This is a genomic window from Bartonella vinsonii subsp. berkhoffii ATCC 51672 (assembly GCF_902825225.1).
Lineage (GTDB): Bacteria > Pseudomonadota > Alphaproteobacteria > Rhizobiales > Rhizobiaceae > Bartonella > Bartonella berkhoffii.
The window spans coordinates 1-57,671 of sequence record NZ_CADEAK010000004.1; the positions used below are offsets into that span (position 1 = coordinate 1).

General features: G+C 36.9%; 52 protein-coding genes, 1 other RNA gene and 5 pseudogenes. 30 read left to right on the forward strand and 28 right to left on the reverse strand.

The features are described from left to right. Positions 1–157: pseudogene (locus tag J7R10_RS09850) on the forward strand (late control protein); the annotation flags it as partial. Positions 158–225: 68 nt separating this feature from the next. Here J7R10_RS09850 and J7R10_RS02825 read toward each other — a convergent pair. From J7R10_RS02825 to J7R10_RS02840, 4 genes are read right to left on the reverse strand one after another with little or no spacing between them, the layout of a single operon-like run. After that, on the reverse strand, positions 226–537 hold the full coding sequence (locus J7R10_RS02825) for a helix-turn-helix domain-containing transcriptional regulator (protein WP_010705376.1): 312 nt from the start codon (positions 535–537) through the stop codon (positions 226–228). Positions 538–549: 12 nt separating this feature from the next. Next, positions 550–873: a type II toxin-antitoxin system RelE/ParE family toxin gene (locus J7R10_RS02830; protein WP_010705377.1), complete on the reverse strand. Its 324-nt coding sequence runs from the start codon at positions 871–873 to the stop codon at positions 550–552. Positions 874–918: 45 nt separating this feature from the next. Further along, complete coding sequence (locus tag J7R10_RS02835) at positions 919–1,239, reverse strand: addiction module antidote protein (RefSeq protein ID WP_010705378.1); 321 nt, start codon at positions 1,237–1,239, stop codon at positions 919–921. Then, positions 1,226–1,528 (reverse strand): type II toxin-antitoxin system RelE/ParE family toxin, encoded by a 303-nt coding sequence (locus tag J7R10_RS02840; RefSeq protein ID WP_026501394.1) that lies wholly within the window; start codon positions 1,526–1,528, stop codon positions 1,226–1,228. The genes J7R10_RS02835 and J7R10_RS02840 overlap by 14 nt, the downstream gene beginning before the upstream one ends. Before the next feature lie 160 nt (positions 1,529–1,688). On the opposite strand from J7R10_RS02840, the gene J7R10_RS02845 reads away from it, so the two are divergent. From J7R10_RS02845 to J7R10_RS02855, 4 genes and pseudogenes are all read left to right on the forward strand, one after another. Beyond that, positions 1,689–2,351: a lysozyme gene (locus J7R10_RS02845; RefSeq protein ID WP_010705380.1), complete on the forward strand. Its 663-nt coding sequence runs from the start codon at positions 1,689–1,691 to the stop codon at positions 2,349–2,351. After that, positions 2,348–2,574: pseudogene (locus J7R10_RS02850) on the forward strand (hypothetical protein). Before J7R10_RS02845 ends, J7R10_RS02850 begins: the two are co-directional and overlap by 4 nt. Next, on the forward strand, positions 2,507–2,725 hold the full coding sequence (locus tag J7R10_RS09855; protein ID WP_081601361.1) for a hypothetical protein: 219 nt from the start codon (positions 2,507–2,509) through the stop codon (positions 2,723–2,725). The pseudogene J7R10_RS02850 and the gene J7R10_RS09855 overlap by 68 nt, the downstream one beginning before the upstream one ends. Next, positions 2,706–2,924, forward strand: a complete 219-nt coding sequence (locus tag J7R10_RS02855; RefSeq protein WP_010705382.1) for a hypothetical protein — start codon at positions 2,706–2,708, stop codon at positions 2,922–2,924. The genes J7R10_RS09855 and J7R10_RS02855 overlap by 20 nt, the downstream gene beginning before the upstream one ends. A gap of 53 nt (positions 2,925–2,977) precedes the next feature. Here J7R10_RS02855 and J7R10_RS02860 read toward each other — a convergent pair whose 3' ends face one another. The 3 genes from J7R10_RS02860 to J7R10_RS02870 are packed head-to-tail and all read right to left on the reverse strand — an operon-like array spanning position 2,978 to position 4,210. Further along, positions 2,978–3,256 (reverse strand): hypothetical protein, encoded by a 279-nt coding sequence (locus tag J7R10_RS02860; RefSeq protein WP_010705383.1) that lies wholly within the window; start codon positions 3,254–3,256, stop codon positions 2,978–2,980. After that, positions 3,253–4,014, reverse strand: a complete 762-nt coding sequence (locus J7R10_RS02865) for a phage antirepressor KilAC domain-containing protein (protein ID WP_010705384.1) — start codon at positions 4,012–4,014, stop codon at positions 3,253–3,255. Before J7R10_RS02865 ends, J7R10_RS02860 begins: the two co-directional genes overlap by 4 nt. Next, positions 4,007–4,210: an Arc family DNA-binding protein gene (locus J7R10_RS02870; RefSeq protein ID WP_004859798.1), complete on the reverse strand. Its 204-nt coding sequence runs from the start codon at positions 4,208–4,210 to the stop codon at positions 4,007–4,009. The genes J7R10_RS02865 and J7R10_RS02870 overlap by 8 nt, the downstream gene beginning before the upstream one ends. 75 nt (positions 4,211–4,285) lie before the next feature. Here J7R10_RS02870 and J7R10_RS02875 point away from each other — a divergent pair, with 75 nt between their 5' ends. Next, positions 4,286–4,510 carry an Arc family DNA-binding protein gene (locus J7R10_RS02875; protein ID WP_004859800.1) on the forward strand — a complete coding sequence of 75 codons (225 nt, stop codon included), beginning with the start codon at positions 4,286–4,288 and terminating at the stop codon, positions 4,508–4,510. Positions 4,511–4,525: 15 nt separating this feature from the next. Here J7R10_RS02875 and J7R10_RS02880 read toward each other — a convergent pair. From J7R10_RS02880 to J7R10_RS09860, 4 genes and pseudogenes are all read right to left on the reverse strand, one after another. Beyond that, a pseudogene (locus J7R10_RS02880) lies at positions 4,526–4,993 on the reverse strand (antA/AntB antirepressor family protein); the annotation flags it as partial. A 323-nt stretch (positions 4,994–5,316) separates the two neighbouring features. Beyond that, a complete protein-coding gene (locus tag J7R10_RS02885; protein ID WP_010705386.1) occupies positions 5,317–6,423 on the reverse strand; it encodes a tyrosine-type recombinase/integrase in 1,107 nt (368 codons plus the stop codon). A 174-nt stretch (positions 6,424–6,597) separates the two neighbouring features. Next, positions 6,598–6,853, reverse strand: a pseudogene (locus tag J7R10_RS02890) (late control protein); the annotation flags it as partial. 651 nt (positions 6,854–7,504) lie between these two features. After that, complete coding sequence (locus J7R10_RS09860; protein WP_010705387.1) at positions 7,505–7,906, reverse strand: MFS transporter; 402 nt, start codon at positions 7,904–7,906, stop codon at positions 7,505–7,507. Positions 7,907–8,475: 569 nt separating this feature from the next. Here J7R10_RS09860 and J7R10_RS02900 point away from each other — a divergent pair. From J7R10_RS02900 to parE, 4 genes are all read left to right on the forward strand, one after another. Next, positions 8,476–9,120, forward strand: a complete 645-nt coding sequence (locus J7R10_RS02900) for a LemA family protein (protein ID WP_010705388.1) — start codon at positions 8,476–8,478, stop codon at positions 9,118–9,120. Beyond that, on the forward strand, positions 9,120–9,971 hold the full coding sequence (locus tag J7R10_RS02905) for a TPM domain-containing protein (RefSeq protein ID WP_010705389.1): 852 nt from the start codon (positions 9,120–9,122) through the stop codon (positions 9,969–9,971). Before J7R10_RS02900 ends, J7R10_RS02905 begins: the two co-directional genes overlap by 1 nt. A gap of 149 nt (positions 9,972–10,120) precedes the next feature. Then, a complete protein-coding gene (gene lipB, locus J7R10_RS02910) occupies positions 10,121–10,858 on the forward strand; it encodes a lipoyl(octanoyl) transferase LipB (protein ID WP_010705390.1) in 738 nt (245 codons plus the stop codon). 80 nt (positions 10,859–10,938) lie between these two features. Then, on the forward strand, positions 10,939–13,005 hold the full coding sequence (gene parE / locus J7R10_RS02915; protein ID WP_010705391.1) for a DNA topoisomerase IV subunit B: 2,067 nt from the start codon (positions 10,939–10,941) through the stop codon (positions 13,003–13,005). 20 nt (positions 13,006–13,025) lie between these two features. Here the strand turns inward: parE and recJ are convergent, their stop codons facing one another. Continuing rightward, positions 13,026–14,810 carry a single-stranded-DNA-specific exonuclease RecJ gene (gene recJ / locus J7R10_RS02920; protein ID WP_010705392.1) on the reverse strand — a complete coding sequence of 595 codons (1,785 nt, stop codon included), beginning with the start codon at positions 14,808–14,810 and terminating at the stop codon, positions 13,026–13,028. A gap of 294 nt (positions 14,811–15,104) precedes the next feature. On the opposite strand from recJ, the gene rplM reads away from it, so the two are divergent. Both rplM and rpsI read left to right on the forward strand, forming a co-directional pair. Beyond that, positions 15,105–15,569 (forward strand): 50S ribosomal protein L13, encoded by a 465-nt coding sequence (gene rplM, locus J7R10_RS02925; RefSeq protein ID WP_004861744.1) that lies wholly within the window; start codon positions 15,105–15,107, stop codon positions 15,567–15,569. Between the two features lie 2 nt (positions 15,570–15,571). Then, entirely contained in the window at positions 15,572–16,057 is a 486-nt protein-coding gene (rpsI, locus tag J7R10_RS02930; protein ID WP_010705393.1) for a 30S ribosomal protein S9, read from the forward strand. 315 nt (positions 16,058–16,372) lie between these two features. Here the strand turns inward: rpsI and J7R10_RS02935 are convergent, their stop codons facing one another. The 4 genes from J7R10_RS02935 to J7R10_RS02950 all read right to left on the reverse strand — a co-directional run bounded on the left by J7R10_RS02935 (position 16,373) and on the right by J7R10_RS02950 (position 23,456). Beyond that, positions 16,373–16,738, reverse strand: coding sequence for a response regulator (locus J7R10_RS02935; protein ID WP_010705394.1), 366 nt, complete (start codon positions 16,736–16,738; stop codon positions 16,373–16,375). A 1,842-nt stretch (positions 16,739–18,580) separates the two neighbouring features. Then, complete coding sequence (locus J7R10_RS02940; RefSeq protein ID WP_155806762.1) at positions 18,581–18,739, reverse strand: hypothetical protein; 159 nt, start codon at positions 18,737–18,739, stop codon at positions 18,581–18,583. 798 nt (positions 18,740–19,537) lie between these two features. Continuing rightward, positions 19,538–22,246: an autotransporter outer membrane beta-barrel domain-containing protein gene (locus J7R10_RS02945; protein ID WP_010705395.1), complete on the reverse strand. Its 2,709-nt coding sequence runs from the start codon at positions 22,244–22,246 to the stop codon at positions 19,538–19,540. Positions 22,247–23,021: 775 nt separating this feature from the next. Continuing rightward, positions 23,022–23,456, reverse strand: a complete 435-nt coding sequence (locus J7R10_RS02950; RefSeq protein WP_010705396.1) for a hypothetical protein — start codon at positions 23,454–23,456, stop codon at positions 23,022–23,024. A gap of 1,141 nt (positions 23,457–24,597) precedes the next feature. On the opposite strand from J7R10_RS02950, the pseudogene J7R10_RS10270 reads away from it, so the two are divergent. The 4 genes and pseudogenes from J7R10_RS10270 (at position 24,598) to J7R10_RS02965 (ending at position 28,059) form a co-directional block, all read left to right on the forward strand. Further along, positions 24,598–25,207 (forward strand): annotated as a pseudogene (locus J7R10_RS10270) (fumarylacetoacetate hydrolase family protein). 62 nt (positions 25,208–25,269) lie between these two features. After that, positions 25,270–25,464, forward strand: coding sequence for a hypothetical protein (locus J7R10_RS10220; protein ID WP_275039540.1), 195 nt, complete (start codon positions 25,270–25,272; stop codon positions 25,462–25,464). A 110-nt stretch (positions 25,465–25,574) separates the two neighbouring features. Next, a complete protein-coding gene (locus J7R10_RS10225) occupies positions 25,575–25,853 on the forward strand; it encodes a hypothetical protein (protein WP_275039541.1) in 279 nt (92 codons plus the stop codon). An 805-nt stretch (positions 25,854–26,658) separates the two neighbouring features. Next, positions 26,659–28,059 (forward strand): amino acid permease, encoded by a 1,401-nt coding sequence (locus J7R10_RS02965; protein ID WP_208436378.1) that lies wholly within the window; start codon positions 26,659–26,661, stop codon positions 28,057–28,059. Between the two features lie 100 nt (positions 28,060–28,159). On the opposite strand, the gene ilvC is transcribed toward J7R10_RS02965, so the two are convergent. The 3 genes from ilvC to J7R10_RS02980 form a co-directional block, all read right to left on the reverse strand. Then, a complete protein-coding gene (ilvC, locus tag J7R10_RS02970; protein WP_010705398.1) occupies positions 28,160–29,179 on the reverse strand; it encodes a ketol-acid reductoisomerase in 1,020 nt (339 codons plus the stop codon). An 875-nt stretch (positions 29,180–30,054) separates the two neighbouring features. Continuing rightward, positions 30,055–30,789 (reverse strand): pyridoxine 5'-phosphate synthase, encoded by a 735-nt coding sequence (locus tag J7R10_RS02975; RefSeq protein WP_010705399.1) that lies wholly within the window; start codon positions 30,787–30,789, stop codon positions 30,055–30,057. Between the two features lie 81 nt (positions 30,790–30,870). After that, positions 30,871–31,992 (reverse strand): ATP-dependent DNA helicase, encoded by a 1,122-nt coding sequence (locus J7R10_RS02980; RefSeq protein WP_010705400.1) that lies wholly within the window; start codon positions 31,990–31,992, stop codon positions 30,871–30,873. 1,712 nt (positions 31,993–33,704) lie between these two features. Between J7R10_RS02980 and J7R10_RS09865 the strand changes: the two genes are divergently transcribed. From J7R10_RS09865 to J7R10_RS09875, 4 genes are all read left to right on the forward strand, one after another. Further along, on the forward strand, positions 33,705–33,854 hold the full coding sequence (locus tag J7R10_RS09865) for an NAD(P)-dependent oxidoreductase (protein ID WP_244427551.1): 150 nt from the start codon (positions 33,705–33,707) through the stop codon (positions 33,852–33,854). A gap of 342 nt (positions 33,855–34,196) precedes the next feature. Continuing rightward, positions 34,197–35,405 (forward strand): MFS transporter, encoded by a 1,209-nt coding sequence (locus J7R10_RS02990; protein WP_010705401.1) that lies wholly within the window; start codon positions 34,197–34,199, stop codon positions 35,403–35,405. Between the two features lie 326 nt (positions 35,406–35,731). Further along, positions 35,732–36,040: a hypothetical protein gene (locus J7R10_RS09870; protein ID WP_245257362.1), complete on the forward strand. Its 309-nt coding sequence runs from the start codon at positions 35,732–35,734 to the stop codon at positions 36,038–36,040. Positions 36,041–36,086: 46 nt separating this feature from the next. Next, a complete protein-coding gene (locus J7R10_RS09875) occupies positions 36,087–36,380 on the forward strand; it encodes a TauD/TfdA family dioxygenase (protein WP_026501294.1) in 294 nt (97 codons plus the stop codon). Positions 36,381–36,915: 535 nt separating this feature from the next. Here the strand turns inward: J7R10_RS09875 and J7R10_RS03000 are convergent. From J7R10_RS03000 to J7R10_RS03030, 7 genes are all read right to left on the reverse strand, one after another. After that, positions 36,916–38,709, reverse strand: coding sequence for an acetolactate synthase 3 large subunit (locus tag J7R10_RS03000; protein ID WP_010705402.1), 1,794 nt, complete (start codon positions 38,707–38,709; stop codon positions 36,916–36,918). Between the two features lie 270 nt (positions 38,710–38,979). Further along, positions 38,980–39,852 (reverse strand): tRNA (adenosine(37)-N6)-dimethylallyltransferase MiaA, encoded by an 873-nt coding sequence (gene miaA / locus J7R10_RS03005; RefSeq protein WP_010705403.1) that lies wholly within the window; start codon positions 39,850–39,852, stop codon positions 38,980–38,982. Positions 39,853–40,485: 633 nt separating this feature from the next. Then, positions 40,486–42,003, reverse strand: a complete 1,518-nt coding sequence (locus J7R10_RS03010; RefSeq protein WP_010705404.1) for a Do family serine endopeptidase — start codon at positions 42,001–42,003, stop codon at positions 40,486–40,488. Between the two features lie 167 nt (positions 42,004–42,170). After that, the gene (hflC, locus tag J7R10_RS03015; RefSeq protein WP_010705405.1) at positions 42,171–43,106 is read right to left on the reverse strand and encodes a protease modulator HflC; all 936 of its coding nucleotides are present in this window, start codon (positions 43,104–43,106) and stop codon (positions 42,171–42,173) included. Positions 43,107–43,108: 2 nt separating this feature from the next. Beyond that, positions 43,109–44,254 (reverse strand): FtsH protease activity modulator HflK, encoded by a 1,146-nt coding sequence (gene hflK, locus J7R10_RS03020; RefSeq protein ID WP_010705406.1) that lies wholly within the window; start codon positions 44,252–44,254, stop codon positions 43,109–43,111. A gap of 96 nt (positions 44,255–44,350) precedes the next feature. Next, positions 44,351–44,860: a dihydrofolate reductase gene (locus J7R10_RS03025; protein ID WP_010705407.1), complete on the reverse strand. Its 510-nt coding sequence runs from the start codon at positions 44,858–44,860 to the stop codon at positions 44,351–44,353. Next, positions 44,857–45,651 carry a thymidylate synthase gene (locus J7R10_RS03030; protein ID WP_010705408.1) on the reverse strand — a complete coding sequence of 265 codons (795 nt, stop codon included), beginning with the start codon at positions 45,649–45,651 and terminating at the stop codon, positions 44,857–44,859. Before J7R10_RS03030 ends, J7R10_RS03025 begins: the two co-directional genes overlap by 4 nt. Positions 45,652–45,867: 216 nt before the next feature. Between J7R10_RS03030 and J7R10_RS03035 the strand changes: the two genes are divergently transcribed. Together J7R10_RS03035 and J7R10_RS03040 are read left to right on the forward strand one after the other, a co-directional pair. Continuing rightward, positions 45,868–47,175, forward strand: coding sequence for an MFS family transporter (locus tag J7R10_RS03035; RefSeq protein ID WP_010705409.1), 1,308 nt, complete (start codon positions 45,868–45,870; stop codon positions 47,173–47,175). A gap of 498 nt (positions 47,176–47,673) precedes the next feature. Beyond that, a complete protein-coding gene (locus J7R10_RS03040; RefSeq protein WP_010705410.1) occupies positions 47,674–48,981 on the forward strand; it encodes an MFS family transporter in 1,308 nt (435 codons plus the stop codon). A gap of 74 nt (positions 48,982–49,055) precedes the next feature. Here the strand turns inward: J7R10_RS03040 and J7R10_RS03045 are convergent, their stop codons facing one another. Beyond that, positions 49,056–49,361, reverse strand: a complete 306-nt coding sequence (locus J7R10_RS03045) for a DUF2853 family protein (RefSeq protein ID WP_010705411.1) — start codon at positions 49,359–49,361, stop codon at positions 49,056–49,058. 96 nt (positions 49,362–49,457) lie between these two features. Here J7R10_RS03045 and ssrA point away from each other — a divergent pair. The 5 genes from ssrA (at position 49,458) to J7R10_RS03070 (ending at position 53,436) form a co-directional block, all read left to right on the forward strand. Beyond that, positions 49,458–49,812: a transfer-messenger RNA gene (gene ssrA, locus J7R10_RS03050) on the forward strand. Between the two features lie 172 nt (positions 49,813–49,984). Then, a complete protein-coding gene (locus J7R10_RS03055; protein ID WP_010705412.1) occupies positions 49,985–50,530 on the forward strand; it encodes an SspB family protein in 546 nt (181 codons plus the stop codon). 12 nt (positions 50,531–50,542) lie between these two features. Next, on the forward strand, positions 50,543–50,731 hold the full coding sequence (locus tag J7R10_RS03060) for a DUF4169 family protein (protein ID WP_010705413.1): 189 nt from the start codon (positions 50,543–50,545) through the stop codon (positions 50,729–50,731). Positions 50,732–50,736: 5 nt separating this feature from the next. After that, positions 50,737–50,988: a ribbon-helix-helix domain-containing protein gene (locus J7R10_RS03065; protein ID WP_010705414.1), complete on the forward strand. Its 252-nt coding sequence runs from the start codon at positions 50,737–50,739 to the stop codon at positions 50,986–50,988. Positions 50,989–51,099: 111 nt separating this feature from the next. Beyond that, positions 51,100–53,436 (forward strand): ATP-dependent helicase, encoded by a 2,337-nt coding sequence (locus tag J7R10_RS03070; protein ID WP_010705415.1) that lies wholly within the window; start codon positions 51,100–51,102, stop codon positions 53,434–53,436. Positions 53,437–53,475: 39 nt separating this feature from the next. Here the strand turns inward: J7R10_RS03070 and J7R10_RS03075 are convergent, their stop codons facing one another. Next, positions 53,476–54,093, reverse strand: a complete 618-nt coding sequence (locus J7R10_RS03075) for an LbetaH domain-containing protein (protein WP_010705416.1) — start codon at positions 54,091–54,093, stop codon at positions 53,476–53,478. Positions 54,094–54,232: 139 nt separating this feature from the next. On the opposite strand from J7R10_RS03075, the gene J7R10_RS03080 reads away from it, so the two are divergent. The 3 genes from J7R10_RS03080 to J7R10_RS03090 are packed head-to-tail and all read left to right on the forward strand — an operon-like array spanning position 54,233 to position 57,556. After that, positions 54,233–54,814, forward strand: a complete 582-nt coding sequence (locus tag J7R10_RS03080; protein WP_010705417.1) for an SCO family protein — start codon at positions 54,233–54,235, stop codon at positions 54,812–54,814. Between the two features lie 28 nt (positions 54,815–54,842). Beyond that, positions 54,843–55,712: a 50S ribosomal protein L11 methyltransferase gene (locus J7R10_RS03085; protein ID WP_010705418.1), complete on the forward strand. Its 870-nt coding sequence runs from the start codon at positions 54,843–54,845 to the stop codon at positions 55,710–55,712. 17 nt (positions 55,713–55,729) lie between these two features. After that, entirely contained in the window at positions 55,730–57,556 is a 1,827-nt protein-coding gene (locus J7R10_RS03090) for an aminopeptidase P family protein (RefSeq protein WP_010705419.1), read from the forward strand. The last annotated feature ends 115 nt before the right edge of the window (positions 57,557–57,671 follow it).

A 57,671-nucleotide genomic window follows, 5' to 3' on the forward strand; every position in this document is an offset into this window, starting at 1 on the left:
AATAGAGTGTGAACTTTTTGACAAAGCACAAGAAGATGCGGCTGGAAACGTTGCAAACACAACACCAGACAAGGATGATACCCTTGATCCAAACGCTCCACAAAATGCATGCGATGAAGGTGAAGGCATCATCCATATGGATGAGGAGGATACATAATAAACTACCATGTTTTGCTGTAAAACACTATTGTTTAAGAAGACGATGAATACACCCAATACTAAAGATTAAACATGTGGAACTGGTTGTTCAAGAGGCTGTACAGCTAAGCGAAATCCCATGGTACGCAGCAAAGCATTCAAGCTGCGAAACTCTGGATTGCCTTTTTCTGAAAGTGTACGGTAAAGTTGTGTGGGATTCAGGTTGGCTGCTTTAGCTACAGCCTGAACACCACCATAAGCTTTGGCCATTTGGCGAAGTGTTACAAGCAATTCACCCTGATCACCATCTGCTAGAATTGCATCAAGGGTAGCTGCTGCTATTTTAGGGTCATCATAGAATATTTCCGCCATTGCATCATCATGGTTACGGTCTTTCATTTTTGCACTCCTTTAATCTTCACGGTTTTGCCAATCACGCCAGCAAGCACATGCACGAACGATATCAGTCTCTTGTGTTTTTTTGCTACCCCCGCATAATAGCAACAATACGGTCTTTCCAGATTGTGCATAATAAACTCGGTAGCCAGGACCAATATTAATACGCAGTTCATGAACACCATCACGAAGCGGCTTGAAATCGCCAAAGTTTCCTTGCTCTAAGCGATTAAGGCGGCGAATAATAGCAGTTTTAGCCTGCACATCACGCAGCTTTCGCAGCCAATCAGCTATCAAGTCTTTGCCATCAGAGGTAAGGTAGTGACGTATTTCAAACATGATGCATATTCGTTTATAAACGAATATTTGTCAAGAGGGAGAAGGTCAAGATGCTTCTTCTAAAGCCGCTTGTTCCTTACAATTATTTTGGATAGGCGCTAAACTAATCTGCAAATTTAAAGCACTCAAAACACTGAGAAAAGTAGAAAGCCGTGGGTCGCCTTTATCACTTAAAGAACGATAGAGAGACTCTCTTGATAGCCCTGTATTTTGGGCGATTTTACTCATTCCTTGGTTTTTCGCTATTATACCAAGAGCATGGGCAAGATACTTACTATCTTTGCTTTCAAGAGCATCTTCTAAAAGAATCCTTTGTGTCTCAGGTGTCTTGAAATATTCACTTGTGTCAAATTTAGTAATTTCCATGTTTCATTTCCTTTACTAATTGAAGAGCTTTTTCGATATGCCTCTGTTGTGTAGATTTATCACCCGCATTTAATAACAAAATGATTTGTTTACCTTGTTTTACAAAATAGATTCTATAGCCAGGACCATGATGTATTTTTAACTCTCCAATTCCACGGAAAAATTTTACATTTCCAAGAAATCCCGTTTCTATTCTTGCAATCCGTGTAACAACATGTGCTTGCGCAATTTCATCTTTTAAAGAATCTAGCCATTTCATAAAGTATTTTGTTTTGTGTACTGTAAACATTTGTAACTTATAAGATACAGAATAGACAATGTCAAATACATTCTTTTGTTCCAGTGAAAAAGCTACAGAGGTTTTAACAAACCATCCTTTCGAATGAGAAAGATGTCAATTTTTTAATCCAGCTCTGCTTTGTGCGGAGCTTTTTTTATGGGAGAAATTTATGAGAAAAATATCATCAGAAGGATTAGCACTTATTAAACAATGGGAAGGTTTGCGTTTAAATGCCTATAAAGATGCCATTGGGGTGTGGACAATTGGTTATGGACATACAAACACCGCCGGAAAACCTTTTATTTACGAAGGCATGACAATCAGTGAAACACAAGCAGAAGAACTTCTTTGCCAAGATTTAAGACAATTTGAGATTGCTGTTGAACGCGCTGTTAGCGTTTCCTTAACGGATGAACAATTCGCAGCATTAGTGTCCTTTTGTTATAATGTAGGAACAAGAGCCTTTTGCAATTCGACACTGTTAAAAAAGCTCAATCAAGGTGAATATGAAGCAGTGCCAGCCGAACTACAGAAATGGACAAAAGCGGGTGGAAAACGTTTACGAGGTCTTGTACATCGACGTGCAGCAGAAGCAGGGCTATGGGCAAAAGGGGCTTATGTTTCCTCCAATTATCAAACAGTAGAAACACAAGAGCCAACAGGGCTTTTCAAAGCAGAAGCCCTTGCACCGATTATTGGTTCTTTCTCAGGTCTTGGAGGTTTTTTAGCAGGCAATGGTCCCATCCAATGGGCTCTCGCAGCCATTATGGTTTTAGCAGCCTGTACGGGACTTTTCTTTGTCGCCAAACGTTTTCAGGAACACCGCCTATGATTTTATGGATGAAAAGAAATCTGATGCTAACTGGTGCGGCTTTAGCCGCTTTTTTTATGATTTTAGCAAGAGCTTTTACCCTTGGAAAAAGGTTGAACAGCAAAAGCAAATAGAAAATGCGCTAAAGACAGCAAAAACACGGCTCGAGGTGGAAAATGAAATTAATCAGAAAAGTGATGCTGATGTACGCGCTGCTCTCTCTGACTGGTTGCGCGACAAATAAAGTCGCTTCTTCTTGTGTTGGTTGGTTACCAATTTACTTAAGCCAGCAAGATTTAAACGCCATCAGTTCAAACTTAGCAAGAGAGATCTTAAAGCATAATAAGCAGGGCGAACGCATGTGTGGATGGAAACATGGCCAGAAGAAAAACTGAAAAACATATCGAGCTTACAGAAGCAGAAAAGGAAATGCTTCAGGAAATGATACTCACCTATCAAAGTGTGAAAATGATGTCTCGCTTGATGAAGTGGATAGCGTTTTTTCTCTTTTTGCTTATCCTTGATTTTGCTCGTCTTATGGATGCGATAGACAACGTCTTTGCACATTTAAAACAGTGGCTAAGCAAAAACTGAAAACTTTATCCCCTCCCCATTTTTGAGACGGGGAGAAGAGTTTTGTTTTTTACTTAAGCAACCTTTTTAATGGGATTCTCCAAATTTGGTTCATAAGTTCGCAATAAAGAATCCATTCTATGCGGTAGCTCTGAAGCTCCAAAATCTGTCAGAATTGCTAAAATCTTTGTAATATTCGGCACGTCATCTTGAAGCTTTAAAACTAGAGCATCTACGACAGATTCCATAACCTCAACCATTGCATTACAATCTTCATCTCCAATGCCTCGATGGTTAGAAAGCTTAAACAATGCCATCCACAAATCGCATAAGAAGTCTACACTGCACTTCATTGCACACCTCCATGGATCTGTTCTCTCAAACAAGCCAATCCTCTGGATGTGATTTTTGTTGAAGGCAGCACCTTTTCTGTACCATCAGGTCTTTGAATGGTAATAGCAGGACAGTCCATAAATCCTTTCTTGATCTTATCTTGATAGGGTAACAATGGAGTCCCCGGAGCCCGTCGATACACCCAATCATGTTTACGCAAATAATCAGTTAAATCCTTTGGTCGTACCTCTAACATTTTTGCTGCTTCAATCAACCCAAACAGCCCATCAGAGCGTTTTAAGCCTTCAAGTGCTTTTGCCTTTGGTTCTAATTTAGCAATGATATTGTCTTTCCGCTCGTTTTCATCTTTTAAATGCGTTAAGACACCAAGCATTACTGCTGGACTGGAGTAGTCGATCGATTGAACATAGGATTGCTTTATCTCGCCCCTACGCCATGCAACAAATAACTTAATAAGCATATAACGGACTTGAGAAGATTTTTCTGTATTCGATAATGTCGCAATCAATAACGCCTGCTCTTCGTTAAGCCAATATTCTGTTACGTTATTGCCCTTTATTACGTGCGCCACAGTGGCGCACCTCCCAAACCGTTCTATTTCTTGCATATTTCTTGTAATTAATTTTCTAACGTCACGTGTACGAACAAACCCTAATTTTTCTGCTAAGTCCACATCGCGAACACGAGGCTCGTTTTCGACTTCTCGTAATTTGATTAATTTGTCTTTATTGATAGGTAAGTATGTGCTATTATTCATTGTAATTGACCTCTTTCAGGTTAGTTAGATGTAAAGCGTTAGAGAGAGTTTTTGCGGACTTATGCTCTAGCGCTTTTTCTTTTTTGAGAATGTTAATTATTTCAGATGAAAGAGAGCGATCATTCTCAGTCGCCCGATTAAACAACCACTCCTTTAATGTATGTGGCATATTTATTTTATATTGGATCGTTTTCATTTTACCTCCATATGCACATATTTAGTACCATAAAGGTACCTTGTGTCAAGTGTATTTTAGGTATATTTTAGGTGCATGACAAAAAAAGATCGTGTGCAATTTAAATTTCTCATTCCAATTGAACTGAAAAATCAATTGGAAGAGCTTGCTGAAGCAAATCATCGTAGCCTTACGGGTGAAATTCTTGCTCGTTTAGAAGATTCTGTCCGCACTACCGTTACATTAAATCACCTACTGGCAATGAATTCAGAAGATCTCAAAAAGCTCCTTGAACAACCACTCGTGAATAAAAAACAATAAGATGCCACACATAGCCCCCTCAGAGCGTGTTAAACCTTCCAAAGCTTTTGCTTTTGGTGCTAATTCTGCAATGGTGTTATCCTTTTGCTCTATTTGATTTTGTAGATGATTTAAAACACCAAGTAGTGCTTCGGGTTTAGAGTAATCAACTTGTGGTGTTGTTACTTGCTTCAAAAGTTGTTCACATTTGATAAAGTATTGACGTGCTTCATGCCCTTTATCATTACGCTCAATCATAGAAAGATGTTTAGCCATGTCTAATGTAATGTGGTATTCTATGCTTGGGCGCCCACCTTTTTCTAAATTTTTAGAAAAACCTATAAAGTCTTGATTTTCTCGAAAGTTACATTCTTTAATGCGATATTTAATCCAATCTGCAAACTTTGATGTAATTCCTAAAAACGCATGCAAATCACGAGCATTGACGGTTTGAACAGTTTCCTGATCAATAATCCGTTCTCTAATTTCTATAAGAGTGTTCATGTGAACTCCTTATCGTTAGATGTTTTTCATTGACACTCTAAAGAGAGTGCCGGGCGCTGAAAAACACGGCGATAAGTCCGTCGTTACACTTTTCCCGCAAAGGTATTGTATAGTGTAACCACACCCGACAAAATCACTATATGCTACAAAGCACGTGATGAGTCAAAGTTTTTAAATTTCGGCGGGAAGAGATTATTTCGGTAATCTATCCGCTTATCGTTCGGTGTTTTTCAGGCACCTGATTCGACAATAGACACATTGATGCCATAGTGTCAAGCCTCTCCTGATATAAAGCTAGCCCATTGCTCCAAAAGAACACGGCGCTATTCCAAAAAATCCGTCCGCATGTAAGCCTTTGTCACTGAATTCCCAACTGAATGCGCAAGAACAGATTCCGCAATTTCAAATGGTGTTGACGTTGTTTCTGCTATCCAATCCCGTAAGCTTGAACGAAAACCATGTGGACGATAGGCTAAGCCGCAAAGTGTCATATATTTTGCCATGGTCGCATCAGAAATTGGCTTGCCGGTAAGACCAGAAAAGAGAAAACCTTTTTTCTCAAAAGGGAGAGATCTTTCAATCACTTTCAAAGCTTCATGACTTAATGGCACGCGAAAATCTGAAACTTTTCCCACAATACCTTTCATATTTTCTTTTGGTATTGTCCATATATTTTTGTCAATTTGTTCAAGACGCAAATAGCGCAATGGATATGATCGTGCTCCAGTCAAAATCAGTAACTTCAGTGCTAAATTTGAAAGGATATCATCCTTTAAGTTTTGATAAAAAGCCGGCACTTCTTGCCATGGCATAGCAGAAATATTTGTTGCTGTCGCACGTGGTTTTCCTAAAAGTGCGCGTGCCTTCATACAAGCTTGTAGATCAACATCCAAACCAAGAGCCGCAGCATATTTCAAACAAATATTGATACGATTAAGTGCTTTTCGCGCTGTATCTGCTTTTTCATGCCAAAGAGGTGCGAGAACATTACGAATGATATTGGCTGTTAATTTTTCTATAGATAATTTGCCTATGTGTGGAATGACGTGCAACTCGAGTGGAGAAAACCAGCGGCCGTTTTTGCCTTCATTTTTCAACTCTGCTTTTTTGCTTTCAAAAGCTGCTTGCGCAATTTCTTGAAAAATATTGCTTTGCTGTTTCAAAATAGTCTGTTCTCTAAAGACAATAGGATCATTGCCTTCTTTAAGAATATCACTATAATACCTAGCAAGCTCGCGTGCTTCTTTTAAAGAAAGTTTCGTAACAGGACCAAGTCCCATTTCACGACGCTTATTGTGGTGCGTATAGCGAAAAAACCAAGAGCGCGTATTGTCTTTTCGGACATTTAACCATAGCCCTGCCCCGTCACAATATTTACCCTGAGGAGAAGTCTTTACGAATGATGCTGATAACCGATGAATCGCTCTCACTTAATACCCCCTCTCGTCCACCTTTTTGGGTCCACCTTTTAGACCACCTTTAATTTTTGATTTGAGATTTTTTCTTTAATACTTAATTTTTTTATTGGATCATAAAAAACTACAGACATCAATACGCTCTTGCACACATTTATATAATTTGATTCTTGCTAATAAAGCCTGCTCTGCCGGCATGCGGTCTGCAAGGCGGGTTAAAAAATCAACAGCCGATTGATCTGTACGAATCATATAAGGTAAAGTTTTGTGCGTGAATTCTGGACTGACCTTTGCTTGATAACCATGGCGTTTAGCGAGGGTTTCAACAATCTCACCAACGGTTTTATGATCAAAATGTTCACTGCTTTTTGAGTTCTTTACGCATCGAGGCGCTTTTGCCACAAAGGTGCACAATCTTTCCCTCACTGTCTCCCGAACTGACAACAAAACATCCCCCTCTGAAACCACATGAAATATTCGTTATAATGATAAATGAATATTCTCACTGAGATTTTTTGAGAGTTCCTTCTAAAAAACACACTGCAAACAAATAAACAGATAAATAAATACCCAAAATATAAAACTAATGACAAAAAGCCAAATATATTTACCATATACGCACTAATGTAAAAAAATGCCAAGAGACTAAGCCTTCCAACAGTTGATAAGAAAGATTCATATGTGGCCCTGAGATTATCGCTAATGCTATCGTGCAGGACAACTTCTATACGAAGGGATGTGTACTTAATTAAATAAAAAATCATACAGACTAAAAGAACAGCAATAAAACAAAATTCATCCTCTCACTCAGTTTTGTAAAGAGAAAACTCGCCAATAGCTGAGAGAACAATATAAGAGAAAAATAAAAACATAGAGAGATATAAGCAACTTTAACAAAAAAGATAGCATCTCTCTTGCGTCAGAAATTAAAGAATGGGCTTTTCTTAACTTTTGCTCTCCTTTGAGATCATCTAAAAAAAATAACCCAAATATTGTTGTTATCATCATTAAAAATGCAGAGATATACCATATATACTGACGAAAGTAATCGGCAAAATATGCACCTATCAAACTAAATATAAACATGCCAATGTAATTATATTGAGAGCTTGAACCAAGTACTTTTTTTAGTAGAGGTAAGTTTTGTTTTCGCATATTGAACCAGTAAAGCATTATAGGCACCAGCAATCAATGTAAGTGATAATGCATTAAAAAACTCTGCCAATAGAAAACCACTAAAGCTTGTAGAAACTCCCATGAGAAATAGCCATGTGGCTGCAAAAACCGCCGATAAAATGATAGATAATTTATAACTTTTTCTATCTACAAAATATCCAAGAGAAATATCTGTCATCATCATAATAAAAGCTTGAAATGACTTAATGATACCTATATCGATAAGAGTTACCCATTTTCCAAACATATAAAATACAATAAAGGCGCCTATTAAAATCCTTATACCGTTAAATAGAAATCCAAACGCTAATATATTCGTCATTTATTCCCCAATAACGCCGATAAAGTAATCAATACATTACTTTAATATAAAAATTTATCTTTTATTACAAATATGGCAACAGCCGCTATACTGATCTCCAATCCTATCAATTTGATATCCGGAAAAATGCCGGAAAAATGAATGAATAATGTCCTTGCCCATAATTTGACATTCATCACAATCCGTTAATTATTATGAATACCACATAAAAAGCATGGAAAATCCAATTCTAAGCCTTCATCAGCTTGTCCGTATAAATCTAGATAAACAGTATGCAATTCATCGCCAACGATTTCTTACAAAAAAGATTTTCAGAAGCTTCTCGCTGCATTCTCCTTATCACCTCGCACCATTGTCATGCGAACATTGCATCAAAGAAAGGATGTGGAGATCAAATAATATACTTGATTGAGAGATACCAAAATCTACAACGCATAGCTTAAAAGTATAAGAAAACATCACTTGTAAATGCTCAATTTCTGAAGAATGTCTTTTTATGAAATGAAAAATACTTTTCTCAAAAAAGATATATCCTATATACACATAAAATAAACTGTGGAGATATTTTTATGTTAAATTTACAAACTGCTTCAATGATACCGAATTATTCTATGGTTAAAATGTTAAGACGATTTTCAATCGCTCTTTTTTTAGTATTTTTAATACCATTTTTAAGTGGCTGTGGATTTAATACGATACCAACAAATGAAGAAAAAGCACATGCGGCATGGAGTGAAGTTCTGAACCAGTACCAGCGTCGTGCAGATCTTATTCCTAATCTTGTAGAAACTGTCAAAGCTTATGCAGCTCATGAACAAGCTGTTTTTACAAATGTTATTGAAGCTCGTGCCAAAGCAACGCAAGTAAATATTAATGCCGATATGTTAAATAACCCAGAACTCATGAAGCAATATCTCGACAATCAAGCAAATTTATCAAGCGCACTGTCACGTCTTATGGCTGTTGTCGAAAACTATCCTGATCTTAAAGCAAATCAGAACTTTCTTGCTCTGCAATCGCAATTAGAAGGAACTGAAAATCGGATTTCTGTTGCACGCCGTGATTATATCGAAACCGTACGTGCCTACAATACTGCTCTCAAAACAATGCCAACACTAATTTGGGCAAAACTATGGTTTCGTGATGCTAAGCCCATGCCAACATTTACGATTGACACCAATAGCCAACAAGCACCAAAGGTCCATTTTAATTAATGAAATCGTTTCGACATTCTATGCAACGCAGTGTTTTTCTAAGCTTACAGGCTTTTTTGAGCGCTCTATGTTTGCTTGTTGCATTGGGATGTGTCACTTACGCGCAAACCAAGTTTCCTCCTTTAACTGGCTATGTTAACGACGTGGCCCATTTGCTTGATAATACAACAAAGCAAAATCTCACAGAGAAACTAACCGAACTCGAAGAGAAAACTGGAGATCAAATTGTTATTGTCACTCTCCCTACCCTTTCAGGGCATGATATAGAGACATATAGCAATTCTCTTTTCCGCACATGGAGATTAGGTCAACAACAGCTCAATAACGGTGTATTGCTTGTCATTGCACCGAACGAGCGCGAAGTGCGTATTGAAGTAGGATATGGTTTGGAAGGAGAGCTAACAGATGCGATTTCTTCAGTTATCATTAATACTTTTATTCTTCCCAATTTTCGTAAAGGAAATTATCAAAAAGGTGTAATTGAAGCAGTTCACGCAATTATCAACGTTATTACAGAAAGCAATTCTGAATTTTCTTTTAGAATCAGAGAAAAGGCTAAAATTGTTGAAGCACAACGTAAACAAGCTGAAAAAGAACAAATGATCATCAACACAATTATAGTTTTAGTCTTTTTGATAATATTTGGTCTGCCCATTCTTGCAATGATTTTTGGAAAAAAAGTAGGCCCACAGAAATATCTCTGGATGGGTATCATCTTCACACCTTGGTTTCTTAACTTAAGAGCGGGTGGCAGATATCATAGTGGAAGATTTGGTGATCCTTCAGGTGGAGGAGGTTTCAGAGGCGGAGGTGGCTCATCAGGCGGTGGTGGTGCAACAGGAAGATGGTAAAATGTGTATAGATTTGTGGACATAATAATTTTTTTTAAAATAAAATCTATTATTCTATTATCTTAATTTTAATAAATAACTTCACATCTTTCTCTGTAATTCTTTTTCTGATCACCATACGAACTCCAATACCAGCGTAGATATTGCTCATGGCATATGAATTGAAACATACTAACCGTAATCACTTACCACACCATTTTAAAACAATCGCCGGAAATCCACCAGTGGAATGGAAAATAAGTCATAAATTGGTCGAATATCCTGAAGCACTGCGCTATATGCAAGAGCGTGTAGAAAACATTCTTGCAAAAAACGCGCATGAACAAGTCTGGCTTCTTGAACATCCTTCCCTTTATACAGCTGGTACAAGTGCAAATAAAAAAGATCTTTTAGCACCTCACTCATTTCCTGTTTATGAGGCAGGACGTGGCGGGGAATTTACATACCACGGTCCAGGACAACGTATTGCCTATATTATGCTTGATCTGAAACGCCGCAAACAAGATATCCGTGCTTTTATTAGTGCATTAGAAGAATGGATCATACAAACCCTTGCAAAATTTAATATTAAAGGTGAACGTCGTGAAGAGCGCGTTGGCGTCTGGGTTCAACGGTCCAATTGCCCATCAACACAAAACAACCTCTCTTCAGAAGATAAAATTGCAGCAATTGGCATTCGAGTACGCAAATGGGTAAGCTTTCATGGAGTTGCCATCAATGTAAATCCTAATTTAGCGCATTATTCAGGGATTGTTCCATGTGGAATCACAAAGCACGGTGTCACCAGTTTTCTTGATCTAGGTTTCCCTGTCACAATGCATGATCTTGATATTGCTCTGAAACAAACATTTGAACAAATTTTTGGTCCAACAATTGATGTTTCCTAAGTGCATTGATTTTTAAATAAAAAACAGGCATAAAATTTATCTAATAAAGATTTATTTGATGAGGTGGATAATCAAACGGCATGAGCGATAACAGTAAGGATCTTTTCAGTATTTTAAATAATGCCGAATCTCGGGTAAATACAAAAGAAAAAAATCTGCCATTCCCTGTGAACTCAGAAGCAATGAATTCGAAAAAAAACACGAAAGAAACGCAAGAAGATAACTATAATGCTCTCTCTATTCGCGTTCTTGAAGGCTTAGAGCCTGTACGTTTACGCCCTGGAATGTATATTGGTGGAACTGATAGCAAAGCGCTGCATCATTTATTTGCCGAAATCATTGACAATGCTATGGATGAAGCCGTTGCTGGTTATGCAGACTTCATTGATATATCGTTAGATAAAAATGGTTATTTAACGGTTACAGATAATGGGCGCGGTATTCCTGTCGAAAATCATCCTCAAATGCCGAACAAATCTACTCTTGAAGTCATCATGACACAACTCCATTCAGGTGGAAAATTCGATGGAAAAGCCTATCAAACTGCTGGTGGGCTACATGGAGTAGGAATTTCTGTCGTCAATGCTCTTTCTGATGATATGGAAGTCGAAGTAGCACGAGATCGAAAACTTTATCGACAACGTTTCTCACGTGGTATTCCTCAGTCTGAATTGGAAAATTTGGGTGATGTTTATAATCGTCGTGGCACACGCGTTCGTTTCCACCCTGATAGTAAAATTTTTGGTGAAAAAGCAGCTTTTGATCCAGAAAAAATTTATAAGATGGCACGCTCCAAGGCCTATCTTTTTGGCGGCGTAAAAATTCGATGGAATTGTGATCCTATCATCCTTGAAGGCACAAAAAATATTCCTGAAAAAGCTGTTTTCTATTTCCCCGATGGACTTAAAGACTATTTGCTCTCATCATTGAAAGATGAATATCGGGTAACATCAGAAATTTTTTCTGGCAAAACAAAACAATGTAATGGCCATGGCTCTGTTGAATGGGCTATTGCTTGGCATGGGGGCGATGCCTGTGTACAGTCTTACTGTAATACCATTCCTACTGGAGAAGGCGGAACACATGAAATAGGACTACGGCAAGCTCTTTTGCGCGGATTGAAATCTTATGGTGAGTTAATAGGAAATAAACGCGCTGCTATCATCACCTCTGATGATGTCATGATTTCAACAGCTGCAATACTTTCCGTTTTCATCAGAAATCCTGAATTTGTTGGACAAACCAAAGATCGATTAGCGACAATTGAAGCACAACGTATTGTTGAAAATGCAATACGCGATCCTTTCGATCATTGGTTAACAAATTCTCCACAAGAATCAACAAAACTTCTTGATTGGGTTATTGAACGTGCTGAAGAACGCGTAAGACGGCGCCAAGATAGAGAAATAAATCGTAAAACTGCTGTTCGTAAATTACGTCTGCCCGGCAAACTCGCAGATTGTAGCCAAAACAGTGCTTCTGGTGCTGAATTATTCATTGTTGAAGGTGATTCAGCTGGTGGTTCCGCTAAACAAGCACGCAACAGAGCAAACCAAGCAATTTTACCTCTTCGTGGAAAAATCTTAAATGTAGCCAGTGCAGCACATGAAAAAATGAACTCAAGCCAAACAATTAGTGACCTTATACTTGCCCTTGGATGTGGAACACGCTCTAAATATCGTGAAAAAGATCTCAGATATGAACGTATTATTATTATGACGGATGCAGATGTCGATGGTGCTCATATTGCCTCACTCCTCATTACCTTCTTTTTTCAAGAGATGCCCGATCTTATTCGTCAAGGACATTTATACCTCGCCGTGCCTCCCCTTTACCGAATATCGCAAGGAGGAAAAGTCGTCTATGCACGTGACGATACCCATAAAGATGAATTACTTAAGAGTGAATTCACTGGAAAAGCTAAAATCGAAATTGGGCGTTTTAAAGGGCTTGGTGAAATGCGTGCTGAACAACTTAAAGAAACGACTATGCATCCTCAAAAACGTACACTGTTACGCGTTTCTATTGATGCAATGGAAATGAAAGAAACTAAAGATACCGTAGAAAGCCTCATGGGAACAAAACCAGAAGCGCGGTTTCGTTTTATCCAAAAAAATTCTACTTTTGCCTCCAATCTAGACATTTAATTTTTCAAAAAATATTCTTCTCAAACCACTGCTGCTGCGTCAATTACACGCAGTTGTGGAGTAATCATTCCATTCCAATAATTCAAACTCAGATTACCGGCCAAATGGATCATTTCACCAATATTTCCAGAAAGAAAATGACCAAGCGATGTCCCCACAGCACGAAAAGCTATTCCTTGCAGTTTTTTTCCTTCAATATTAGAGACAACAAGGCGCAAATGCCCTTTACCAACCTCACACAGATTAATTAACCGATGAGAAGGAAGAACAAAAACAGGCGTAGCATTTCCTGAACCAAATGGCCCTGCTTTTTCGATCATCTCAAAAAGCGCTTGATTAGCACCAGAAGCAGAGAGGCAACCATCTATCCTCAGAGACTTTTCAGCACGTAACTGCGAAACCATTAAAGAGACTTTTTCTTCTAACCATTCTCGAAAAACTTCAATTTTTATCGCTTGGATTGTGATCCCTGCTGCCATACTATGCCCTCCCCCTTTTTCTAACAAATTTAATGTCACAGCCTCACGAACAAGTGCACCTAAATCTATGCCGTTAATGGAACGTCCAGATCCTACACCGCTTCCATCTTCTTTCAAAGCGATTGCAAAAACAGGACAAAAAAAACGCTCTTTTAAGCGAGATGCAAGAATTCCAATAATTCCCGGATGCCATTCTGCATGAGCAATCACAAGGGATAGTGGTGTTTCTCGATTTTGATAAAGGGAATCAATATAAGATTCTGCTTGCGTTAATTGAATCGCCTCCATTTCTTGGCGTTCTTGATTAAGCTGATCCAATTGCTCTGCTATTCTGTCGGCTTCATCTTTATCCTCACAGCTAAGCAAACGTGCTCCCAAAGCTTGATCGCCAATACGCCCTCCCGCATTAATTCTAGGACCTAACAAAAAACCTAAATGAAAACTATTAAGTGGCTCGCCAATACGTGCAACCTTTGTTAAAGCTACCATTCCGTGATTATGCATGGAACGCGCAACTTGGAGTCCTTTAACCACAAAAGCACGATTAACACCTTGTAGAGGCACAACATCACAGATGGTTGCCAATGCAACAAGATCAAGCATACTAAGAAGGTCAGGAAGTGTCCCTTCAAACCTCTTGTTTTTCAATAAATGATTAACCCATGCTAACGTAACAAAAACAACGCCAGCAGCACATAAATGCCCTTGTCCAGAAAAATCATCAGGGCGATTAGGATTGACAAGGGCAACAGCTTCTTGATGGACCTCCGACATTTGATGATGGTCTAAAACGACCACATCGGCACCTGCAAGCCTTCCTGCTTTTACTGCATCTGGGCTGTTTGCCCCACAATCAACTGTAATAATTAAACGGATCCCTTCTTGCACGAGCATCTTCATTGCTTGTTCATTAGGACCATATCCTTCAACAATACGATCAGGAATATAAATTGTTACTTCAGCACCAAAATGGCGAAGAAAGCGTACTACGAGTGCTGATGAACAAGCACCATCAACGTCATAATCCCCAAAAACTGCAACTTTCTCTTTATTCAAAATAGCCTTCACAATGCGCTCTGCTGCGCATGGCATATCCGCAAAACTTTCTGGATCAGGCATGAGCGTGCGCAATGTTGGATTGATAAAAGCAACCGCTTCAGATTCATCGACATCTCTTGCCGAGAGAACACGAGCTAACGCATCTGGAAAACCAAATTTTTGAGAAATAGCACGTGCATTGTTCATCCCTTGAACATCAAGAGCATCTAACCACGCCTGACCACAGGCAGAAGATTCAACATTGAGAAAATAACGGGACCGCTGCATTACTATCTATTCTATAATGGAAGCTCATAAAATACAATCGAGAGTTAAAAATCAAACACTCTTTCACAACATCCATTCAGCTTAAAATATGCATCAGTACTTTCTGGTGCATAGTATTATAATACCTCAATTATAACGCACTGTTTTATAAGTTTTTATTTTCTCTTGACGTAAATCAAAAGACATTATATCAGAGCGAACAGTACGCGTTAAATATTTCGCTATGATAACAATTTTCAACGCAAAACAACAAAAACGCCCTCATATTAAAGGGTCTCAGTAAAGGATACTTCTATGGCAACTTTTTCACAAAAGCCAACTGAAGTGGTGAAAAAATGGGTTATTATTGATGCAGAGAACCTTGTTTTAGGTCGTCTTGCTACATTTGTTGCTAACCGCTTACGGGGCAAACATAAAGCTACATTTACTCCACATGTTGATGACGGTGACAATGTTATTGTGATCAATGCAGACAAAATATCTCTCACCGGCAAGAAATATACAGATAAAAAATATTATTGGCATACCGGCTATATTGGTGGAATCAAAGAACGTACAGCACGTCAGATTCTTGAGGGCCGTTTTCCTGAACGTGTTGTTGAAAAAGCTGTGGAGCGCATGATTCCTCGTGGACCACTTGGTCGTCGCCAATTGAAGAATCTACGTGTTTATGCTGGGAGCCAACACCCGCATGCAGCACAACAGCCCGAAGCTCTTGACGTTGGTGCTTTAAACCGCAAAAACAAAAGGATTGCTTGATTATGGCTGAAATTAATTCTCTCTCTGAGCTTAGTGTTGTAACAAATATTACGGAAGTTCATGAAAATTCTGCCCCTGTCCATGTGCAAAAACTTGATTCACAAGGACGTGCCTATGCAACAGGAAAACGTAAAGATGCCGTTGCTCGCGTGTGGATCAAACCTGGCTCTGGAAAAATTACCATTAACAATAAGGAATTTGATCAATATTTTGCTCGTCCTGTTTTAAGAATGATTCTTCGTCAGCCAATCGTTGCAACAAACAGGGATACGCAATTTGATATTGTTGCAACTGTTGCAGGTGGGGGACTTTCTGGACAAGCCGGTGCAGTACGCCATGGTATTTCTAAAGCTCTAACTTATTACGAGCCAGAACTTCGCACAATTTTGAAAAAGGGAGGCTTTCTAACCCGTGATAGCCGTGTTGTTGAGCGTAAAAAATACGGTAAAGCGAAAGCGCGTCGTTCTTTCCAATTTTCAAAGCGCTAATTTCAATTTTTATGCAATCTGTAAAGCCCCGTTTGACGGGGCTTTTTTTGCTTACCAAAGCAGATTTTTTAAAGAGAACGTAGCAATCAATTTATATCTGTTAGGAAAAAATAAAAATATAAAATGACAATTTTTTCGATAAGAACTAAGAGGAAATTGTTCTAAAAAGCTTTGTATCCTCAATTTCAATTTTTAGAATCTGTACTTTACTCATTCAGAGATATCCATGCGCTTGTTCAAAAAGAACTCTGCAATATCACTTTAGTTATATCAGGCGCTTTTCAATATCTTTTTCCATCATCATTTAACAAAGTTTCAGTCCAAGAAGTGCTTTACCATTGTGATAAAATGAGAAACAGAAATAGGCTTCGACATATATTTTTCACATCCACTTGCACGAATTCGTTCTTCATCCCCTTTCATAGCAAAAGCGGTTACCGCAACAACGGGGATAGATCTAAGTTCCTCATCCTTTTTTAATCGTTTAATAACGTCAATTCCCGATACCTCCGGTAACTGGATGTCTACAAGGATAAGGGAAGGCATTGATGAACGCGCTAAATCCAATGCGATAAGACCATTACGCGTTTCAACTGTTTCATAGCCACTCGCCTCTACAAGATCACGGAATAACTTCATATTCAGTTCATTATCTTCCACGATCATAACTTTTTTTGACATTGGTATAATTCCACCCTTTTTAGATAAAATAGAGACTAATACACCTCATCTATAAGCTTAAGATAAAATGATAAAAAAAATTGTAAACCAGAAAGAAACGAAATAATTGCCAATAAAAGCATTTTTTCGCACATATTTGTAATGCTAAGCGTGATGCTTCTTCAATTCATAAGAAGGAAGCCTATAATATCCCTCAGATTTTATTGTTACATATTTTTTAAATTGGCATTATTTTTTCAATTAACCAAAGCTATAAATATCAAAATCAACACATAAACCTTTTTTAGAAAAGATCTCAAACACGCAAATAAGTTCAAATAACAGCTTTTAAAAAGAAAAATTTAAATGATGTTGAACCGCATAGACTGCTTGGTCTGTAAGCAAACAGAGTTTTCTCTATTAAATGAGAGCACTATTATAATATTTTGTTATTTTAGACATTTTTATTATATATTAATACAGCGGTTCAATAACAAATCAGATAAAGCGTATTGATAGATTTTAAACGAGATTTTGAACGGATCATACAATGCAATTAATGCATTTTTAAATGCAAAAGCGGTAGAAACAGTGGAAAGTAAAAAAATCTCATTATAAATGCTTACTTTTTTCTTAGCACTTAGTCTTTTCTTTTATTATTTTGCAAAAGTTTTTTGTCCAAAGATATGAACTGTATGCAAAAAAATCTCGCTCTTTTTTTTATCTCTACATCATCAATCGCATTAGACTTATGACCAATAAGAAATAACATCCGTATAGCCATTAGGTTTATTGTACAACATCAGATTAAAGCATCATTTTTGTTTATTAAAAGGGAGGATATGAAGCTTTATTTGCTCTTTGCCCAGTTAGCCAAAATCAAAAAATAAGCTTATTACGGTTTTAATAATAATATAAGTAAATTATAATAAATTATAAAATATAATAATAATTAATGTAATAAAAGAGGTTATGGACATAATTATAAAAAATAACTTTACTAGTGATAATAACTTTTTATTAGTTTATTTTTTACTGTAACCTTTGGATTCATAATACAAAACAATTGAGAATATAACAGTAATTACAATTATGATTGAATGCAACACTTCTACAATAAAATTAATAAAGTTCATCCATATCAACAATGCCCAATATAACAATTAAAAACTAAAATATACAGATATTTCAATAATATTCACCAATAGTACCCACTTGCCTGATATGAAGCTTTAATTATCCACTGTGTAGAGTTGAAAAAGTAGAAATACTGTTTACGTTTATAAAAAAATATTTAGTTATTTATTAAATAATAAAGTCAAAAATATATTATAAAATACATAATAATTATAATTGATCATAATTTTATAGATTGACTCTAAGTAGGGAAATTTATTTTATAAAAATATATAATTAAAAGTACAAAAATATTTGTTGCAAATAATGCATTTTTAATAGTAAAAATGATTTCAATCATAATAAATCATATTTTATATAGTATTTATTTATATATAAATTATTTAAATAAATGATCAATTAAATAAAAATTAATATAATAAAATAATATAAAAAATAAATCATTAATAATAGTTAAATTAACCATAATAAATAAAATTTCCAAATTAAAACAGGATATTATAAATTAATGTATTTTTACTGAAAGCTATTTCTATAAAAATATGTAGACATATTTATTAATAATATGTCTAACATAACATTACTATAACTTTAGAGATATATTGCTAAATATTTCATAAATTATCTTAGACAAATATAAGCATGATGCGTGGCTTCTATAGATCCCCCCACTAAACCGCCGTAGAAAGAGCCATCCGCAGCAGAAGACATGATAAGCGGTGCAGCTCAACCATCTGTTGCAACTGTCCCAGCTGCTCCCACTGCTGCTGCTGCTCCTACTGCTCCAACAGACGCCCCTAACGCTGCACCTGTTTCTCCTGTTGATTTTATTTCCTCCCAATAACTCGAAGGACTACAATCACGCGATGCGTTTGAACTACCCATTTTATTCTCCTCTTAATTACAAAAAACGTATTATTATGATACGGATAATTTACTATCATGCATTATAGATCAATTTCAAATACATTTTTTATAAATAACAATAATAGTTCTATAAAAATAATAAATACATTATATTATTAATAATAAAATACAAATTATATATTTTAATTAAATAATAATACTATTTACAATACTGTCAAATATAAAATATTAATTAGAGCTTTCTCTTAATATAATCATAAAAGCAAATGAATCATTCATCAGAAAGGTTAATATCTTTCTCTTGATTAATAAAAAACATCAAGAAATATATTCACACCGTCATCTAACTCAGTATTGTTGCTATTGTCATGCACATACTGGTTATTTCTTTTATTTTTCAGATGATTATCGATCCTACCTCACTATATCAATGCGTTGTCTGATAAAGATAATCATTGTTTTGCATATTAAAATGAGAATCCTCAATATAGTAGGATTCTTTCATTTTCCCCTTTTATAATCAATCAAAAAAACATTCGCTTGTATATTACATGCATAATCTGTGTAAGGAATAAAATTCCTCTCATAAATCGTCTCAATGCAAGGATTATCACAACATCTTGTCATGCAGAAATCCTCTATACTATCTGTTAGCCCCGATGATTCTGCATTTTGTGTTGCATAATTCTTAGGCATTATGTCAGGAACTTCAAACGCTTATTCTACTACACTTTATGCATTTTATACTTAACGATTCTACGGAAGAATAAAAATACCATACGCTATAATCTTAGTTATGATTTTTCAAAGAATTGATTAAAAGCGATAGCGCAATCCACCAGAAAAACGAATTCCAGAAAAACCAGCCTTTGTAAGCTTATGCTGATAGATCAGATCACTGTGAAGTGTAATCTTTGAAGAGAGTTGCGAATGAATACCAAATCCCGTTTCTAAAGAAGAACCGAAAGCACCCAACTGAAAAGCATCTTTAAAATGCACAAATTGTTTTTTTTCAAAACTATGTGCAAAATGAAGCTTTCCATAGAAAGAAATGCTGCGATCCTCTTTAGAGGTTGCAAGTGTTTTGGTTAAACGACCACCAACAAGCATCATCCATTGAATAGATTTTCCTATCTCAATATCAAAGTTATCAACATCATGGATATTATCAAACCGGAGATATTGATAAATAAGCTGAACCTGCGGATCAAAAACAAGATCTTTATACCCTGCCATAAATGTCTTACCCGCAGACAAAGAAACATTCAGAGGATTTCCTTTTAATGTTGCCGTCTTGCCCCTTGTAGAGGTGAGAACATCACCTTTAAATAGACCATAGGATAAAAGTCCATCCACATAAAAACCAGCATCATGTTCCACGCTACCATACGCTGTTATTAACCATTTATGAAAGAGACTTTTTTGACTTTGTTCAACATCCCGAGGGCACAAAGACATTTTCCCATAAGTCCCCATAATTCCAAAAGACGTTATAGTATATGTATGCTCAATTGGTTTCAATGAAATACCCGCTTCTATGGTATGATAATCAAGATCACCTCCATAGCCATATTCAAGCGTAGAAAGATCCGAGATATAGTGATAACTTCCACCATAACCACGAACCGATAAAGCAAAAGCCTTATCACTTTCTAACAGCCCATTAGAAGAAGATCGCATAATCTTCAATCGCTTGTTTTGGTTGCTAATATCCATCAATCCAGTATGAAATAAGGCATTCGGCAAGAGAAGATATGTTGAAACTTGCGGAACAACATCTCTTACTTTTGACGCAAAATGAGGTTGAATGTATTTCGCTTCGAGGCGAAAATCCCAAAAATCTGCATCACCTTTAACTAATCTTTGAGCAGTACGTGCATTCCCAAGAGAAGAACTTGGACCATACGCATGGAGATAGTATTGGTAAGGTAAACCTCCCCATGTGATATAAGGGCTACTGAGCTGAAAAGAATCCTCTTCTGCTTTTCCAGAAACTTGAATCAATGAAATACTGTGCGTATTTTTATTGTCTGCTGCTTTCCCTTGATTTCCTAAAATAAACTGCACATGGACTGTCGTTTTTCCAGAAACATCACCATGAATTAAAAGCCTGTCAGTCTTCTGATCATTGAGTGAACCATCACTATTGAGAGATGTATTAAGATAAAGATGTGCATTTCCCTGTGCACTGTAAGCTTCCTCCTCTCCATTTCCAATACGAAGTGTCTGATACTCTTCGGCTATTGGAGTCTCGAAAGCAATAATACTATCAGAAAGTTTTACAAACGAAAGAGAGGAAATGACACGGTCCGAGTCCTGCAAATTTATCGTTTTTCTCTTCGTTAACAACCATTTTGAATCCCCTGTCAAATAAAGCTCAGCAGTAGAATCATCGGCAACGCGGGTCCCCCCTATCAGTGAAGAAGATTCAACCAACACCGCCATAGAAGATCCGTTTTCAGCTGTTAACAATAAATCTCCAGAGATCCTTGTACCTTCTGTGACGCCAATATAACCACTACTCTTATGACTATGAATAGCCGTACCATCTGGAACCTCAAAAGTCGTCTTTTTTAAAAAGACAATTCCTTGTTGGTAGCCATTGTCTCCTTTGTCCATATCAAAATGCATACCATGCTTGTTACCTGTCAGAGTAATTTTTGAATCCTCAAACTTAACCCGAGAAACTAAAAGAGGCCCTTCCTCTCCAGCATTTGACCGCGCGCTAACATCTAATCCAATCCACAAACCACGAACATCGGTAGCAACAACATTGCTATTCTTTAGAGAAAGAGAACCGTTCTGATTTACATTGAAAACTGCATAAGCAATGCTATCTTCTTCATTTATTTTACTATCTTTTGAAGTAATGGTAACACCATCTAAAGTTACACGCCCCCTTATTCCTACATAAGCCGCAGCAACATCTGTCACATCAATTGCTCCACCCGACATCTTAATACTAGCATCAACACCACTGAAAAGAGCAGCTTTTGGGTCTCTATCCTGACCTTCGACTTTAATTTTTGTATCCGTTAAACTAACAGAAGCCCCTTGTTTGTCGGCGTGAACACCTAGTTGAGTAACCTCTACCGATCCACGACTGATCTCAATCGTTCCACTCTCAGCCTTGAGTCCTGTAGAAAAACCCTTTAAAGTTGAATCGCTCAAAACAACCTTTCCACTTTGTGAGGCAACCACACCATAGGTATCTTCTATATCATTGGTAGCTTCAACTGTCACATACATTGCCTGAATAAGCGTATTTTGTTGCTGTGCAACTATGGCAGCAGAGGATAGAAAAGAATTATCATCCTTTTTTTCAGAGGGGATCATAAACTGATATGTTTTATCAGCAATTATATGCTCTGTACCATCACTACATCTATAAGGTAATTTGCTCTCACTACACGAAAGTGAGATAGACGGAGAACGTGCCTCAACATTTTCTATGTTTGATAAAAAAGAAAAAATAGTCCCTATAAAGACACATGAATATAAACGATTTTTAGATACTTTGATCATCATTCTTTTTCAAACTTTCTTTCTTCTCAACAAAAACAAAAATGCAAGCAAAAAAAATATTTACAACTTACCTCACTACGTATATTACGTATAATACGTTTCGCATTTTATGTAAAGTTAGAATAAAAAAAGTCATCGTTACTCATATTGATGAACAATAACAAAAATCAGCAGGAAAATAGCCTTCATAAGCTTATAATGATAAAAACTACGCACAAGATAAAATAACACGCGTTTCTTCGTTAGGTCTTTTTGTTAGCAAGTGAAAATCTAAAAAATGCCCATACGCAATCTGTATAGCTCATTTTAATCTCCAAGCCTTTATATCTTAGAATAAAGCCGTTTTAAATTTTGTAATTTATACTGGAATCCTGCTTTACTCATGCATTCATAAACTAAAACATGTTCATGCACACGTAAGCGCATATCTTCAAAAAAAGCTAGAGTGATGTCCAGCCACATTTAAAAACTGCTTTTAATGATGAACTTATCAACACTTAAAGCTTTTCCCACAATGTTATATGGAGAAGACTGATGAGTACATTCCACCATATTTAAGAAAGCTATCGCACTCAAATAATTTTATAATTTTTTTTGAAGAGATGTGTTTATGATGTGTTTATAATAAAATGGTTCAAAAGCCTGTTGATATTTTTCTACTTAATCTTTGGAAACAAGAAACACAGTATTTTGATGGTAGAATGAGAAAACAATCCCGCCATTCCAAGACAAAGCAAGAATATCGGGATTGTTGTTTTGTAACTAACAAAAAAATCTAAGGTTGGCATTCCGGCTGATCTGCATTTTTTTTACAATAAGGACTATTCAAACGTTTTTCTACACTTCGCTGTGGAATGACAGCTTCAGGTTGACAAATGGGAAGTTTAGCATCTTTATACTTCTCACACCACTTCATTGCCCCCAATCTATGATGGAAACCTGCTTGTATCAAGCAAGCATCAATGGATGCATCCGCGTTGATTTTTTCATGGATATCAGAATAACTTTCTGAGATATTCAAGTCACTTTCTGAAGAAATACCAGAAGGGGTCGGCATTCCACATTCTAGTAATGCTTTTTTTATCTCAAGCTCATCTGCACCAGGTTTTTCCCACACATCTACAGCTGTCAGAGGAGTCTGATCTGCACCACATCCAGTCATAGTGAACAAAACTATCCCAGTGAATAACAATTTGAAGATTTTTTTCATTTTTTCTTCCTGAATCATTTGAATAAATTGATACACGATGAAGTAATCCATACGTGCTCTACAGATCTCACTCTCATATACATAACAAATATGGACACTGGAAGACCCCTTCCACATTTCTCCATTCCTCTGTATTCATATTACTATCAGAGTGGATCTTATAGAAAAGATAAGAATTTTCATCAATATTTACACTAAAAATATTGTATTCTTATGAATTTTCCAATTAATATAGTTTTTCTTGTCTTTACTCAACTCATTTAATGTATTTTCCACGGTTTGTGCATTAGAATCTGGTCCATAAAAACGAAGCTCTGTTTTATCTGCTATCCCATGAATACCATGTTTTTTAATCCAGAAAACAACTGCCCACCGTCATGTTACCCACGGGAATGTGCCTCAATATTTATACCAGAATTACCCTAGTGATACACAAATCTTGTATCTCTTTTGTCGAATAACTCAGTCACCAAAAATCACTTTCCCTCTATTTCTGATAAATTTCTATCCCAAACTCTACTTCTCCTGTTTTAGTTTTTGGAAAATCTGTAAAATAATAGAGGACCATTTTTATTATCAGCAAACTATATCTTATAGCGCGCCATATCGTCTGGCGAGATAAAAATGCCATTGTAGAACATATGGTAATGTCATCAGAGCCTGCTTTTAGCTACAGCTCTTCTTGAGCTGTTAAATAATAATATTAAGGAATGTATTTTCCATCTTCTAGAAGTTTTTCATTGTCTTTTAAAAGAATCTGATATGCTATCACGACATTACTCTCTACAAAAAACAATGGGAGTGATTAATTCAAAAATCCTCAAAAATGAGGACGAACGGTATTTTAATGGCCACATCACCGGATAAAATCCTAAATGGTTTTGATTGCTTTAAAAATCTCTAAGGGAGAATCCTGAGTTCCAAGTGTTCCTTGATGTTTTACCTGTGGAGCCACCAAGTGACCACTCTCTCAATACAGCTTGTAAGAAACCACGCTAACTGGCTATCATTAAGATTGGAAATACACCTCACATAATACGTATTTTTCAGAAAGATTCCATATCGATATAAGAAAAGATGTTGTTTTCGTAATTATATTTTTCCTATACAAAACGAAAATGAAAAACTTAAGGGTTTTCCTATGATTAATAATATTTACTGTGTTGGACGCAATTATGTTGAACATGCCCATGAACTAGGCAATGTTGTTGAAGATGAATCCCTTATATTTAGCAAGCCGAACAGTTCACTCGTTTTAGGAAATGAAATTTATCTTCTCGATTTTTCTAAAGAAATACATATCGAAACTGAAATTTCTGCTACGGATCTCAAAGGACACTTTTATAGTTACTGAGGTGGAAGCTGAAGAATGCTATGATGCCATAGCAGTAGGTCTTGATCTCACAGCGAGAGATTTGCAAACAAAACTGAAAAACAAAAAGCTTCCTTGGCTTTTGTCTAAAGGATTCAAAAGAGCCGCATACGTCTCTGACTTCATAGACAAGGAAAAAATAAAAGATCCAATAACCTTTGAAATGAAGCTAAATGGAGAAACCAGACAACTTGGCAATACGGAAAATATAATATTTAGCTTTAGAAAAATAATATCATTTTTAAGTAGCTACATTCAGCTAGAGAATGGCGATATAATATATACAGGCACTCCACAGGCAGTAGGTAAACTTTCTCAGTTTGATAGAATAGAATTATATATCGAAAATAAATTAATTTCAGAAATAAAGGTAAAATGAATCATCAAATACTGACCTTTTTTATAGTTTCATTTTTTTTGGTCATATCACCTGGGCCGAATATGGCCCTTATAATCGATAATGCAACGAGACTGGGAAAAAAGAACGGATTTGCTAACGTTGCAGGACTTTGTACAGCAACATATGTGCATGGGGTATTTTCCATACTAGGTGTATCAGCAATCCTTCTCAACGACAAAACACTCTTTTTTAGTAAAACTAATGGATGGCTACTATTTATTATACATGGGAATTAAATCTCTTAAATCTGGAATTAACAGCTTAAATTCAAAAGAAATAATATCAAAGATATGAAAATCATTCTGTAAGTCAAGTAAAGATTTTAACCAGTTACATAGACGGTATTATGACACAAATACTAAACCCTAAAGTATCAATATTCTACATAGCTGCTTTCCCAAAATTCTTGTCTTCAGGCAGTGGCATTAAAAAAGGATTTGAACTTGTGACAATACATTCCTTCAACATATTTGTATGGTTTACTTTGATGACCATTTTTATATCATTTGCTCATGCAATTTTTAAAAAGCAACGCGTAAAAGGATATATGAATATAGCAACGAGAACAGTTTTATCTCTGTTTTCTTTTTTCATTTTTTTTTGGATAAATTCATCTTTACTATAATAAGTTGTAAAATTGGCAGATCAATCGTCCCATAATTTTTTTCTACCACTCTAACAGCAATATCCCCCTTGTCAGAACTTATACCCCTACCGGTTCTTTCTTATTTTTCTGTATAGCGCAACAATAAATTAATCTAATGAACTCTTCAAATTTTAATAATTAAACTTAAGGATGGTCTCTTGAGAAATAATTTTAGCTACACCAGTTGCCTCCCTACCACCAAGAGGCGCTATAAATTGCAGAGTATTATCACTCATATATCTATAAAAAGTCCGCTGCTCATAGCTGTTTCCAATACTGATTGATAATGAAAAAACTATAGATTTCTTACTTCCTTTGTACAAACTAAAGCAACGGCCTTCTCTTTATGATATCCAATAAAGTGATGCGGAAATCATTCAACAGTTACATTTTTTCTTAAACCAAGATGATAACTCTATACTCTATTCAACTGAAAAAAATATTTCTTCATTATGACATCTAAAACAACTATAGCACTTAACTTATGGGATTCTCATAACCCATAAACAATCCCTTATAACTGTTTAAAACGACTGCCAATATGAAGTCTTTTTATGAACCATTTATCCGTCATCTAAGCTATAACTAAAACTCTGTCCGCAAGCATCTGTCACATTGTTCTAGAGTAAAATAGCCTACCTTTGTTGGTTTCATATGCTTTTATCCACATGAAAACATAAAAAATGTTTTTTCCCTTTACTCCTCATTTATATCATGCTTCGATACCAGATATCACCTTTTTCAGTGTAAGAATCTTAAATAATTAAAAGGGAACCCCTAAAAAATGAGCTATACACAAAATTTAGAAGATAATCCTCAGCAGAAATTGCAACGTGGATTAGATAACCGTCATGTACAACTTATAGCCCTTGGTGGTGCTATTGGAACAGGTCTCTTCATGGGATCAGGAAAAACAATCAGCGTAGCAGGCCCTTCCATCATACTGGTTTATGCCATTATAGGCTGTGCCTTATATTTTGTAATGCGCGCTATGGGGGAATTGTTACTTTCTAATTCACAATACCGATCTCTCATTGATTTTTCAACCGATATGCTAGGACCAGGAATTGCCTTTTTTGTTGGCTGGAGCTATTGGTTGAGTTGGGTTGTAACTGGAGCCGCAGATATTATTGCGATTATCACTTATATGCACTTTTGGTGGCCCACACTTAATCCATGGATTACCGTTTTTGTTTGCATTGGTTTTTTCCTCATCTTTAATCTCTTTGCCGTAAAATTGTTCGGTGAACTTGAATTCTGGTTTGGTCTTATCAAGGTTGTAGCAATTTTAGCATTAATCATTGTTGGGTTTTACATGATCACGACGGGTTTTACCTCTCCAAATGGTACTGTTGCCTCTCTCAATCACGTATGGAACAATGGAGATATTTTTCCTCGAGGGATGTCAGGTTTTTTTGCTGGATTTCAAATTGCCATTTTTTCTTTTGTTGGTATAGAAATTGCTGGAACAACTGCAGCGGAAGTGAAAAAACCTAAAAAAGTTCTTCCCAAAGCAATTAATGCGATACCGATTCGTATTGTATTCTTTTATATCTTTTCTTTGGCTGTGATTATGTCCGTTACACCGTGGGACCAAGTTGTTCCAGATAAAAGCCCCTTTGTCTCAATGTTTTGGCTTGCTGGCATTCCAATAGCTGCTGGTTTAGTAAATTTTGTCGTTCTCACCTCGGCGGCCTCTTCAGCAAATAGTGGCATTTTTTCTACCAGCCGTATGATATATGGACTTGCAACACAAAAAGGTGCTCCTCGCCTTTTAGGGAAACTTTCCAAATATCATGTTCCAGCAAATGCTCTATTCTTTTCTTGCTTATGTATTTTATTAGGATATGCAATTACATCGCTCTCTCCAAGCATCATAAGTGCTTTTACAATCGTAACGAGTATTTCAGCTATTGTATTTTTATTTGTATGGTCTGTAATTTTAATTAGTTATATTGTATATCGTCGCAATCACCCCCACCTGCATGCTGAATCTGTCTACAAAATGCCAGGAGGCGTTATCATGTGCGGGATTATTTTAGTTTTCTTTGCTTTTATGCTCTATTTATTGACATTAGAAACCGATACCTTCATAGCTCTACAATATAGTCTAGTGTGGTTTATTTTCTTAAGTATAATGTATTTTATGTTTGTAAGAAAAAAATCAGTTAAAGAAAATCAATAAAATCTATATATAAAAAACATAAAAGGGTAACTAAAGTTACCCTTTTTGATATCCATATATAAAGCATAAAAGCTTTTTACAGAGTGTCTGATATTGAACTTCAATTATGCTCTTTGTCAACCAAAGCGTTAGATTTTATCCAAGGCATCATAGAGCGAAGTTTTTTACCAACTTCTTCGATAGGATGATTATCATTCAAACGCCGCATCCCTTTAAAATGAGCTGCTCCAGCTTTATATTCTCGGATCCAATTCGATGTGAATTTGCCCGTCTGAATATCTTTCAAAATACATTTCATTTCGGCTTTCGTTTCATCCGTAATCACACGTGGTCCAGACATATATTCGCCCCATTCAGCGGTATTGGAAATCGAATAATTCATATTTGCAATACCCCCCTCATAAATAAGATCCACGATCAATTTAACCTCATGTAAACACTCAAAATAAGCCATCTCGGGCGCATAACCTGCATCCGTTAGTGTTTCATAACCGGCTCGAATAAGTTCAACAAGACCACCACAAAGAACAGCTTGTTCACCAAAAAGATCAGTTTCGCACTCTTCTTTAAACGTTGTTTCAATCACTCCAGCACGTCCACCACCAAGACCGCACGCATAAGACAATGCTACATCATGGGCATACCCTGAAGCATCTTGTGCAATTGCAACTAAGCAAGGAACACCACGACCACGTTGATATTCATTGCGTACCGTATGACCTGGACCTTTAGGAGCAATCATCACAACATCAACTGTTTCTTTAGGTTCAATTAAGCCAAAATGAATACTCAAACCATGCGCAAAAGCAATAACAGCACCATCACGTAAATGATCATGAATATGCTCTTTATAAATATCAGCTTGCAATTCATCTGGCGTTGCCATCATAATAAGGTCTGCCCATTTTGCTGCTTCAGCAACACTCACAACCTCAAAACCATCCACCATAGCCTTTTTGGCTGTTTTCGACCCTGCACGCAAAGCAATTTTCACATTTTGAACACCAGAATCCTTTAGATTTAAAGCATGGGCATGCCCTTGTGAACCATAACCAACAATGGCCACTTTTTTTCCTTTAATCAAATCAATCTTTGCATCACGATCATAATAAACACGCATAAAAACACTTCCTTTTCTCTCTATTTAAACTGAATTTTTGGTTATTTTTTGCATAAATTAAGTAAAAAATTATCTTAAGTGCTTCACATATTATTAATAACAAAGCAATTGAATAATCTTTTTTAATTTATAGCTTTCATACAGAAAACGACATTCCCCCAACCTTCAAAAAACATATCCGGATCCCAAATAAAATTCAACTTATACTCTTAAAAAACAATATTTTTGAAAAGAAATACATCTACTGATATTTTATTTGCTACTGTATAATGAAACATTGTATCCTTAAAATTAGATACACCATGCAAATTCTTACATGATGCAAATCAAAATAGATAGCAAGAAAATTATCATTTTTATACTGGAACGCGAAAACCCAATTTCAACAGCACCCATGATATCTCATATTTTAATTGAATGAATTTACAATTGAAAAACACAGCAAAACTTCCATAAAATTTGATCCAATACAATCCTATAAAATATTCCTCTTTTTTTAAACCTCCCAGTAATCGCTGCTTGAAAACTATAAAGATATGCCTTCCCACCATAATTATCTTGATCACCCCTCTTCCACCACAAAGCTAAATTTTTTTCCTGAAAAGATTCACGCAAACTTGTATAAATCTTATATTCCTCATGAAATTTATCGCTTTTAAAAGCAGCTTTCATCAACGCTAAAAAACTTGTTCACAGCCTTTCCCTCCACAGGCTAATAAGTATGTTCGTTGTTTTAAGTTTTAAATTGAATGTAGCATTTCTATCGCCATCATAATACATACTCCTCTCTCAACAAAGAGATGCAAAATTTTTGAGAGATAAATGAACAAAGCTTTTTAAAAGTGTATCCTCCCAATTATAGAGAGGAAAAAGAGTCATACCAAAAGCCGAATGAAACGCTGAATCGTGTTATGCATTCCATACTCTAACGCATCAGCAATAAGCCCATGACCAATAGAAACTTCATCAAGCCAAGGAATACGATTGATAAGAGCGGGAAGATTTGTAACTGTCAGATCATGCCCTGCATGAACACCTAACTGCAATTCTCTAGCCCTTCTAGCTGCTAAAACAAGTTTATTGAGCTCTTGATCTTGTTTTGTTTTATCCTGAAACGCCCCTCCATAAGGCCCAGTATAAAATTCCACACGATCAGCACCAATCGCTTTAGCAATATCAAGATCATCAACAACAGGGTCCGCAAATAACGAGACACGAATTTTTTTTACTTTCAAACGCTGAATAATAGGTACTAAAAATTCTGCATGACACGCAAAGTTCCAACCATGATCAGACGTTAACTGAGCTGGATCATCAGGAACAAGAGTAATCTGATCAGCGTAATTTTCTGCTATATCTAAAAATGTATCGCTTGGATAACCTTCAATATTAAATTCAGTTGTAGGAAATGTGTTTTTAATTAAACAGTGTATATCTGGCAAATCAGAAAAACGAATATGTCGCTCATCTGGGCGCGGATGAACTGTCAAACCCGCAGCACCAGCGGCAAGTGCGATATGCCCAATATGCTTTATATCTGGCCAAGGAAGATTACGCCGATTGCGCAAAACGGCAACAGCATTAAGATTAACCGAAAGTTTTATTGCCATGCACGCTCCCATTTTCGTATGTAGTTTTAAAGACAAAAAATACATTTGCCAATATAATCATAGAAAATAAAGATAGTTTTCCTATCGAACAATTGTTAAACGCTCTGCTGCCCTTGTAATACCTGTATAAAGCCAGCGTGCATACATATCACGAAATGCAAAACTTTCATCAAACAAAACCACATTATCCCATTGAGATCCTTGTGCTTTATGGACAGTCAATGCATATCCATAATCAAAATCATCGTATCTTTTTTTCAATTGCCATGAAATCTCATGATCAGGGTTCTCAAACACTGCTTTTAAAAGCTTAATCTTAGTCACCCCACGCTCGCTTTCTTCTGGTTTAATGAGAAGATTAATAGCTGGTTTAACAGTTTCCTTCTGTGAAGTCATCACTTTCCATAAAGAGCCATTTAACAAACCTTTAGGAGGATCATTGCGCAAACACACAAGCTTATCTCCCGCTTGTGGATAATCTGCTGTAAACTCCTTCAAAGTACGCAAACGCCTATTATAAAGATGCCGTGTTCGATTCACCCCTACCAGCACCTGATCAGCATCTAAAACCAATTTCTGATCCACCTCTTTACGTGGAATAACGCGCGCCGCTCCATAATCACCATAAACAATGTCGCGTCCTTCACGCACATCCATAGCTAAACGAACAATTGGATTATCACGCGCTTGTCGATGAATTTCAGAGAGAAGAAAATCTGGTGCAGCATTGGAAAAAAAACCACCCCCTGATATAGGAGGCAATTGACCTGGATCACCCAGCACAAGGATTGGCGTCCGAAAACTCATTAAATCACGCGCTAATTGTTCGTCTACCATCGAACATTCATCAACAATAATAAGCTTAGCTTGCGCGGCCAAACTTCTTCGATTTAAGGCAAATGTTGGTGCAATAAACTTTTTTCCTGTTACTTCATCGGAAACTTCTTCTTCTCCACGTGGACAATAAATCAGTGAATGAATGGTACAAGCATTACTCGCACCTTTAGAACGCAAAACCTGCGCCGCTTTACCGGTGAAAGCAGCAAATTGAACAGATCCATCAACTGTCTCTGCAAAATAGCGCGCAAGCGTCGTCTTACCCGTCCCAGCATAGCCAAAAAGGCGAAAAAGTGGAGAACGCCCTTCCTTCAACCACTCAGCAACAGCCTTCAGTGCATTATCCTGTTCCGGTGAAAATTGCATAGTTTATCAAAATAAGATTCGCATAAAAAGAGCAAGAGTCTTGAAAAAACGACTATCAAGAAAAACTTTTTATTAAGAATTGCTGACACACGCCCATCTAACAACTTTCGTAACACAATTATCAATTATTTACCCATTGCTTTTTCAAGATATTGTAACAATCTAAATTTTATCTATACGTCGATCTTCTTGGTAATACCTTATACTTATCAAATAAAATATCATTTTCTACAACAGTAACACCAACAATGGAATATGCATATCTTAAATTTAAAATAACACCTATATCCGCTTTTTCTAACCAAAGTTTAAAATGAGAAAAAGAGCATTACAATTGCAAAACCCTCGCTCGAAAAAATGTCCCTAAAAGGATAAGACTCATGTAATTTTATGAATACTATTTTACACAATCAATCAGCTTTCTTGCACATAAAAATAAAGGACATCCACTATTACGAAATAATAATTAAATATATCAAAAACCTTTTGGCAGAAATAAAAATAGTTCTCAACAAAACCACTTCATCCTATGATAATACACCTATAAAGCTCCTATCACCCTCTTATCATAAATTTAATAAATTTACTCTTCATGCTACAAATAAGTTATATCTCAATGAATAAAGAGAGACATCACGCTTATATGAAGCACGCTTTATCTCGCACAAATATGTAGCTTTTTCTGTTTCGACAATAAAATCTGGTTCGTAAGTATGGCCTTCTTGGTAGTCTATTATAAGAAAACTGGGACATAGTTTCAGTTCAGCGTAGCACTTCAGGTTCGTCCTCTAGAATATGAGAAAAGCGTAATTCTCCATCTACTGAGTCAAACTTTTTCTTTTTTTTGCAATGTTTTAAAGTTTATAAAAACTAACTGATTAATGTTCTTCTTATTGCTAGAAATAACAATGAAATCAAGGGGTATAATTTGTTAATAGGCTTGGCATTATGTCAAAATATCAGCGATGAGATTGTTTGTTTGGTTGTTTTAGAAATGAAATAATGAGCTCAAATATTAATGAATGAAACGGGAGGTTTAAATTGAAAATATTAATTCCAGATGACTATCAAAAAGCCCCCTTACATTACAGTCTATCACAAAATTAATGAAATTGCATGAAGTGCTGATTATAAATAATTTAGCTAAAGAATGTGATTTAGAAGATAAGCTCAAAGAGATAGATATTCTTAATCTTAATCAGAGAGCGGACTATAGTTAATAGAAATCTTCTCCTGAAACTGTCAAATTTAAAATTAATCTGCCAAAAACAGGCCCTATAGGTTCACAACATATTGATAGAGAAGCTTGTAAAGGCTTAGGAATTGAAATATTAGACGGTGGTGGAGATCCAACTTCTGCTGCTGAATTTGGCGTGGCTTTTAATGATATCTGCGCGTAGAAAACTCTGTAAATCTGTGCCTGTTATGAAAAAAGGACGATAGCACACAACATTTGGCAACCAAATGAAAAGGGCTATTCTTGGAACATTCCAGTTTGAGCGTATTGGTAAAATGGTTGCTCAATATGCTCAAGCTTTTGGTATATCCAGTTTTGTTTATGAAAGCGAGTGTTCAACGCGAGAAGCAAAAAATTGTGGTTATCATTTACGCATTCAAAAGATAAATTTTTTACACGTCCTGATATTATATCCGTACATTTACGTTTAAGTGATAAAACCAGAGAAATCATTCAATGAGATGATCTATTGAGCATGAAACCTCATGCTATTTTTGTCAACATAGTGCGTTCAGCTTTGGTTGAAAAAGGGGCGACAGAAAAAATACTAAGTTTGGAAAATTCAACTTACTTTGCGCTGGATATTTATGACAGCGAGCCAGTATATGAAAGCAAATTATTGTAATCAGATAGAGTTCTTTGCACATCACATCTGGGCTATGTAACTGGAAAAAGCTTTGAGAATTATATTGAAAAAACTTGCCAAAATATAGCGTCTTTTATGAAGAGCGCCTCATGCAGGCTGAGCCAGTGTTTGTAAAATTTATCTTATATCGCTAGCGTATCAAATTTGCACTACATATAATAGCTTATTTCCTTAAATGAAGCTATTGCTTAGCTTTCATATTAATACCAATCCTATGGACAGATCTTTATGTAATCAGCATAAAATACCTGATTTATTATTGCAATTATTATTTAAAAAAGTCTACTTCATTGGAATACACTTTAATTGGAGGGGAGCATAGTGAGCAATCATAAATTTATAGAAAAAAATTATTATAGATGGGTTGTATTGCTTGTTGCCACTATCGCTCAAGCATCAGCCTGCTTCTTTGTTCAAGGGATTGGTCCTTTAGCTGAATTTTTTAAGAAGGATCTATCGCTTAGTAACTCTCAGATAGGTTTGCTGTCTTCAGCAGCGCAGTTCTTACCTATTATTGGGTTATTTATAGCTGGCAAATTACTAGACAAGTTTAACGAGCGCTATATTGTTGGAGTTGGTGCGGTCGGCGTTTCTGTCGCTCTTTTGTTGGGAGAAATCGCAGATAATTATATTTCCCTTTTGGTTTGTTTGCTCATTGTAGGGGGATTTTATAGTTCTGCTCAACCCGGTGGCGCTAAATCTGTTTCTTCATGGTTTCCACAATCACAGCGTGGATTTGCAATGGGAATAAGGCAGGCGGGACTACCATTAGGTGGGGCATTAGCTGGCATAGTTATTCCTGCTAGTGCACTTGTCTATGGCATACAAGGTGCGTTTTTAGTCGGTGCCATAGTTTCTTTTTTAGGTGGATGTATATTTATTATTTTTTATCACTCACCAGCAAAAGTTGGAGCTATCGTTCCAGAAAGCAAGGCAAAAGTTTCATTCTATGCAAATGTAAGATCTCGTCTTGCGATGTTGGCTGCGCCGCATATGAAGAATATTATTTTTTCAAGCGTTTCACTTGTGATAGTTCAATATGTTTTAACTATTTTTATAACGATTTATTTTTATAGAATCTATCACTTGTCTTTAGATAAAAGTACTTATTTGTTTTTGGTTTCACAGGCTTCTGGTGCCTTAGGAAGAATTATTTTAGCAGCGTGGAGTGATCATTGTAGAAAAGGACGATTTTTTCCTGTCTTGTTTTGCATGATTGCAGTCGTTTTTGGATTTTTAATATTAATTTTGGGCATGAGTGGATCCATAATTTATTTAACTATTTTATCTGCTTGGTTAGGTTTTTGGGGAATGGGATGGTATGGCCCTTGGGTTGCTTATACTGTAGACTCTTCGCCGAAAGAAAGCGTTGGCTTTTCTCTTGGTTTAGCAATGTTTATAATTCAAATCGTAATTATTACTGCTCCACTATTATTTGGATTCATACAAGATTTTACAGACACTTATTTACCAACATGGCTGATTTTAATTTCAATTATTGTTTTTTTAATTTTCTTAATAAAAAAGTAGGGAAATATAATTGGAGAGAAAAGTATAATAATAAGTGAAAATACTTTTGAGTTGAGCAATATCGAGAGAGATAAACTTTGGCAGGCTTTAAACCATGTTATTTATGATCCTATACAGTGGTATTGAATATTCGGTCGAGCTAAAAATAGCATTTTCACTGCTACCACATAGAATATTGACAATTCTTATGAATCAAAAGATGTCTAACCCCTAGACCATATTTAATCTTTGAAAACCTTCCAATTGATAGACAAATTAATACGTCACCAAATCCTTATAATTTAGATGCGTCTTGTAAAAATGGCTATATGAGCAAAAATTTAATTATGATATTTTCTTTATTGATCGGAGAGCCTCATTCAATTAAGTTTGAAAGCAAACATATAGTAAATAACTTGGTTTCTTTAGAGGATAACAAAAAAGATTATACAGGATTAGGATCTGAAGTTGAGTTAGATTTTCATATAGAAAATGCTGCACTAAAATTTATAACTGGTTTTAATTTATCTCCTAAAGGGATATTTTTATCTGGTGTTCGCAATGATGTTGATAGCCCGTTAACTAGAATATCTGATGCACGTCTCGCTTTAAAACTTTTAAATGAGGAGGATTTGAGTAGCTTAAGGGATAATTAATGTTCCCTATAGATAGAGAAAAAATGGTGAAACCTCTACAAGTAAAATGCCTCTCGTTCAAAGGAACGGTGAATTCCCAGATATCAGCGCTGTTTTTTATCTGGGCATGTTAGAGCCACAATCAAAAAAAGCCAAGGAAGCTTTAGATCATTTTTATGAAGCTATTAAGGATGTATCTTTTGGAATTGATGTACAACCAGGAAGATTATTATATATTGATAACAGAATAGCTCTACACTCTAGAAATAAATTTTGGGGATCATTTGATAATTATAAAATCCAATGCGGTGAATTCAAAGAGTGTTTGTGTCTACAGATTTATGGAATCATAGATATGTAAAACAAATAAAAGAAAGAGTATTTGATTTTCAATGTTCATATCCTGATAATGATATGATGTTGAGCATTATTCTGGTTTATATATATTGACTACACATCTCATATGTATAAATTTGTCCCGTATAATCAGCTGAGATTACTACCTGACTATCAGCTATGGTGGCCAATTGATTTTTCTATGGCTGCATTTGATCTTTGTGATTTTTGCCCTTCCTTTCAAGCCGCTAGGGGGATTCTCCTATCAAGCCCTTAAAAAAGCGATATGGAGTCATTTCATAATGTGAAACCAAAACATAGTGAAAAACTTTTCTATTGTTTTCATAGGCATGACAGTTTGCATGATTATACCCTTCGAGCACGGTGGCTTTTTTCTTGCACGACGGAATCTTTCAATATACCCCATGTCTTTAAACAAAGGAGGAAACTCATAAAATAAGCTCTAAGGATAATAGAACTCTCCACAAAGAAGAGACAGAGATGAAGACTCCAAAGACTTCATCATCACCATCCTTCATTATTTTCTTAATATATTCACTTTATACAAGAATCTTTCCCTCAGAAGAAACAGCATTTGCAATAACTTCATCATTCGCCTCATCAGGCAACAGCATATCATTATGCGCACATCCAGATGGAATCATAGGAAAACAATTTTCTAAATTATGAACACGACAATCAAAGAGAACTGGTTTATCACAATCAATCATTTGTTGAATTTTATCATCAAGTTCATCCGGTTTTGAACAGTGAATACCAACGGCACCATAAGATTCCGCTAATTTCACGAAGTCAGGCATTGCTTCCGTATAAGAGTGAGAAAGCCGATTGCCATGCAACAACTGCTGCCACTGCCGGACCATACCCATATACTGATTATTTAAAATAAAAATTTTCACTGGCGTATTATGCTGAATTGCTGTTGCAAGTTCTTGAATGTTCATCTGAATTGAAGCGTCACCAGAAATACATAAAACAAGCGCATCAGGATGTGCAATTTGAACACCAATGGCAGCAGGAAGACCATACCCCATAGTTCCCAACCCACCAGAAGTCATCCAATGTTTTGGCTCATCAAAGCGATAATATTGTGCAGCCCACATTTGATGCTGTCCAACATCCGTTGTGATATAAGCACACACATCTTTGGTAAGCGCATAAAGCCGTTCAAGAGCATATTGGGGCATAATGGCATCTTTTCTCTCGGCATATGCTAAAGAATTACGTGCTTTCCAGCAATTAATTTGCGCCCACCACGCATCAAGATTTTTGCTTTTAAAGATTGGTTGCTGCATATGTAAGCGTCGATTGATATCTCCCAAAACATGCGCGACATCACTAATAAGAGGAACTTCTACTTTTACGATCTTATTGATAGAAGAAGGATCAATATCAATATGGATAATGCGCGCATGAGGTGCAAAGGCATCAAGCCGTCCAGTGATACGATCATCAAACCGTGCCCCAACAGCAAGCATAACATCACAATCATGCATGGCCATATTAGCTTCATAGGTTCCATGCATTCCAAGCATTCCAAGCCAATTTTTTCCAGAAGCAGGATAAGCACCAAGTCCCATAAGTGTTGAGGTAATTGGAAAATCTCTCAATTGAACTAACTCACGCAAAAGCTGTACAGCTTTAGATCCCGATGAGATAACACCACCACCAGAATAAATAACAGGGCGTTTTGCTGTTGCTAAAAGAGAAACAGCACATTCGATAGCCTCCTCTTTCGCCTTCAAAGAAGAAGGTATAGATGCCGAAACTTGAGGCGCTCTATAAATACCTGAAGCAAATTGAATATCTTTAGGAATATCAATCAAAACGGGTCCTGGACGTCCGGACTGAGCAATAGAGAAAGCCTCATGAATGATTTTCGCAAGATCATTTACATCTTCAACCAAACAATTATATTTAGTACAAGGCTTTGTAATACCAACCGTATCAGCCTCTTGAAAGCCATTTGTTCCAATCACAGTTGTTGATACTTGACCAGAAAAACACACAAGTGGAATAGAATCCATTAATGCATCTTGCAAAGGCGTCACAGCATTCGTTGCACCTGGACCAGAAGTCACAAGCATAACGCCTACCTTTCCTGTACTCCGTGCATAGCCTTCAGCAGCATGTCCCGCGGCTTGTTCATGACGCACCAAAATATGCCGAACGACATCTTGTTGATAAATAACATCAAAAATAGGAAGCACAGCTCCACCCGGATAACCAAAGAGATAATCAACCCCTTGATCAATAAGAGCTTGAACCACCATTTCAGCGCCCGACATTCTTTTTCCGTTCGCACTCTCTTGCATTCTTGGATAATTTGTCATTTTTCCCACTCGCCTACTTGATAGCACAATAAAAAAACTCCTAGAGGAGCGCATAAAAAAAAGGCCCCAAGGGGGAGCCTATGACACACAAAAACATCTATTGTATGATCCCCCCTCCTTCTTTCAATGCACAAATATAATAAAAAAAAAAATCCTATAAAAAGATTTTTAATTCCATAAACACCATTCGTCAATAAAAAATTATACGTCTCCAAAAAATCAATTTACAATTCTTTCTTACATTGCTCTTCAAGCTTTTCTGCTCTTTTATCAAGAAATAAGCATCCATTCTTTATCAAATTGATTACGAAACCACGTCATTTGCCTTTTTGCATACTGCCTCGTTTGTGTTTTCACCGTTTCAAGGGCACTCTCAAAATTTCTATATCCATCCAAATAAGCTATAAATTCAGAGACCCCAATAGCCTTCATCACGGGTAAAGAAGGGGAAAGCATAAGCTCTTTCACAGCAAGCACTTCTTTTAAGACTCCTCTTTCAATCATAGAATCTAACCTTTTATGAATACGCTCATAAAGCAATTGACGTGGTGGAAGAAGAAGAATTTTTTCTAAATAATTTGAAGCAATAAGAGGTGTTGTTTTTTGCTCCTGCCACCAACTGAGGTTTTTATCAGTTGCATCATAGACTTCTAAAGCCCGTACAATACGCTGTCCATCTTGTGAAGAAATTTTCTCAGCAAGAACAGCATCAACCTGCAACAACTGGCGATAAAGACTTTCAGAACCTTCCTGATCAAGCCGAAGTCGCCATTTCTGGCGTACAGCATCTGGAACATGAGGAATTTTTGAAATTCCTTCTAAAAGAGCACGAAAATAAAGCCCTGTTCCACCAACAAAAATAAGTGATTGAGAAGAAAATACCGTCAATAACTTCTCAACATCGCGCAACCAATGCCCTACTGAATAATTCACAGTAGGACTTACATAACCATAGAGATAATGTGAAACAATTTTAGTATCAGCCTCTGTCGGACGTGCCGTTAAAATATTTAAAACACCATAAACTTGCATGGAATCCGTATTAATAATGAAGGCATTTTTTTCTTGCGCCATCTGTAAGGCAAGCGCTGATTTTCCACTTGCAGTTGGTCCCGCTATTAATGTAATCGTTCTCTGTTTCATAAATGGAAATCTCTACTTCCATCAAACAACGATTTCTTGCAACACGCATAACCAACCACGCAAAACTTGTATTTCATCTTCATTGCCATAGAGTGAACTCTTTAAACAAAAATACAAGCAGAACTTTTATAACGAACACAATGAAAATACTATGATAGTTCTGCTTCCTTGAAAAAAATGAACCCAAGAACAATACAAAAAAACCTCAAGGGATTTCTTCCTGTTATCATTATTCAATAACAAAACACAGCCATAAAAATTCTTCTAAGGAACTATCATAAACCAAGATACTTTTTGCAACCTTAATATATAAATAACACTTAAGTTTAACGTACCCAAGAAAACAGCTTTATCTTTTATAAAAATGATTAATACTTTGATTTACAATAAGCACCTCGTAAATTATTTGCTTCAAGCTCTCATTTACAGCTGTTGCCTTTCCTTCTATCAACTACAAAGCAAAGCACAGTCATATCCCTCAATGACTCCTTCTCCTACTCATCTTTCTAAATAATTGCTCTTTTGAAAAGTGAAGAAGTCGCTCCTATCATACTTTTAATGGCAATAACAAAAACACAAAGAATGAGACACAACTTTTAAAACATCAATCTCTCAAACATTAGTCCCCAAACATTAGTCCATTGGAATTGTTACAACTCGCAATTCTCCATCTGGACGCGCAATGATGAACAGAGCATTTTTACGCCCTGCCTCACGTAATTTATGAAGACGTTTTTTTACCTCATCAATCGTTGTGATAGAACTCTGATTGATATCAACGATAACTTCACCAATGCAAATACGCTTTTTATCCGCCGTGCTATTTTGCGCAACAGATGTCACCACCACCCCGCGAAGTTTATCGGTAATTGAATAGCGATGACGCAAATCTGCTGTAAGCTCAGATAATGTCATTCCCATAAAGTGCATTGTCATACTTTTTGATACAGCATTGCCCTTTTCATCATCAGATTCCTCTGCTGTATTTTCATTCGCATCTGTTTCAATCAAACGACCAAGCTTAACCTTTACCGTTTTTTTCTGTCCATTCCGCAAAACAGTGACATCTACTACTTTTCCCTCCGAACTTTCCGCTACCAAACGCGGCAAATCACGCGCATGCTTGATTTTTGCATTCCCAAAATAAAGAATGATATCCCCAGTCTGCAGCTGACTATTATCTACATCAGAATCTTCTATTTTACCAGCAACCAATGCTCCTACAGCGCTTTCTAATTTCAAACTTTTTGCAATATCTTCTGTTATTGGCTGAATACGAATAGCCAACCAGCCACGCCTTATTTCTCCAAAATCACGCAACTGATTAATAACAGAAAGAGCCATATCTGATGGTATAGCAAAACCAATACCAATAGACCCACCGGAAGGGGAAATAATTGCTGTATTAATTCCAATTACCTCACCATTTCTATCAAATAACGGACCTCCAGAATTGCCTCGATTAATCGCCGCATCTGTCTGAATAAAATTATCATAAGGCCCCGCATTAAGATCACGATTGCGTGCAGAAATAATACCAACCGTTACACTTCCACCAAAACCATAGGGATTGCCGATCGCCATAACCCAATCACCAATGCGCGCCTTTTCTGAATCACCAAAACGTACAGCTTTTAATTTTTTGCTTCCTGCATTGACTTGAAGCAGCGCCAAATCCGTCTTGCTATCCTTTCCAAGCAATTTCGCTTTTAGTTTTGTACCATCCGTAAAATTAACTTCAATATCATCGGCATCAACAATAACGTGGTAATTTGTAACGATAAGCCCCCTTTGTGCATCAATCACAAAACCCGATCCCAAAGAACGTACCTTTTGAAACTGACTTCCTTTTTGACCATCTTGAGGTGTAAAAAAATCACTAAAATATTCTTGCAACAATGAATCTTTTGGTATAACCGGCACGGAAGTATTTTCGTCTTGTTCTGTACCATCAACGGTCTGTGCTATGGAAATATTTACAACTGTCTCTAAAAGCTCCGCAGCCAAATCAGGAACAGAAGGCAGTGTATTTTTTGTTTCTTCTCCCCAAGACAAACTGATTGATCTTGATAAAAATAAAACCACACAGACAACAACTTTTGTGACAAAGAACTTCAAAGATGTACCCCCACCTACGACATTTCTAACCATGACATGCCTTTAACAAAATACTGCAAAAACCTGACTAAATTTATCTATTACAAAATGAGTATAGCTTAACACTTTACCATCTTCATCACAAAAGAAAGCAACTACAGAACACACTTCTCATGCAAAAAAAACTTGCAAAAAATTGTGTTTACAGTGCATTTTTATATCTACTCTTCCCCAAGTTTTGAATCAGCTTTACTGGCCCCAGTATTCATTGTTGATGGAAATTTTCTCTTTTCCAGTTGCGGATTGCGAAAATAGAAAAAGAAATCTTCGTTTGGTGAAATCACCATCGGAATAGGCTCCAAATTCTTATACTGTTCCATTGCTAACCAAAAATCATAGAAGGATGGATTAACCTTCCTCGCATTCAATAAAAGGCGAATACTTTCAGCCTGACCTTCACCACGTGTAATTTCTGCATCACGTTTTGCAGCTGCTACAATTTCTTCATATTCACGATTAGCTTCCGCCACAATACGATCTCTCTCCTGCTGACCACGAGCACGAATATTTTCCGCTACAGCCTCACGTTCAGCCGCCATTTGTCGATAAACATCTTCTGAAACAGCATCTGTTAAATCAGTTTTGCGAATACGCACATCAATAATTTTAATACCCAACGAACCTGCATCTACAGAAAACTGCCGCTGCACTTCAGCCATCATTGCCCCCCGTTCATCTGATAAAGCTGCTCTAAATTCCCGCTTACCATAAACGGCTCGCAAAGCATCAATAAAACGGGGTGCAAGATTTTCACGCGCAGCAATTTGTGGACGCCCCGAAGCAATACGCTGTAAAAACAACTTAGGATCTGTAATACGATAAATAAAAAATGCATCCACTTCATAATAAGCTCCCCCCCTCACCTGTACAGATTGTGTAGGAACATCGTAACGTAACAACCGATTATCAACGACAATCATCTTATCCACAAAGGGCACTTTCAAATAGATCCCAGGATTAGTTTCTACCTTAACAATTTGCCCAAAACGCTTAATTGCTACTTGTTGACGGGGATAGACAATAAAAAGAGACATCAATAAAGCCATCAAAAGAAGCACTATAGCACTAAAAATAAACAAAAAACGAGATTGCTGCATAATTAGCGTACTCCAGAAATGCGAGAATTCAATAGTGATGCAGAACGTGCTGATGTTTTTTTCGCGCTTTCTGAAGAATTGCTGCGTAACAATTCATTCAGAGGTAAATAAGGCACCACAGGAGAATTTATTTGATCAAGAACTAACTTGTTTGGTGAAGAAAGAATACGCCCCATCGTCTCCATATAAAGACGATACCGTGTAGCCTCTGGTGAAATTTTAGCCTCACGGGCTATAGCCTGAAAACGCTCAGCACGTCCTCTTGCTTCTTCAACCATTTGTGCCTTTTCACCTTTTGCAATTTCCCGTGTACGTGAAGCTTCACCATTCGCTAAACCAATCTTAGTAAAACGCACACGATTTCCTTCTTCAACCATTCGCCCACGTTCCTGCTCTGCCTGTTGAACGGAATTAAACGCCGCCGCAACTTTTGTAGGAGGAGCAGCTTCGCTAATCGATACACGATTTATTTCAACACCGAGTTGATATTTATCCACAGTCAACTGGATAATTCTTCTAACATCATCAGCGACTTCTTCTTTCTTATCACGCAAAACATCATCAACGGGCCTCGAACCAATAACTTCACGCATTGCACTCTCAGCAACCTGACGCACTGTCCCTTCTTGATCATTCACATTAAACAAATACTGACTAGGATGTGAAATCCGATAGTAAACAGAAAAATTAACGTTCACAATATTCTGATCACTTGAAAGCATCAAACCGTCACTTTGTTGTGTTTGTCCGGACTGGCCCCCAATCGCAATTGTCTTTTCTGTTAAAGGCACTTTCATATAAGTCTCAATTGGCCAAAAGTGAAAATGCAAACCATCACCGATAATTTCTTCCTTAGGAACACCAAAACGCAATTCCACGGCTTGCTCATTTTGTTGAACAATATAAAAAGACTGATACAACAAAAAAAATACAGCGAGCAAAAACAAGAGCCCCCAAAGACCACTCCCACCAAATTGTTTAAGTTGATCTTGCCCTTTACGCAAAATATCATCAAGATGGGGACCATTGTCACCACCGTTATTATTACCAGAACCAAAGAAGTTTTTCGTTGGTGTTTTTTTGTCACCACTAGGTTTATTGTGATCGCCACTCCAAGGGCCGCTACCATTTTGATTTGTCCAGGGCATTTTTACCTCTTTTACTGAATACCATTCATCAAATATCAACCATTCACTTAAATACCATAAAATGGCTCTTATCTGATTCCACTTCCATACAAACAATTATTTTCGTTCATAAACCACAAAACGTGTTGGATGACTGTCTTTATCTCCTTCTGGAATATATTGTGTCTGCACAATAGTCCACTTTTCTTTGTCAAAAACAGGAAAAAAACTATCACCTTTAATGGAAGCTAAAACTTCTGTAAGGAATATTTTATCAGCAATACTGAACCCTTGTTGAAAAATTTCACCACCACCAATAATAAAAACCGCATTTGCACCACTTTGAGAAGCTTCCCTTTTTGCAACAGCACAAGCCTGAGATAAAGAGTGGGTCGTAATAGCCCCTTCAGCGATAAAGTCATAATTGCGCGTAATGACAATATTCACGCGTCCTGGCAAAGGTTTCCCAAGAGAATCCCACGTTTTCCGCCCCATAATAATGGGTTTACCAAAAGTCAAAGTCTTAAAGCGTTGCAAATCTGTTGACAAGTGCCAAGGCATCGCACCTTCACGACCGATAACACCATTTTCTGCAACAGCTGCAATTAAACAAATTGGAACAGTCATATTGCTACCGGTGCCTTGATATGTGAGTGTGCTTCATAATTAAGCAATTCAAAATCCTCAAATTTAAAAGAAAAAAGATCTGTTACCGCTGGATTCATATGCATAGATGGTAAAGCATTTGGTATACGAGACAATTGACATCGAGCCTGTTCAAAATGATTAGAATAAAGGTGAGCATCTCCAAGAGTATGAATAAAATCACCTACTTTAAGACCGCATACTTGTGCGATCATCATGGTTAACAATGCATAGGAAGCAATATTGAATGGAACACCTAAAAAAATATCCGCTGAACGTTGATAAAGTTGGCAAGATAATTTACCATCGGCAACGTAGAATTGAAAAAGACAATGACAAGGAGGGAGAGCCATTTCCTCTATCAATGCGGGATTCCACGCAGAAACAATTAAGCGACGAGAATCTGGCGTTTCCTTAATCATAGCCAAAAGATTACTGATTTGATCGATATACTGTCCATCAGGAGCAGGCCAAGAACGCCATTGATAACCATAAATAGGACCAAGATTTCCTTTTTCATCAGCCCATTCATCCCAAATGGATACACCGTGTTCTTTCAACCACGCAATATTTGTATCACCTTTAAGAAACCACAAAAGTTCATAAATAATTGAACGCAAATGCAGTTTCTTCGTTGTTAACAACGGGAATCCCGCCTGTAAATCAAACCGCATCTGATAGCCAAAAATCGATCGTGTCCCAATACCAGTTCGATCTGCACGATCAACGCCCTGATTTAAAACATGCGATAAAAGATCAAGGTAATTTTTCATACAAGTACATATGGCCGATTCTACTGATTAGAGAAAATTAAAATCCTAAAACCTATAAAAATACAATTTAAATCTCTCTCCTAAAACATTTTGCACAAGAAATTATTATGTTCTAATTAAATTTTTGACGCAAAAGATAAAATACTGTAGACAACCCTTAGAGGAATAAATACAGGGGAAAATAATACATGAACGTAGATAAAAAGGGATAGACTTATGGAGAATGAAGCAACTCTAGCACCACATGATACAAGAAACCGTATTCTATCTATTGTGTCCAGCGCATCAGGTAATTTGGTAGAATGGTATGACTTTTATGTTTATTCATTTACATCAATTTATTTTGCATCACAATTTTTTCCTTCTGATGGTAATGTTGTTGCTCAACTCTTAAAAGCTGCTGGCGTCTTTTTCATTGGATTTCTCATGCGCCCAGTCGGCGGATGGCTTTTCGGATATATTGCTGATCGTTATGGACGTAAACAATCAATGCTTATTTCTGTTTTCATGATGTGTGGTGGTTCCTTCCTCATTGCCATATTGCCCACTTATGAAACCATTGGGATAACAGCAGCAATTCTCCTTTTGTTACTCAGAATGCTTCAAGGACTTTCAGTTGGTGGAGAATATGGTACGACAGCAACCTATATGAGCGAAGTTGCCCTTAAAAATCATCGAGGCTTCTTTGGTTCTTTCCAATACACCACACTGATTGGTGGTCAGCTTCTTGCTAGCCTTGTGATATTTATTTTGGCACTTTATCTTACAGAAGATCAATTAAAAGCATGGGGTTGGCGTATCCCTTTTGCTATCGGAGGACTCGCTGCAATTGTTGCGATTTATCTGCGACGCACCCTTCATGAAACAACGACCAAGGAAAGCCGTTCTAAAGAAAAAGCTGGGAGCATTAGAGAACTTCTGAGCAAACATAGAAAAGCTTTTTTTCTGGTTGTGGGTTTTACGGCTGGAGGATCGCTTACATTCTACACATATACAACCTATATGCAAAAATATCTGATCACGACCACCGGATTTGATAAACACACCGCTACCACTGTAATGACTGCTGCACTCTTTGTTTTTATGCTGCTCCAGCCTGCCTTTGGTGCTTTAGCAGATAAAATTGGCACAAAAACTTCACTGATTATTTGGAGCGCTCTATCTATTATCTTTACAATTCCTGGTCTTAGAGTCATTGGGAATACAGATAATACATGGGTCGCCCTATCTATCATTATTGGAATGCTCTGCATTATAAGCTTTTATACATCGATCTCTGGTATCATAAAAGCCGCCATGTTCCCTTCTTCAGTACGAGCAATTGGGGTTGGCCTTTCTTACGCAGTTGCTAACGCACTCTTCGGTGGTTCTGCTGAATCAGTAGCGCTTGGATTAAAAGATCTTGGATACGAATCACTCTTTTATTTTTATATAACTGGCATGATGATAATTGCATTTATTGCTATTCTTTTGATGCCAGATACAAGCAAAGGGGGATATCTTCAAAATGACGATATCCATTAAATTCTTTTACGTTACACATTTATATTACACAAAAAAGCTTAAGAAATTGAGCTTTTCTGTGTAATGAATTGATAAAAATTCCATAAAAAAGAAAATACTATGAAATAATTCGCTTCTTGTAGCTAGCTTATAGAATGAAGAATACGTGTATAAAAATCTGTATTGTTGAATGATTAAATAATAAAAAGTTATACAATTTTCCTACACTCTCCAAACATCCTATCGGCAACTTTTAAAATAGAGATTTAAGCACTTTTTCACGAACATCCCCTCCTGCTTTAAACCTATTTTTCAACGCCTACCCCTCTTTAAATTCGATGTGATACACTTTTATCCCACGACAAAATAAAATCTTTAACAAACACAAACTTATAACCCAAATAAGCCTTCGAGAGCTTTCATAAGAAATTATTATGATAGAATTGAACTTTTATGATACAAATTGCAAAATAAACTTAAATAAAAAAACAAATATAAATTTAAAAAGGGGAACATCTCATGAAAAGCGAGACAACTTTAATATCACAGGATAGAAAAAAACGTATTTTTGCTATCATGTCCAGCGCATCAGGAAATCTCGTAGAATGGTATGATTTTTACGTTTATTCATTTGCGTCTATTTACTTCGCATCCCAATTTTTTCCTTCAGATGGCGATGTTGTTACACAACTTTTAAAAACAGCAGGAGTCTTTTTTATTGGCTTTCTCATGCGTCCTATTGGAGCATGGCTCTTTGGATTTATTGCCGATCGTTATGGACGCAAACGCTCAATGCTTATATCTATTTTTATGATGTGTGGTGGCTCCTTCCTGATCGCCATACTTCCCACCTACGAAACTATTGGAATAACAGCAGCAGTTCTTTTACTTTTAATCCGAATGATGCAAGGACTTTCAGCAGGCGGTGAATATGGTACAGCAGCAACTTATATGAGTGAAGTTTCCCTTAAAAACCATCGCGGTTTCTTTGCTTCTTTTCAATCTGGTACACTTATTACAGGACAACTTCTCGCTAGTTTTATTATATTTATTTTAGCACTCTACCTCACAGAAGATCAGTTAAAAGCATGGGGCTGGCGCATTCCTTTTGTAATTGGTGGCTTAGGCGCAGTGGTTGCGATTTATCTGCGTCGTTCACTCCCTGAAACAACCACCAAAGAAAGCTGCTCTCAACAACAAACTGGCAGTCTTAAAGAACTTTTCACCAAACACAGCAAAGCTTTTTTTGTGATTGCTTGCTTTGCATCAGGGGGCTCTCTCACATTTTATACCTGTACAACTTATATGCAGAAATATCTGATCACAACGACAGGCTTTGATAGACACACTGCTACAACGATAATGACTGCTGCACTTTTTGTTTTTATACTATTCCAACCCATAGCTGGTATCTTAGCCGATAAAATTGGCACAAAAACTTTACTCATCATTTGGAGTATACTTTCTGCTCTCTTTACATTTCCTGGTCTTAGCATAATTGGCAACACACAAAGTACATGGGTTGCCTTGTTCGTCATTATTGAAATGCTCTTTATTATGAGCATGTATACATCCATCTCTGGTGTCGTGAAATCAGCAATGTTTCCTGCTTCAGTGCGAGCACTAGGCGTTAGCCTCTCTCATGCTATTGGCAACGCACTCTTTGGTGGCTCTGCTGAATATGTAGCACTTGAATTAAAAAATATGGGACATGAATCGCTCTTTTATTTTTACATAACGGGTATAATGATCATTTCCTTCATTGCCCTTCTCTTCGTGCCAGATATGAGCAAAGGAGGATATCTCCAAGACAATAAAACCCTTTAAACTTTCTAAACAAAAAAGCCCAATAAACTGGGCTTTTTTGCAATTATTGAGCAAAAATTGAATTTTAAAATTGTTTAAATTTTATCAAGTGCATTTAATTGTTTGGCGACCAAATAATAAAAAGTCATACGGCTTTTTCTGCGATCTCCAGACATCATTTCTGCAACTTTTGAAACAGCCATTTTAGCACGCTGTTCATCAGCACCTAATACATCTTGAACCCATTTTTCAACACGTTCTAATTCTTTTGGATCCGATGTAGCAACGAGCGAAGCATCCTGCTTTTTCATTACCAAAGCTAAACGATGGCTAAGTCGTTCTATTGCAGATTCATCAGGATTTTGATCATATAATTTAATATCGGCTAGATCATTTATCATTCTTTGCCAGCTCCTCTCCAAGAATTGGCGGCTGTATTTTACAACCGCGTCATATAGCTTCATAAATAATTAGAGGATTTAAAATATTAACAACCCCCCCTTTTCTAAAGAGCGTTCTTCATCTATATTTAAAAGGCTGGCTTGCCAGCTATGGTAATAAATAGACAATGAAATAAACTCGTTGGACCCGGGGGCGGTACCCGGCGCCTCCACCAAAATATAAGAAAAAAATTATATTTTGGTGGGGGCGAAATAGGATCGACAAGAGCGTAAAGATTGCTCTTTTACTCGGCATAGTACCACCGTTATCGGACTAAATGAGTAGTTGCAAATGACAACTATGCGGAAGCACGTCTCGCCGCTTAAGGTGGTGTGAATGTTTCAAATTAAGTCTTAAACCGTCGCAGGTTTAAGCGGGGTTCGAAGGCACCTGGCAACAGAAGCCTTCACTTTTATAAATGTTCTTGATTGATATTTCAGGCATTCTTTATCATAAAATTTCTTATTATTTTTTTAGTTAATTTAAATGCATAGTAGGTAAAATATTACTAGCTTAAAAAGATATTCTATTGCACAATATTACGCACGCTCATCTGCCATGTGAAATAAAAGGAAAAACTTCGATGGTTCAAGATCAAATCCGTTACGATATTCTCGTTCAGGATGCACTTCGCGGGGTTATCCGTAAAGTTTTATTAGAAGTTGCTAAAGCAGGTCTTCCAGGAAATCACCATTTTTTTATTACTTTTCTAACAACTGCTCCAGGTATTAAAATCTCTTCTCGACTTAAAAATCGTTACCCTGAACAAATGACCATTGTATTACAACATCAATTCAGAGATTTAAGTGTCTCGGAAACGGCTTTCGAAGTAACGCTCTCTTTCCAAGAAATCAGTGAAAAATTAGTAATTCCTTTTACGTCTATCCAAGTATTTTATGACCCTATCGCATCATTTGAAGCAGCGTTTGATCTGCCCTCAAACCTTACCTCTGGAGAAGATAAAAATTTAGAAAACACTCCAACTTCACCTATCATGCTATCGGATAAACCCAAAAAAGAAAATACACTTCCCAAAAAACAAAATCTTAGCACAAATAAAGACTCCTCAAACAATGATACCAAACAAAGTGCTGATGTTGTTTCTTTAGATTCCTTTCGAAAAAAATAAATAAATTTCCCGATGACTGAACTTATTAACATTCGTCAATTCCAAAAGCAAAAAAAGCGTGCAAAACAAGCTCTTCTTGCAGAAGAAAATCGCTATCGTTTTGGACGAACAAAAACTGAAAAAAAATTTGAGCAAAAAGAATCTTTAAAAACACAGAAATTTCTTGAACAAAATCGTCTATGGTGTGACCAACAAGAGTAAAAACAATGCACGAAGATAATTCCATCGATTGGTCAAAAATGGGCTTGCGGAAAATATCTGTTCGAATTAATGGACATGCAACAAGTGTCTCTTTAGAACAACCATTTCTAGACATTCTTAAAACCATAGCACGCAAAAAGGGTCAATCTTTAGCCTTTATTATTACTGATATTGATAGAAAAAGGCCTCAACAAGTGAATCTTTCGGCTTCATTGCGCCTTTATGCACTTCAAAGCGTTCTTGCTCAGCGTTTGTAACATTTTGTACAATCTCTATTTCCTTCATTCAACCAAAGATCTTGCAGCTTTTTTAAGAAAACTTTTTTAGACCTAGCACTCAGATGAAAAAAAGACTACACAAAAGGTATAATGAATAATTTTCTTGATCACATACCATTCTTTGAAGAAGATAGCTCTCTACCCTCCAACGAAAAGAGCTCTGGAACCCCTATTCACGCTAGAAGAGTAAAAGAAAAAACGCAATGTGATGCCGACTATTTAGAACAACTCAATCCAGAACAGCGACAAGCCGTCATGAATACAGAAGGACCTCTTTTGGTTCTTGCGGGTGCTGGTACGGGAAAAACACGCGTTTTAACGACCCGCATTTCTCATATTTTGCACTCCGGTCTTGCTTCTCCTAAGCAGATACTTGCTGTAACGTTTACCAACAAAGCAGCACGCGAAATGAAAATGCGTATTGGTGCATTTATTGGTGAAATTGTTGAAGGCATGCCTTGGCTTGGAACTTTCCATTCCACCGGTGCAAAAATTTTACGCCGCCATGCAGAACTTGTTGATTTAAAAAGCAACTTTACAATTCTTGATAGCGATGATGTCCTTCGACTTTTAAAACAGCTTATTCAAGCTGAAGGATTGGACGACAAACGTTGGCCCGCACGAAGTTTTGCAATGATGATCGATTCTTGGAAAAATCAAGGACTTTCACCAGAACGCATTTCAGAAAGTGATGCCCATTCCTTTGGAAATGGCATGGGACGTAAACTTTACCGCAGTTATCAGGAGAGATTAAAAACTCTTAATGCTTGTGATTTCGGTGATCTTCTGCTTCATTCAATTTCTCTCTTTCAACATAATCCAGATATTCTTCGCGAATATCACTCTAAATTTCGTTATATTCTTGTAGATGAATATCAAGATACGAATACAGCACAATATCTTTGGCTTCGCCTTTTAGCACAACAATCCAAAGGGCAACATGTAAACCTTTGTTGTGTTGGTGATGACGACCAATCTATTTACGGGTGGCGCGGTGCTCAAGTCGATAATATATTACGTTTTGAGAAAGATTTTCCTCCTGCAAAAATTATTCGTTTAGAACGCAATTATCGCTCAACATCACACATTCTCAAAACGGCTTCTCATCTCATTTCTTATAACCAAGAAAGGCTTGGAAAAACACTTTTTTCTCATCAAATAAATACTGAAGAAGAAAAGGTAAAAATTCATGCTGCATGGGATTCAGGAGAGGAAGCACGTGCAATTGGAGAAGAAATTGAACGCGCCCAACAAAACGGTCATTCATTGAATCATATGGCTATATTGGTGCGTGCATCATTCCAAATGCGTGAATTTGAAGATCGTTTTGTAACGCTTGGTCTTAACTACCGCGTCATCGGTGGCCCACGCTTTTATGAACGAATGGAAATACGTGATGCCATGGCTTATTTACGCGTTGTTTTCCAACCAGCAGATGACTTAGCTTTTGAACGCATTATTAACACACCTAAACGCGGCTTAGGAGATGCAACCCTACGCACTCTTTATGAGAGCGCACGTGCACGCGCTATTCCTCTTTTTTCTGCCGCAGCAGCAATCATTGAAACGGACGAACTAAAACCCAAAGCACGCAGTGCTTTGCGAAGCATTATTGAAGACTTTCGTCGCTGGCAAAATATGCTGCCATACACCCCCCACAGAGAACTTGCTGAAACAATTCTTGAAGATTCAGGCTACACAGCTATGTGGCAAGAAGATCGCTCCCCAGAAGCACCAACACGGCTAGAAAATCTCAAAGAAATGATCCGCTCTATGGAACAATTTGAAAGCCTTCACAGCTTTTTAGAACATGTTGCCCTCGTGATAGATGCTGAAAATAATGAAACCACCGATGCGGTCAACATTATGACACTTCATTCTGCAAAAGGGCTTGAATTTGAAACCGTTTTTCTGCCTGGTTGGGAAGAGGGACTCTTTCCCCACCAGCGCTCATTGGATGAAGGAGGCCGTTTAGGATTAGAAGAAGAACGGCGACTAGCCTATGTAGGTCTGACAAGAGCAAAAAAACATTTGCATATATGGTTTGTCTCTAATCGAAAAGTTCATGGACTTTGGCAACCTGCACTTCCCTCCCGTTTCCTAGATGAATTACCAGCAGAACACATAGAAGTTGTAGAAATGGGAACATCTTATGGCGGTTATGGAAAATCCCCTTTTAAAGATCATAATTCCTTTTACAATGATTATGCTCCATTAAAGCAAAAGCGTATACAAAAGAACATTGAAGGAAAAGTCATCGTTCAACCAGTTGCTGAAACTTCTTCAAACTTTTCAATCAATGATCGGATTTTTCATATAAAGTTTGGTTATGGTCGTATCACAGCAATAGATGACCATAAATTAACCATTATGTTTGAAAAAGCTGGAGAAAAGCGTGTACTCGACAATTTTGTAAGCAAGGCTTAATAAAACATAATAAAATCATTTTTCATTTTATTTTGAACCTTACTTCCTTTTTTCAATAAAAATCTCGATGGGAAGGTTTTGCATATCGGGTAATGCATTGTAAATTTTATCAAGCGGCCAATTCCACCAAGCCATTTCCAAAAATGTCTGAATGACATTATCAGAAAAACGCATCCGCAACCGCTTTGCAGGAACGTCAGTAACAATCGTATAAGGTAAAATATCTTTTGTGATAACAGCGTTAGCACCATGTCCAATTGTTACCCCAGGCATAATAACCGCACCATATCCAATCCATACATCATGCCCAATGCTAACACGTTTTACACCACGTCTTTCACGAAAGGAACTCTCTAACGGCATATAGCGGAAATATTCGTTAGGGCGATATGTTATTTTATGCGTCAAAAGAAGTTCTATGGGACGCTCTAGTGCATTAATACAGACATAAGATGCAATAGAACAAAAACGCCCAATATCGCCATAAATAGCTTCACTGTTACGCTCAAAATAAGAAAAATCTCCAACGCTTACATCTCGCAAAACGACCTTCTCATTGATTTCCACATAGCGTCCCAATTTACAACCATGCAGCCGTGCTGTCGTATGAATACGAGGCTCACTCTTATGAAATCGAAGATCTTTCTCAATATCCATTTATCTTTCACCAATTGTTTTTCCGTAAATAACATGAAAAAACATACCGACAAGCAAAACAAAATCAACCATGAAACAAAGATTGCAAAGTTAACACACCAATGTTACAATTTCTCGATCTACCTAAGAGAGTCAGACTATGAAAAATGTAATACGCATCTTCGGGATAACAATCATATTTCTTGCAGGCATTTTCATTTACGATGCATTAAGAAATAAGCCCTTAGGTGATGATTTTATACTCACTGATTCCAATGGAAAAACGATCACCGAAGTTGATATTCGAAGCCAGCCTTCAATTATCTTCTTTGGCTTCACCATGTGCCCTGAAAGCTGCCCTACCACATTGATCAATCTTGATCGGTGGCTAACAGCCCTTGGCCCAAAAGCTGATAAATTAGGAATATGGTTTGTTACTGTTGACCCTGAACGTGATACACCAGAAGTACTCCATAATTACCTCAGTAATTTTAACAATAAAATTATTGGTATTAGTGGAGATCCTGAAAAAGTCCATAAAATGGTAGATTCTTTTAATATCGTTGCTGAAAAAGTACCAGGAACAGACGGAAATTACACTTATAACCACACAGCAGCAATTTTTTTACTAAAAAAAGGCGGAAAGCTCGCTGGTGTTATTCCTTATGACACCAAAGAGAGCGATACTGAAATAAAAGACAATATCGCTATTGAACAGCTGAAAAAACTTGTCTCAAACTAAATAAAAGCCGATTAAAAGAAAGAACAAAATGTCACAGCAAATTCGTCTGTATTATACTGCTTCTAAAAATGAAGCAGAGCGTTGCTACATACTTATGGAAAGAGCCTTTGAAGACGAAGGATATCCTCTCGCTCTTACTGAAATAGATGAAAAAAATGCTGTATATGAACTCTCTCTTTATGTGGATAAAGAAAACTTAGAGAATGCTTCCAAACAATTTGCGAATATTCTTTCTATAGATTCTGAAAAAATTAACCATGAAATTTTACCCAATATTGACTGGGTTAAACAAAGCCTTGAAGGACTAACACCTGTGCGTGCTGGGCCTTTTTTTGTACATGGAAGCCATAACCGAAACGATATTCCAGCCAATGTTTTGCCTATTGAAATTGAAGCTAATCAAGCTTTTGGTACCGGACATCATGGAACAACAGCTGGTTGTTTGGAAATGATTGCCAAAGTGATGAAACACGAAAATCCTAAAAATGTTCTTGATCTTGGCACTGGTAGCGGTGTACTCGCCATCGGCATTGCAATGCTCAAACCTATTTGCGTACTTGCATCCGATATTGATCCCACTGCGATTCAAGTCGCACAGCACAATATCGAACTCAATGGCGTAAAGGAATATATTACAGCTGTTACAGTAACGGGTTTTTCCCATGATAAAATTGCATCACGAGCCCCCTTTGATCTTATCGTTGCCAATATCCTTGCTAATCCGCTTATTGAACTTGCACAAGAAATGGTACAAGCACTCCAAAAAGGTGGATCACTGATACTGTCTGGAATTCTTGAAGAACAACACGCCTATGTGTTGGAAGCTTATATAAAGCAGGGTTTAAAACATATTGAAACATACTACCGTCAAGGATGGGTTACGATACATCTGAAATAAATGAAAAGGACGTTGTTATGTATCAATCTTTTGAGGCAACAACAAATCCAGCCCACGCTGCAGAACGCATTTTCTCTCTTCGGAAAGAACTTGATCGCCTCGGGCTAGATGGCTTTCTTGTCCCACGTGCTGATAAACATCAAAGCGAATATGTTCCCCCACATGCTCAGCGCCTTAGTTGGCTTACGGGCTTTACTGGTTCATCGGGTACCGCACTCATTTTAAAAAACAAAGCCATTATATTCACAGATGGACGCTATACACTCCAAGTTCGCCAACAAACTGATCCGCACATTTTTGACTATGAAGACCTCGTAACTTGCCCTCCCTCACAATGGCTTGAAAAAAATGGGCAAAAGCTTTCTATTGGCTTTGATCCATGGCTCCACACCATCACTGCCACCGATACATTGAGAAACGCATTAGAAACTAAAGCAGGTGGAAAACTTGTAGCACTTCAACAAAATCTCATTGACCTTATCTGGCATGATCAACCACAATTGCCACAATCTGCTCTATCAATTCATCCTCTCAAATATGCTGGACGCGATACAAATGAAAAGCTGACTTTAATTCAGCAAAATATCAAGCAAGCCAATGCAGATGCTTTTATTTTCACAGACCCCTCCTCTATTGCATGGACATTCAATATACGTGGCAATGATGTGTCCAATACACCTTTTGTCCTTTGCTTTGCTCTCATTCCTATCGAAGAAACACCTATTTTATTTCTTAACAGCAAAAAATTAGAGATAGAACAGAAACAATATCTAGAACGTTATGCAAAATTATATGAACCAGAACAACTGATTGCAAAGATCAAAGATTATGTTCAAAAAGGAACAGTTTTTGCTTTAGACCCACGGCTAACATGCGAAAAGTTACGCACCGTTATTGAACAACAAGGGGGGGCTTTCCTTACGCTTACTGATCCCGCTGCTCTACCACGCGCCATTAAAAATAGCACAGAACTAAATGGTGCACGCAAAGCGCACTTGCGCGATGGTGTAGCTCTTACTCGTTTTTTTTCTTGGTTAGATAAACAAACACCAGGCACAATGAGTGAAATTTCTGCTGCTCAAAAATTAGAAGAATTTCGCATAACGACAGCAAAGGAAATGGGAGAAAAACTTGAAGATCTCTCTTTTGATACAATCTCAGCAGTAGGGGCAAATGGTGCTATTGTCCATTATCGTGTAACAACCCAAACAAATAAAAAGCTCAATGCTGGTGAACTTTATCTTATTGATTCAGGTGGACAATACCGTGATGGTACAACAGATGTTACACGCACAGTAGCAATTGGCAATATTGGAGAAGAAGAAAAACGCTGTTTCACACTTGTTCTCAAAGGCATGATTGCACTTTCAACTGCTTGCTTTCCCAAAGGGACACGCGGACAAGATCTTGATAGTCTCGCACGCATCGCCCTATGGCAAGCAGGTTTTGATTATGCCCATGGCACTGGTCATGGAGTTGGATCTTATCTTTCTGTCCATGAAGGACCACAAAATCTTTCGCGCAATGGGTGCCAAGAATTAATCCCTGGAATGATTATTTCTAATGAACCTGGATATTATCGTGAAGGTGCTTTTGGTATTCGTATTGAAAATTTACTCATTGTAAAACCAGCACAAAAAATGAACGGTGGAGAGGTAGAAATGCTCTCGTTTGAAACACTTACAAATTGTCCCATTGATCGACGCTTAATTCTCCCAGAGCTTTTAACACTACAAGAACGAAAATGGCTTAACGATTACCATGCACATGTCTATCAGGTTAATGCACCTTACTTAAATGAAGAAGATAAAAAATGGGCTAAAGAAGCAACAATGCTTCTTTAAGTGAAAGAGCACAAACATCTTCTTCCTCTTCTTATAGAACACTGTACCTTCTTTTTGTGAAAGAAAACCTGTATGCTGTTAGGAAATACAAAAAATATTTCTCTAAAATACTTCA

Bases quoted from the DNA above. Each gene is read 5' to 3' on its own strand.
- hflC (WP_010705405.1), bottom strand. From the start codon at position 43,106: ATGCAGCAATCTCGTTTTTTGTTTATTTTTAGTGCTATAGTGCTTCTT.
- J7R10_RS03030 (WP_010705408.1), bottom strand. From the start codon at position 45,651: ATGAAAAATTACCTTGATCTTTTATCGCATGTTTTAAATCAGGGCGTT.
- J7R10_RS03010 (WP_010705404.1), bottom strand. From the start codon at position 42,003: ATGGTTAGAAATGTCGTAGGTGGGGGTACATCTTTGAAGTTCTTTGTC.
- J7R10_RS02865 (WP_010705384.1), bottom strand. From the start codon at position 4,014: ATGAATAATAGCACATACTTACCTATCAATAAAGACAAATTAATCAAA.
- hflK (WP_010705406.1), bottom strand. From the start codon at position 44,254: ATGCCCTGGACAAATCAAAATGGTAGCGGCCCTTGGAGTGGCGATCAC.
- J7R10_RS02900 (WP_010705388.1), top strand. From the start codon at position 8,476: ATGTTAAATTTACAAACTGCTTCAATGATACCGAATTATTCTATGGTT.
- J7R10_RS09860 (WP_010705387.1), bottom strand. From the start codon at position 7,906: ATGACGAATATATTAGCGTTTGGATTTCTATTTAACGGTATAAGGATT.
- J7R10_RS03075 (WP_010705416.1), bottom strand. From the start codon at position 54,093: ATGGATATTGAGAAAGATCTTCGATTTCATAAGAGTGAGCCTCGTATT.
- J7R10_RS02965 (WP_208436378.1), top strand. From the start codon at position 26,659: ATGAGCTATACACAAAATTTAGAAGATAATCCTCAGCAGAAATTGCAA.
- rplM (WP_004861744.1), top strand. From the start codon at position 15,105: ATGGCAACTTTTTCACAAAAGCCAACTGAAGTGGTGAAAAAATGGGTT.
- J7R10_RS03045 (WP_010705411.1), bottom strand. From the start codon at position 49,361: ATGATAAATGATCTAGCCGATATTAAATTATATGATCAAAATCCTGAT.
- J7R10_RS02845 (WP_010705380.1), top strand. From the start codon at position 1,689: ATGAGAAAAATATCATCAGAAGGATTAGCACTTATTAAACAATGGGAA.
- J7R10_RS09870 (WP_245257362.1), top strand. From the start codon at position 35,732: ATGATATTTTCTTTATTGATCGGAGAGCCTCATTCAATTAAGTTTGAA.
- J7R10_RS02870 (WP_004859798.1), bottom strand. From the start codon at position 4,210: ATGAAAACGATCCAATATAAAATAAATATGCCACATACATTAAAGGAG.
- J7R10_RS02945 (WP_010705395.1), bottom strand. From the start codon at position 22,246: ATGATCAAAGTATCTAAAAATCGTTTATATTCATGTGTCTTTATAGGG.
- J7R10_RS09865 (WP_244427551.1), top strand. From the start codon at position 33,705: ATGAAACCTCATGCTATTTTTGTCAACATAGTGCGTTCAGCTTTGGTT.
- J7R10_RS02835 (WP_010705378.1), bottom strand. From the start codon at position 1,239: ATGGAAATTACTAAATTTGACACAAGTGAATATTTCAAGACACCTGAG.
- J7R10_RS02840 (WP_026501394.1), bottom strand. From the start codon at position 1,528: ATGTTTACAGTACACAAAACAAAATACTTTATGAAATGGCTAGATTCT.
- recJ (WP_010705392.1), bottom strand. From the start codon at position 14,810: ATGCAGCGGTCCCGTTATTTTCTCAATGTTGAATCTTCTGCCTGTGGT.
- miaA (WP_010705403.1), bottom strand. From the start codon at position 39,852: ATGAAACAGAGAACGATTACATTAATAGCGGGACCAACTGCAAGTGGA.
- J7R10_RS02860 (WP_010705383.1), bottom strand. From the start codon at position 3,256: ATGAAGTGCAGTGTAGACTTCTTATGCGATTTGTGGATGGCATTGTTT.
- rpsI (WP_010705393.1), top strand. From the start codon at position 15,572: ATGGCTGAAATTAATTCTCTCTCTGAGCTTAGTGTTGTAACAAATATT.
- J7R10_RS03055 (WP_010705412.1), top strand. From the start codon at position 49,985: ATGGTTCAAGATCAAATCCGTTACGATATTCTCGTTCAGGATGCACTT.
- J7R10_RS03025 (WP_010705407.1), bottom strand. From the start codon at position 44,860: ATGACTGTTCCAATTTGTTTAATTGCAGCTGTTGCAGAAAATGGTGTT.
- J7R10_RS02935 (WP_010705394.1), bottom strand. From the start codon at position 16,738: ATGTCAAAAAAAGTTATGATCGTGGAAGATAATGAACTGAATATGAAG.
- J7R10_RS02980 (WP_010705400.1), bottom strand. From the start codon at position 31,992: ATGCAATTTTCACCGGAACAGGATAATGCACTGAAGGCTGTTGCTGAG.
- lipB (WP_010705390.1), top strand. From the start codon at position 10,121: ATGGCATATGAATTGAAACATACTAACCGTAATCACTTACCACACCAT.
- ilvC (WP_010705398.1), bottom strand. From the start codon at position 29,179: ATGCGTGTTTATTATGATCGTGATGCAAAGATTGATTTGATTAAAGGA.
- J7R10_RS02905 (WP_010705389.1), top strand. From the start codon at position 9,120: ATGAAATCGTTTCGACATTCTATGCAACGCAGTGTTTTTCTAAGCTTA.
- parE (WP_010705391.1), top strand. From the start codon at position 10,939: ATGAGCGATAACAGTAAGGATCTTTTCAGTATTTTAAATAATGCCGAA.
- J7R10_RS02875 (WP_004859800.1), top strand. From the start codon at position 4,286: ATGACAAAAAAAGATCGTGTGCAATTTAAATTTCTCATTCCAATTGAA.
- J7R10_RS09875 (WP_026501294.1), top strand. From the start codon at position 36,087: ATGCCTCTCGTTCAAAGGAACGGTGAATTCCCAGATATCAGCGCTGTT.
- J7R10_RS03065 (WP_010705414.1), top strand. From the start codon at position 50,737: ATGCACGAAGATAATTCCATCGATTGGTCAAAAATGGGCTTGCGGAAA.
- J7R10_RS02940 (WP_155806762.1), bottom strand. From the start codon at position 18,739: ATGGGTAGTTCAAACGCATCGCGTGATTGTAGTCCTTCGAGTTATTGG.
- J7R10_RS10220 (WP_275039540.1), top strand. From the start codon at position 25,270: ATGGCCCTTATAATCGATAATGCAACGAGACTGGGAAAAAAGAACGGA.
- J7R10_RS02950 (WP_010705396.1), bottom strand. From the start codon at position 23,456: ATGAAAAAAATCTTCAAATTGTTATTCACTGGGATAGTTTTGTTCACT.
- J7R10_RS10225 (WP_275039541.1), top strand. From the start codon at position 25,575: ATGACACAAATACTAAACCCTAAAGTATCAATATTCTACATAGCTGCT.
- J7R10_RS03090 (WP_010705419.1), top strand. From the start codon at position 55,730: ATGTATCAATCTTTTGAGGCAACAACAAATCCAGCCCACGCTGCAGAA.
- J7R10_RS02975 (WP_010705399.1), bottom strand. From the start codon at position 30,789: ATGGCAATAAAACTTTCGGTTAATCTTAATGCTGTTGCCGTTTTGCGC.
- J7R10_RS02825 (WP_010705376.1), bottom strand. From the start codon at position 537: ATGAAAGACCGTAACCATGATGATGCAATGGCGGAAATATTCTATGAT.
- J7R10_RS03080 (WP_010705417.1), top strand. From the start codon at position 54,233: ATGAAAAATGTAATACGCATCTTCGGGATAACAATCATATTTCTTGCA.
- J7R10_RS09855 (WP_081601361.1), top strand. From the start codon at position 2,507: ATGAAATTAATCAGAAAAGTGATGCTGATGTACGCGCTGCTCTCTCTG.
- J7R10_RS03070 (WP_010705415.1), top strand. From the start codon at position 51,100: ATGAATAATTTTCTTGATCACATACCATTCTTTGAAGAAGATAGCTCT.
- J7R10_RS02830 (WP_010705377.1), bottom strand. From the start codon at position 873: ATGTTTGAAATACGTCACTACCTTACCTCTGATGGCAAAGACTTGATA.
- J7R10_RS03085 (WP_010705418.1), top strand. From the start codon at position 54,843: ATGTCACAGCAAATTCGTCTGTATTATACTGCTTCTAAAAATGAAGCA.
- J7R10_RS03035 (WP_010705409.1), top strand. From the start codon at position 45,868: ATGGAGAATGAAGCAACTCTAGCACCACATGATACAAGAAACCGTATT.
- J7R10_RS03000 (WP_010705402.1), bottom strand. From the start codon at position 38,709: ATGACAAATTATCCAAGAATGCAAGAGAGTGCGAACGGAAAAAGAATG.
- J7R10_RS03040 (WP_010705410.1), top strand. From the start codon at position 47,674: ATGAAAAGCGAGACAACTTTAATATCACAGGATAGAAAAAAACGTATT.
- J7R10_RS03060 (WP_010705413.1), top strand. From the start codon at position 50,543: ATGACTGAACTTATTAACATTCGTCAATTCCAAAAGCAAAAAAAGCGT.
- J7R10_RS02855 (WP_010705382.1), top strand. From the start codon at position 2,706: ATGGCCAGAAGAAAAACTGAAAAACATATCGAGCTTACAGAAGCAGAA.